We start from the raw sequence: 57,671 nt of genomic DNA on the forward strand, positions 1-57,671 counted from the left end.
GTGTAGAAGTCGACGTTCGGGTAGAGCTTGCGCTCGATGAAGTAGTCGTCCGTGAGGGCGGCCTCTTCGAGTTGCATTGCGATGTTGAGCAGTTCGTCGTCGCCGCCGAGCTTGGCGAGGATGGTGTGCGCGGTTTCGCGGACCAGCGCAGCGCGCGGATCGTAGTTGCGGTAGACGCGGTGCCCGAAGCCCATGAGCTTCACGCCGTCTTCCTTGTTCTTGACCTTGCGGACGAACTCGGCTGCGGTGCTGCCGCTGGCCTTGATCTCGTCGAGCATCTCGAGCACTGCCTGGTTCGCGCCGCCGTGCAGCGGGCCCCACAGTGCGTTGATGCCGGCAGAGACGGAGGTGAACAGGTTGGCGTCCGACGAGCCGACCATGCGCACGGTCGACGTGGAGCAGTTCTGCTCGTGGTCCGCGTGCAGGATCAGCAGCATGTCGAGTGCCTTGGCGACCTCGGGATCACCCTGGTACGGCTCGGCCGGGAAGCCGAATGTCATACGCATGAAGTTCTCGACCAGGTTCAACGAGTTGTCCGGGTACAGGAACGGCTGTCCGACGGACTTCTTGTACGCGTACGCAGCGATGGTCGGCAGCTTCGCAAGAAGACGGATGGTGGACAGTTCCACCTGCTCCGGATCCTCGGGATCGAGCGAATCCTGGTAGTACGCCGACAGTGCGTTCACTGCGGAAGAGAGAACCGGCATCGGGTGAGCGTTGCGCGGGAATCCGTCGAAGAACCGCTTGAGGTCCTCGTGAAGCAGGGTGTGTCGACGAATGCGGTCCGTGAAGGACTCGAGCTGGGCGTCGGTCGGCAGTTCGCCGTAGATCAGCAGGTAGCTGACCTCGATGAACGTCGACTTACCTGCCAACTGCTCGATGGGATATCCGCGGTAACGCAGGATTCCCTTCTCACCGTCGATGTAGGTGATTGCAGAACTGGTGGATGCAGTGTTCACAAAACCGGGGTCAAGGGTGGTGTACCCCGTTGTGGCCAGCAGCTTTCCCAGCTCGATGCCGTCATTGCCCTCTGTTGCCCTGGCAATGGACATCGTGTACTCACCACCGGGGTAAGTAAGCGTGGGCTTTGTGTCATTGTCAGCGGGCACGAAGGATCCCTCTCAAGCTCGAACCAACGAGTAACTACATGCGATCAACTAGAAACTAGTCGCACGGGAGAGATCGTGCCGAAGGAGGGTCGCTCCACGGCTATTTTTCGGGTACTCACGAACCCGACATACCCACCGAAACTGAAACACGTTCCAGGCTGGGTTTTCCCACTCGCATGACCGGTACTCCAGTCTACGGAATCGCGCATTTACCCACATTGATCTGCAAATCTCGGCAGCAATCCGAGAATGGGACAAATGTCGGACCGTCCGGAGCACTGACACGAGGTACCGAAAACCGATCGTTATCGGCTGATGCCTACTCGGCGTTACACGATCCCGCGGTATGAGAGCCGGATCACAGAGCCTTGATGCCCCAGCTACCCGTCCACGTCTGCCCCGGGTGAAGCACCAGGAGGTCGATGCCCGAATTGAAGGCGTCAGGCGGGCAGGTCATCGGTTCCAAAGCCAATGCGCGGCCGCGATCGGGATACCCCTTGTCGTTGGCGGGATCTGCGATGAAGGCCTGAATCCACGGGAACTCGCGGTTGGTCCACAGGGCAGTGCCCGTTCCATCCGGAGCCAGCAGCTCGTGTTGCGTCCGACCACTGCCGTCGACGACGTCCAATGCGCTGTACGGCGTGTCCAACTGAACCCCGTCGAGCAGTCTCGGTGTCCGGAAGTCGTAATCCGTACCGGCGACTGCCTGCGAATACGCGTTCGGCAGCATCCTCGCCGGATCGATCGGCAACCGCGTGCCTGCGGCCAGATGCAGCGCACATTCGTCGAGCGGAAAGTCGCCGGCGCGAATGAAGGTGTGCATTCCGAGCCCGAACGGAGACGAGGTCGCACCCTTGTTCGTGGCCGTATGCGTGACGGTCAACCCGTCGGCACCGACCTCATAGGCGATCGTCAGCTGCAACGGATACGGCCAACCCTTGTGCAGTCCGACGTCCACCGACAGTTCGACGCGCTCGTAGGTGTGGTCCACGAGGCTCCAATTGCGACGACGGACGAACCCGTGGCTCGCGTTCCCCAGCGCAGGTTCGGTGATCTCGAGTTGATGCTCGATGCCGTCGAACATGAAGTGCCCGTCGCGAATTCGGTTGGGCCACGGCGCGAGAACCAATCCGGCCGACAGCGGTGGCTTCGATCCGAGCGCCCAGGTCTCGGTCAGCGCGCGCTGACCGTTCGGTCCTTCGTGGTCGAGAAGCCGCAACCCGGCACCGGCCGCGGCGATCTCGGCTCGATAGCCGCCACCACGGATCTCGAACCCTCCCCTACCCGTGCTGTGCGGCGCAGTCATACGTACCAGTTTCCACCACGAACGACCGGTTAACCAGGACGTCAGACGGCGCGTCCCACCTTGTAGCGAACGAACGCCGGAAATGCGAGGGCAGAAAGGACAACACCGACAATCACCAGGAAGCCGCCGCCCGCTGCCGCGACACCGGTCCCGAGCAGGAAGGCCGCACCGCCGTGCAGGACGTCACCGATACGCGGACCACCTGCCACGACCACGATGAACACGCCCTGCAGTCGTCCGCGCATGTCGTCGGTTGCCACTTGCTGAAGCATCGTGCTGCGGAATGCGGCCGAGACCATGTCGACGGCGCCGCCGAATGCCAGGAACGCAACCGCCACCCAGAGCAGAATCACACTGGAACCGGGACTCGCGAAGTACACCGCTACGCCGAAGCCGACCATGGACAGCCCCCACAGCGCGATGCAGACCAGCACGGCCCGCCCCTGGTACTGAACCCGTGGCAACCAACCCGAGAACACTCCGCCCAGAACGGCTCCCACCGACATCGCCGCGAACAGCAGTCCGAGCGCAAAACCGCCGCTGGCGGGGTCACCGAAGGATTCGTGTGCGATCTCCGGGAACAGTGCTCGCGACATCCCGAACACCATCGCGATGATGTCCACCACGAACGACGCGAGCAGAACCTTCTGCGTCGCGAGATACGTGAAACCGCCCAGAACCTCGCTGAGCCCGGCCCGCCGAGACGTGCCGGTCGGCGGAATCGCCGGGAGCTTCCACACCGCCCACAACGTGGCGATCAGAAAGATCGAGTCGAGCAGGTACAGCAGTTGCAGACCGGCCGACGGTATGAGGACACCCGCCAGTAGCGGGCCGGCTATTGCACCGAACTGCACGACAGTCATGTTCAGCGAGTTCGCGGCAGGTAACTGCCTGCCCGGAATCAACCGAGGGATGATCGCCGCTCGCGTCGGTTGGTTCACCGCGAAGAACGCCTGTTGAACCGAGAACAATCCGAGCACCAACCACACGTTGTTCACGTTCAGAGCAGCCTGGATCCAGAACAGCACCGACGTGACACCGAGTCCGATCGAGGTGATCATCAACAGCCGTCGTCGATCCATGACGTCGGCCAGTGCGCCGCCCCACAGACCGAAAACGACCAGCGGGACCAGACCGAAGATTCCCGTCAGACCGACGTAGGCCGAGCTTCGGGTGATCTCGTACACCTGTTGCGGTACGGCGACCACACTGAGCTGAGCGCCGATGACGGTGACGATGCCGGCCGTCCACAGCCGTCGATAGTCGCGATTCTCGAGCGGAGTCGTGTCCGCGAGTAACCGGCTCACGGCTGGAGACGGACGGCGGACCACTGTCCGTCGACCAGGCTCGTGCGAACTCGATTGTGCATGCGGTTCGCGCGTCCTTGCCAGAACTCGACGGACTCGGGCCGAATCAGAATCCCGCCCCAGTTCGGTGGCACCGGAATCTCACCGTCCACGCCGAATCGGGCGGCGACCTCACGCAGTTGCTCGTCGAGATCGGCACGCGAGTCGATCGGACGAGACTGCGACGACGCCCACGCGCCGAGCTGCGATCCACGAGGCCTGGTTCGCCAATACTCCTGCGTCAGTTGAGCACTCACGCGCTCGGTGGTGCCGCGGACGATCACCTGCCTGGCAAGGGTCAGCCACGTGAAGTTGGCCGACGCGTACGGGTGGGCGTCGAGGTGACGAGCCTTGTCGGATCCGTAGTTGGTGAAGAAGAGGACACCGTCTTCGCTGAGCCCTTTGCAGAGCACGGTCCGCGACGCCGGACGGCCACCGTCGTCCACCGTCGACAGAGTCATGGCGTTGGGCTCCGGCGCGTCAGCTTCGACGGCGTCCACGAGCCATTGACGCATGAGGGGCAGCCAACCGGTCTCGACGACCGAGGTATCCAATTCCGCACTCATGCGGTCCTCGACGGACTCCGATTCGCTGCCTGCTTGCGGATAGCCCACACGCATGGCCGCGAGTTCGTTGTCCACCGCCTGCGGGTCCTGACGTTCATTCGACACAGCCGAGAACGCTACTCCCGGGTACTCACTGGCCAACGGCTACGCGGCACGCGCTAAAGTTTGCCGTGGCTAGACCCGACCCGGACCGCGAGCCGCACCAGCGACAGCAACCGAATCGGGACGAGACGATTGCGCAGTACAAAACACGGTGCGTGCTCATCCCTGCGAGCACCGAGGCGCAGTCACTGAAGCTGAGGCAGTGCGACTGTAGACCTGGCGCACTCGAACGAGGAGAGTCCACGAGAATGGCAGCGAGCGCAGCAATACCGGACGATTTTGTGAGCGGACTCGAAGGCGTCGTCGCCTTCACCAGCGATATCGCAGAACCCGACAAGGACGGCGGCGCACTGCGCTACCGCGGTGTCGACATCGAAGACCTGGTCGGCCAGTGGGTCACCTTCGGCAACGTATGGGCCCTTCTCGTCGACGGCCGCTTCGGCCCCGGCCTCCCGCCGGCCGAGCCCTTCCCCCTCCCCATTCACACCGGCGACGTCCGTGTCGACGTCCAGGCCGGACTGGCGATGCTGGCTCCCATCTGGGGCTACCAGCCGCTCCTCGACATCGATGACGAGACCGCCCGCGACCAGCTCGCCCGCGCATCCGTCATGGCACTGTCGTACGTCGCGCAGTCCGCTCGCGGCATCTACCAGCCTGCAGTCCCCCAGAGCCGCATCGACGAGGCCAAGACGGTCACCGAGCGCTTCATGGTTCGCTGGAAGGGTGAGCCCGATCCGGCACACGTCGAGGCAATCGACGCGTACTGGGTCTCGGCAGCCGAGCACGGCATGAACGCCTCCACCTTCACGGCCCGCGTCATCGCCTCCACCGGCGCCGATGTCGCTGCCTCGCTTTCCGGCGCCATCGGCGCGATGTCCGGCCCGCTGCACGGCGGCGCACCGGCCCGCGTTCTTCCGATGATCGAAGAGACCGAGAAGACCGGCGACGCCCGCGCACTGGTCAAGGGAATCCTCGACCGCAAGGAAAAGCTCATGGGCTTCGGACACCGCGTCTACCGCGCCGAAGATCCCCGTGCACGCGTGCTTCGCGCTACCGCGAAGCGCCTCAACGCTCCCCGCTACGAAGCTGCCGCAGCTCTCGAGCAGGCTGCACTGGCAGAACTGCGTGAGCGTCGTCCCGATCGCGCGATCGAGACCAACGTCGAGTTCTGGGCCGCCGTCATCCTCGACTTCGCCGAGGTTCCCGCGCACATGATGCCTGCCATGTTCACCTGTGGCCGCACCGCCGGCTGGTGTGCACACATCCTCGAGCAGAAGCGTCTCGGTAAACTGGTACGCCCGGCCGCCATCTACACCGGCCCGGCGCCCCGTACTCCGGAGTCGGTCGAGGGCTGGGACCAGATCAGCCACGCGTAGTACCCCGCTCGAATTCGCCAATCACGGTAGTACAGAACACAAGTGAAGGAACAGAAAGAAGCGATGACCTCCACACCGATCATCCCCGCCGACCTCAAGCCCGCCGACGGACGCTTCGGCTGCGGTCCTTCCAAGGTTCGCCCCGAGCAGCTGCAGTCCCTGGTCGAGGTGGGCGCTTCGGTGTTCGGCACCAGCCATCGCCAGAAGCCGGTCAAGAACGTTGTGGCCAGCATTCGTTCCGGCCTCGCCGATCTGTTCTCACTGCCCGAGGGCTACGAGGTCGTCCTCGGCAACGGCGGAACCACTGCGTTCTGGGATGCGGCCGCATTCGGCCTCATCCGCGAGAAGTCGCTGCACCTGACCAACGGCGAATTCAGCTCCAAGTTCGCTTCGGTCGCCAAGGCCAACCCGTTCATCGGTGACCCGATCGTCGTTTCCGCCGATCCGGGCAGCGCACCGGTGCCGGTCTCCGACCCGTCCGTCGATCTCATCGGCTGGGCGCACAACGAGACCTCCACCGGTGTGTCGATCCCCGTCTCGCGCCCCGCGGGTTCGGAGAACGCACTGATCGCCATCGACGCCACCTCGGGCGCCGGTGGACTTCCGGTCAACGTCGCCGATTCCGACGTCTACTACTTCGCTCCGCAGAAGTGCTTCGCTGCAGATGGTGGACTGTGGATCGCGCTGATGAGCCCGGCCGCCCTCGAGCGCGTCGCGGAGATCAAGGATTCGGGACGCTGGACTCCTGACTTCCTCTCGCTGCCCATCGCCGTGGACAACAGCTCCAAGGATCAGACGTACAACACCCCGGCCCTGGCCACCCTCCTGCTCTTCGCCAACCAGATCGAGTGGATGAACAGCAACGGCGGCCTCGACTGGACCACCGCTCGCACCGCGGATTCGTCCTCGCGCCTGTACAACTGGGCCGAGGCCAGCGAGTTCGCAACGCCGTTCGTCGCTGATCCGGCACACCGCTCGCAGGTTGTCGGCACCATCGACTTCAACGACGACGTCGACGCTGCCGAGGTGGCAAAGATCCTGCGCGCCAACGGAATCGTCGATACCGAGCCGTACCGCAAGCTCGGCCGCAACCAGCTGCGCGTCGGCATGTTCCCGGCCATCGACCCCGATGACGTCACCGCTCTCACCAAGAGCATCGACTGGGTCGTTTCTCAGCTCGGCTGATTTTCATAATGCTTCACCGCTCGGCCCCCGACATGATGTCGGGGGCCGAGCGTCGTTTGCGCCAGGCCTTGTGAGCTACCACACCGGTGGTCGGATCCGAGGTCATCTCGCCCTGCGTGTCCTGCCGAGTCCATGGTCACGAATGAATTACAGTTGAGCGCGGCGCAAAGTCGCGAGCCGGCGCGATAAGGAGGTCAATGTGCGAGAGCTTCGAGTGATCGGACTTGAACCCGATGGATCGCATGTGGTGTGCGCAGATGCTGAAACCGGCCAGAAATTCCGGCTTCCCGCCGATGACAAACTTCGTGCAGCTTCCCGCGGAGACGTGGCTCGACTCGGCCAGATTGAGATCGAAATGGAAAGCCAACTCCGTCCCCGCGAAATTCAGGCGCGCATTCGTTCCGGTGCTTCCGTAGAGCAGGTCGCCGAAGAAGCGAAGATCCCCATCAGCAAGGTCGAGCGCTTTGCGTACCCCGTTCTGCTCGAGCGTTCCCGCGCCGCGGAAATGGCGCAGGGCGGACACCCGGTGCGCGACAACGGCCCGACGGTTCCCACCCTCTCCGAAATCGTGACCCACGCATTCCGCGCCCGCGGCCACAGCATCGACGAGGCCACCTGGGATGCCTGGCGCGACGAGGACAATCAGTGGGTCGCGCAGTTGCAGTGGCAGGCCGGCCGCACCACCAACGCCGCACACTGGCGCTACCAGCCCGACGCGCACGGCGGAACGATCGTCGCACTCGACGACGCGGCATTCGACTTGATCGATCCCGACTTCGGTCGCCCGCTCCGCGGCCTGGTACCGGTGGTTTCGAACGAGCCGCAGCAGCTTGAACTGTCCCGATTCGACGTCGAACCGGTGGCGGAGATCGAGCCGGAGCCCGCAGCAGTTTCCGAGCGGACAGCAGTTTCCGAGCGGACGGTGGTGGCTGAACGAATCGTGGCGCCCGAGCCGATTGCTGTCGAGCCGGAAACCGTCGTCGACGAAGAGGTTCCCGAGCCTGCACCGGACGTGACCCCGAAAACCGCTCCGCAGCAGACGCAGACCAAGGACAAGCGCGGACGGCCTGCTCTTCCCTCATGGGACGACGTACTCCTCGGGGTCCGCAGCAGCGGTCGCTGACCCGAAGGAAAGTATTCTTCTTTCGAGCGAGGCTGAGGAGAGAGGGCTGCCGGTGGCTGCACGGGTATCGACGATCTGGTTTCTGGGCGGCGCAGACGCTCGCACCGAATTGAGCAAGTACCCACAGCCGGATCAGACCGAGGCGCTGAAAATCGCCATGTCGCTGTACCCGGACAAGGAGTTCGAGTCTCTCGGTCCTCAGCCGCTGTCGATGGCCGCGACGGTGAGCCCCGGCTACGTCTTCGTCGGCGCGTACGGCCGAGTGAGCGTCGTCTGCAGTTCCGAACTCAGCACATTTGTCCCCTCGAAACTGCCTGAGTCCTGGCACCTTTCGGCCGAGGGTGGCTCGACGCTGTTGATCAGCTCCGTCCCCGAAACCGCGCAGGGTTCGTTTGCGCTGTGGGAGGACGGCGAGCTACGACGCTCGTTCAGTGCCATCCCGATCGACATCGTCGAAAATCTGGGGATCCCGCAGACCTGGGAACTGGAATTCTGGGCGGGCGATCATCCCCTGCGATACCCACCCGGGATCCTGCCCGATCCGCAGTCACTTCCGTTCCACCCGCAGCAGTTCGCGGAGTCTGCCAACCTCGAGTGGCTGGGATTCCGATACACCGGCGCGCCGCGAGAACACGAACTCGACACAACGCAGATTCTCCTGTGGGGCTTCAAGATTCACCGCCCCGGCGAGGCACCCAAACCTGCGCCCCCAGCTCCCGTACCGGTACCCGAGCAGGCGCCGACAGAGATACCCATGCCCGAAAACATGCCGCCGATCCACGACGCACCCGCGGCCAAGCCGCGTGGCCGCCTCGCCCGGTACTTCGGGTTCAAGTAGCGCCGAGCAGCCTCACACGGTCACGCGGCTATCGCTGCGATCCACCCGAGCGGAACGCCGACTACCGCGCCGTAGACCACCCATCGCCACACGGGGACGGCTCGCCAGCGCCAGACGGTCGGCGCAAGTCCGCCTACCGCAATGATATTGACGACAACCGCCAGGAGCACGTTCACGTTGCCCAGCGCGACGCAGAACGCCGCGACGGCGCTGGTCGAGAGCATCGCGGCGAATACCGACACCGCGATTCCGGTGAACCAGGGCGTGCGGTCCAGAGTCACCGGCCGGTCCTGACACGTTCGTAGAAGGCCATAGCCGCTGCGGTTGCGACATTGAGCGAGTCGGTGCCGGGAGCCATCGGTATCTTGGCACGAATGTCGGTGGCCCGCATCGCATGTTCGGTCAGACCTGGCCCCTCGGCGCCCAGCAGTAGTGCCACCTTCTCCCCGGTCATCGCTTCGGCCAAAGTGACCGCTTCCGGATTCGGAGTCAAGGATATGAGCTGAAAACCGTTGCCACGCAGCTCATCCAAGTCATGTGGCCACTTTGTCACATGCGCGAAGGGCACTCGCAGCACGTGCCCCATCGACACACGGACCGACCGCCGGTAGAGCGGGTCAGCACAACCCTTCCCGAACAGAACGGCGTCCACGCCGAGCCCTGCAGCGTTGCGGAACATCGAGCCGAGGTTCTCGTGATCGTTGACGCCTTCGAGGACCACGACGGTCTTTGCATCCTTCAGCACGTCCGAGACCGCGAGTGGCGCCGGGCGGGCCGCTGCAGCGAGGACGCCACGGTTCAGGTGGAATCCGACGACCTCGGCCATCACTTCGGCGCTCGTACGGTAGAACGGCACGTCCACACCGTCGAGATCGTCAGCGAGCTCCAGGAGCCGTCGTTCGACGCCGAGAAGACTGATCGGCTCGAACCGCGACGTCAGCAGCCGCTGAGTGACGAATACTCCTTCGGCGATGACCAGTCCCTTGCCCTCCGGCAGGTCGGGGCGCCGATCCGAGGAGTTGAGATCGCGAAAGTCATCCAACCGGGGGGTCGGCGGGATCTGAGATGTCGATGACGTGAACCACGGGTCTATCGTGCCGTACGCACCGCGGGCCCCCGTCACTACTCCCGACCTAGCGCAGCAGCGTAGCGAAATGCGCGTCGAGCACCTGGCCGATCACCTGCGGATTGGTTCGCTCGGGATTGTCGACGCCGTGCGACGCGAGCCCGTCGGCGAGCGCATGCAACCTCATCGCCTCGATGTCGACCGAAGCGTCCGGCTGCAGGAATCCTGCATCATGTACGGCCTCGACAAATGTTCGATAGTGCTCGAACAGCGTCCGGTCCGTCTCGTCACGCACTGCCGTCAACGTCGAATCGGTCTGGGCGGCAGCAGCAAACGCCTCCCAGACCTGCATTTCTTCACGCCGATCTTCGTCGAGGGGAACGAACTGATCGGTGAACTGGCGGATCGCGCGGCGGATGTCGGGATCGAAGTCGATGCCGGCGATTCTCTTCTCCACTCGGACGGTCACGAGCGTCATCGCGAACAGCAAGAGTTCGGACTGCGTCGCGAAGAAGTGCCTTAGCGACCCCGTCGACATCTTCGCCTCGTCCGCGACGGCCCGGACGCTCGCGCTCGCCACACCATCACGACGGATCACACGCCAGACAGCCTCGGCGATCTCTTCCCGTCGCTCATCGGGGCTGCTTCGTTTCACCACTTCACAAAGCTAACACAGTTGTGCTAGTTTTCGATCACTAACACAGTCGTACTAGAAATGAGCTGATGTCATGATCGTCCATCTGATCATCGCGTGCGAAATCATGTTCTGGGTGTTCATCGCCGCCGGTCTCGCCGCCCGCTATCTGCTGCGCCGCAAGACGCTGGGTGCCGCACTGCTCATCTGCGCACCCCTGGTCGACGTCGTCCTGCTCGTCGCCACAGCCCTCGATCTTCGGGGCGGCGGCGAGGCGAACTTCACCCACGGGCTTGCTGCGGCCTACATCGGCTTCTCCGTTGCGTTCGGGCACAGTCTCATCTCCTGGGCCGACGCCAGGTTCGCCTACCGATTCGCCGGCGGCCCGGCTCCCGTCGCGCCACCCGAGTACGGGAGTGCGCGAGCACTGCGCGAATGGCGCGAGTTCGGCAAAGCCGCGATCGCCTGGGCCATCGCGTGCGGACTTCTCGGCGCGGCCATCTTCCTCGTCGACGACCCCGCACGTACGGGTGCCCTCGACGGATGGATCAGCAAGCTGACAGTGGTGCTGGGAATCTGGGGAGCAATCGCCCTGAGCTACACGGTGTTTCCCAAGCGCGAGAAGGTCACGGCGCGCGGCTAGCCTCGACTGCCTGTTCGGTCGCGTCGCACACGATCACCGGACGCAGGACGAACACCGGCAACCTGCCACCGTCTTCCGGCCTCGCAAGACGAAGTTTCAGCCCTTCGCTACGTAGCAGGTACACCCCGGCCACTGTGCCCGAGACGAGCGAGATCACTCCGCCCACGATCAAAGGCGCACGGGGATCCACGGAGTCGGCGAGCCAACCAAGCAGCGGACTTCCCAGCGGTGTGCCACCGAGGAAACTGAGCATGTAGATGCCCATCACCCGCCCACGCATCTCGGAGGGGACCGACATCTGCAGGATGTTCATCGCGGACGTCGTGAACGTCAACGTCAGTGCGCCCGTGGGAATCAACATCAGCGCCACCAACGCGTAGGTAGGCATCAATCCCACCGCGACCTCGAACACGCCGAAAGCCACGGCGGCACCGAGGAACGTCCGCAACCGCGGCGCTTCCTTGCGCCTTGCGGCGTACGCAGCGCCTGCAAGGGTTCCCACAGCAAGCGTCGTGGACAGCAGTCCGTAACCGTCGGCTTCGAGACCGAACGTGTTGCGCGCCATCACCGCCAGGCTGATCGCGAAGTTCAGGCCGAACGTCGAGACCATGAAGACGGACACCATGATCACCCGAAGGTCCTTGCGACCCCACACATATCGGAACCCGTCGCGCACCTGCCCCTTGGTACGCGGCGCCGGTTCGGACGGGATCAGCTCCTTCTTGTTCATGAGGTACAGCGCGATGAGGACCCCACCGAACGTCGCGACGTTGAGCAGGAACACCCATCCGGTTCCGATCAGGTTGATCAAAACACCCGAGATGGCCGGACCGACGATGCGGGCCGTGTTGAACGTCATCGAGTTGAGCGCGATGGCATTGGACAGGTGTTCCTTGCCCACCATCTCGATAGTGAACGACTGACGCACCGGTGCGTCGAGCGCCGAGACACAGCCGAGGGCAAAGGCGATCAGGAAGACGTGCCACAACGCGACGAGCCCACCGACGTCCAACAGACCCAACACCAGTGCGCATACCGCACTCGCCCACTGCGTGAAGATCAGGATCCGACGCTTGTCGTACCGATCGGCCAGCACCCCACCCCACACCGACAGAAACAGCGTCGGACCGAACTGCAAGGCCATGACGATGCCCACCGCCAACGCGTTGCCGTCCGAGAGCGTCAGTACCAGCCAGTCCTGGGCAATACGTTGCATCCACGTGCCGACCAGAGAAACAATCTGTCCGGAAGCCCAAAGGCGGTAGTTGCGGTTGTGGAGCGCGGCAAACATGCCGGAATCGGGGTCTCGGGGCACTCCACCATCTTGCCCCTCGAGTAATTCGTTTGGGCAACGACCTCTATGTAGCGGAGCTACGCGACCGCATAACTCGCGGAACTACTCCGTCTTGTTGACCATCTCCGTGATGATCCCGACGGCACCGCGCAGCGTCGCGAGTTCTTCGCCACCCAGCCCGGCCAGCTGCTCGTTCATCCACGCCTCACGCGCATGGGTCTCGTCCGCGAGCAACGCCTGCCCAGCGTCGGAGAGATTCACGATGATCTGACGACCGTCCGTGGGATGCGGCGAGCGCTCGACCAGACCGAGCTCGGCGAGAGAAGCAACAACGCGCGTCATCGACGGCGGCTGAACTTTCTCACGTGCTGCGAGTACGCCAGGGGTCATCGGGCCGTACTGATCCAGGCTCGCCAAAGCGGACAGTTGCGTCAGCGATACCTGAGCGTCGACTCTGCGGCCGCGCAGATGCCTGGTGAGACGCACTACAGCCAGGGAAAGATCGCTGGCCAGCGCACGAGTTTCGGTGGTCACGCGTCAGACAATACGTCAAGAGCTGGCCGGTAGCTCACGTAATCGAATACCGGTCAACCCTGATTTCACGTAAGGGCGTCGGTAATGGGTCCGACAGTGAAGTAGGCCACAAAAAGTGCCGCCACGATCCAGAGCAACGGGTGGATCTTCTTGATACCACCGCTGGCAGCGTGCAGGACCACCCATGAAATGAAGCCGACACCGATGCCGTTGGCGATCGAGTAGGTGAACGGCATAACGATCATGGTCAGGAACGCCGGGAGAGCCACCGAGAACTTGGTGAAATCGATGTCTCGGACCTGTCCGATCATCAGCGCACCGACGACGACGAGGGCAGGCGCAGCTGCCTCGATCGGCACGACGGAGTAGAGCGGCGTCAGGAACATCGCGACGAGGAAGAGCAGTCCGGTCACGACATTTGCCAGGCCCGTGCGGGCGCCTTCGGCGATACCCGACGCGGATTCCACGAACACGGTGTTCGACGACGCCGAAGCGCCACCGCCGACGATGGCACCGGCGCCTTCGACGACAAGCGCGCGACCGACGTTGGGGAGGTTTCCGTCCTTGTCGGTCAGGCCGGCTTCCTTACCGAGACCAGTCATCGTGCCCATGGCGTCGAAGAAATTCGCGAGCACGAGGGTGAAGACAAGCAGGCTGGCGGCCAGAACACCGATGCGGGTGAACGCGCCGAAGATGCTGACGTCGCCGACCAGGCTCAGATCAGGCAAACCACCGAGCATCTCCGGGATCGCGGGGATACTGAGGTTCCAGCCCTTGGGGTTGGTTCCGAGCGAGGGTCCGACGTCGGCAACTGCCTCGATGATCGCAGCGAGGATCGTCGTGACGACGATGCCGATCAGCAGTCCACCACGAACCTTGCGCACGACCAGAACACCCATGAGCAGGACACCGAAGATGAACACCACGGTCGGCCACGAAGCGATCGAGCCGTTGATTCCGAGTCCGACGGGAACCGTCGTACCGGCGGCATCGGGGATGCGGCGGACGAATCCGGCGTCGACCAGTCCGATGAAGGCGATGAACATGCCGATACCGGCCGCGATCGCGGACTTCAATGCCGAGGGAATCGCATTGAACACCGCAGTTCGGAAACCGGTGAGTGCCAACAGAACGATGATCACACCGTCGATGACCACCAGGCCCATCGCCTCGGGCCAGGTGACCTGAGGTGCGATGGTGACGGCGAGCAGGCTGTTGATGCCGAGACCCGCGGCGATGGCAAACGGATAGTTGGCAACGAGACCGAAGACGATGCTCATCAGGCCGGCAACCAGAGCGGTGACCGCAGCCACCTGGTTGACCGGAAGGATGTTGCCGAGAACGTCGGTCTTCGCTGCAGCGTCGTCAGCCGAGAAACTGCCGAGGATCAGGGGGTTGAGGACCACGATGTAGGCCATCGCCACGAAGGTGACGACACCGCCGCGAACCTCGGTCGAGATCGTCGACCCTCGTTCGCTGATCTTGAAATAGGTGTCGAGGATCTTGCCGGGTGCCGCCATGTTTGTTCTTTCCCCATCGCTGTAGGTCGCCGTGTGCCGGCGCACATGAAGCCGGTCGCACTAGGGAGAGTAGGCCACCGGGGTACGGGTAGCGTTAATTTTGTGACGGAGACTCGCAACACAACAGGCGTGATCGGCAAATTGTCCGCACCCGCGCCGGCACTGATCATCGGCACCGCGTTGTGGGTGGTCGCCACGATCGTGGTCGCGGTGAGCGGCGATCGTTGGTCGGATGCACTCCCGATCTGTTACGCGGGTATCGGAGTCGGCTTCCTCGGCCTCGCTCTGTTCTCCATTCAACGACGCGCAGCTGTGCGCGGTGACAAGGGCGCACAACAGGGCGCCGGTCTGGTCGACTGAGCAGGTCGATTCACCCCTTAAGTATGGTAAGCCTACCCTGCACTCTAGTGTCGGTCTTAGCTTGTCAATGCTGAAAGGAACCACGTAACCGTGAAGATCTCCCACCGAAATCGTTGGAAAAGCCGAGGACGTTGGACGAGACTGACATCCGTTGCTCTGGTCGCCCTGGTCGGCACAGCACTCGTCTCCTGCAGTTCGGACGACGACGCAGCAAGTAGTTCGTCGAGTTCCGGTGGCGGCGCCTTCCCCGTCACGATCGATCACGCTTTCGGCAGCACCACGATCGATTCCGAACCACAACGGATCGTCACCGTCGGTTACAACGACGAGCAGGCTCTGCTGGCCTTGGGCATCAAGCCCGTCGGAATGGTCAATCAGTACCCGGGCGAGCCGGACGTCAACCGCACGTGGCCGTGGGTCACCGGCCCTTGGGGCGGAACCGAACCGACCGTCGTCGGCAGCAATCCCGAAACCACGATCAGCGTCGAAAAGATCGCTGCGCTCGAGCCCGACTTGATCCTCGCGCTCTACTCGAGCATCGACAAAGACCTGTACAGCACACTTTCCGCGATCGCCCCGACCGTCGCGAAGGATCCGGCCTACGGCGACTACGCAACTCCGTGGCAGATCACGACGAAGACCGCAGCGAAGGCAGTGGGTCGCGAAGCCGACGGCGAGAAGTTGGTCGCCGATATCGACAAGCAGTTCGCCGACGCCAGAAGCGCTCACCCGGAATTTGCAGACCAGACCGCGGTGATCATCAGCGTCGACACGACCCCGGAGTTCTACGCCTTCTCCTCCGAGGACGCCCGCGGACGGGTCCTCGGCAGTCTCGGATTCAAACCTGCTCCCGCGGTCGAGGCATTGATGAACGGTGAGTTCTACGCGCCCATCTCCACCGAGCGACTAGATCTCCTCGACGTGGACCGTCTCGTTGTCATCGGCAATCCCGATGCCGCCCAGGCGGTCCGAAACAATCCGGGCTTCCAGCAACTCGACGTGGTCAAGAACAATCGCGTCGTCTACGTCAACGACGATCAGGCCCCGCAGGTCGGTGCGGCCCTGACCGCGAGTTCAGCACTGAGCTTGCCGTGGGCGACAAGCCAACTACTCGCCGAACTCACGAAGTAACCAGCGCCCGGCGCTTCCTGATCTGCGCAGTTCCCCAGATCCACACTCCGGCCCACACCATCCCGAACGCCCAACCTGCCAGCACATCGGTCATCCAATGGGCAGCCAGGTAGACGCGGGAGAATCCGACAGCGATCGTGTACAGGCCGAGGCTCGCGAGCATTGCCATCTTCGCGAGCCTCGGCAAAGCAAGCCGAAGAATCACTGCGGCAACCGAAGTCGCGAGTATCGCGCTCATCATCGCGTGGCCCGACGGGAACGAATACGAATCGATTTCGATCAAACGCTCCGGCAGGGGTGGACGGGTTCGCGTGAAGATGCGCTTCAATCCGCTCATCACGAGCAGACCGGTCAACATCGATCCGGCGATCAGCAGAGCTTCCGTTCGGAGCCCCCAAACCAGAAGCACGATCGTGAGCAGCGTCGCGATCAGCCACGACGCGAGGGTTCCGCCGCTGTCGGTGATGACGTCGACCACGTCCACGAGCCACGCCGTCCGCTGGCTCACTGCACTGTCGAGTACCCACTGATCAAAAGACATCTGCCCTCACATCCCTTGCGGCAGAGTCCACGTGCGCATCACGTGATGAACGCCGTCCGAGTCCACCCACCACGGCACGGTCACTGTCGCCTCCACCGCTCCCGTCAGTTCCACCGACAGTTCGTGATGGATCACTACCTCGCCGCCGGGAACCTCACGGCCGAGGGCTGCGAAGCCGAGAACTGCCTGTGGTTCGTTCGCCCACGTCGTCACAACGCCGGTGCTGCTCACTCGTCCGTGAACGGATGTGGACGCCGTAGCGACGTCGAGCAGATCTGCCAGTGCGTCAGCTGTCTCGAAACTGCCGAGCACCACTCGTTGTGCAGGCAGTGCCGCTCCCAGCCACGGTCGGTCGAGAACAAGGGCGTCGCCGGGATCGACCAGATCGCCGGAAAGGCCTCGCACGAACGGCGGCAGGTGCAGTTCCTCCAGGTCGAGAACCCGTCGCTGCGCTGCCTCACCCAGCAGTCGGTGCGTCCGCGCGACGACGGCGGAGGCCGGCATCCGTAGTGGGTCGGCAAGCCGATCGAGCAGCAGCTGAGCCAGTTCCGGATCGTCGACGGTATCGGATGCCAACAATCCGGCGAAGAATCCGGCGTCGGGGTGTTCGGCAGCATCGAGCAATCCCTCGAAGGTGCGATCACCCGGAGCGCGTAGCAAGCCAAGCACCTCACCGCCGAGTTCGGCATTCGAACGCAACCACCACGCCGTGTATCCACGACGGTCGGTGAGCAGCGCCCGCGTCGCCGGCGACTCGACCAGCAGCGACAGCGCCTGCGGCCAGCGGTCTTCGTCCACGAGATCGAGATCGCGCACGGCTTCGATGTATTCGGGGTCCTCGTCGAGGGTGTCCCACCATGCGTCTTCGGCGTCGAGATCGTGATCGGGGCCGGACGGCAATTCCTCACGGACCACCGTGAAACCCCACCCGACACCGACTACCCGTAGCGCCTGCTCCCCCACCCGCTGAACAAAATCAGCGTCGACGATGCCGAAGGGAGAATCCTCGACCAGGACGCTTGCAAGGGGAGCTCCCGGAAGCAGAAGTTGGTCGGCGGACCGCAATTCGCCCTCCGAATCAGGAAGCAGCACTTCACCGATCCACGACGGCAGCGCCCCTGGCGCCACGTGGGCCGCCAATCCGAGCACCACTTGCGCCAACTCCGTCGCTACCGAATCATCCTGATCCGCAGCATCTTCGATCAATGCTCGCAGTGCCGGATCGGACAGCAGGTCGGTGGCACTCGCGGTCTGTGCTCCCAATCGAGACAGCAACGGGTGCGCCGCGACAGGATGAACCAACCTCGTCCACTGCACAGACGGTGCGTCTTCGCCCAGTTCGACGCCGACGACGACGGTCCGCGGTCCGGTCACCGTTCGTCCATCGGAGAGCGGAACCGGCAGTGTTCCAAGCTCTTCCACCGCAAGAGTGTCGATCACCAAGGGCTCGAGAGCCGAATAGAGTCGATTCCACCACTTCGGTTCACGTTCCAAGCCGCTGAGCAGTTCCGCGATGCGCGCGAGCCCGATGCGGTGCGTCGACACTGCCGCGAGTGCTCGCTCGTGCTTGGGGCCGGAGAGCTCGGGGACAACCAGGCCGCCGATGATGTCGGTGAGCAACTCGGCGAGGTCATCACTGAGCCCGGGCACCACGGATGCTCGCTGCGGCGCGCGGTCGGGTTCACCGACCACCGGAAGCCACTCGTTTTCCTGCAGCTCCTTCAGAAGCGCTTCGCGCAGAAGCGAATCGGTTTCGCTGCGGGCAAAGGCAGGAATCGGGACGAGTGCCGTTCGCTGCCGAGGAGGTAGCGCAGCAAGGAACTTCGCGTACCCCTCGGCAAGCGGAGCGATCGGTGCAGCGGGCATGAGGCGTCGCCGATCGGGTTGCATTGCAATGTCGGCAATGATGATCGCCGGGATCGACAGTTCCTCGTCGGATCGGGTCGGCGCCCGCAGCACGTCGTCTGCGACCGGCTCGACGACCCCGTCGCGGACCGGCACCAACCACCGTGCATTCGGCGCCGAGTACTGCCACCACGTGCGATCTCCGATGACCACCTCGACGAGACCGGAATCCAGCACTCGTTCCGATCGCCGAAAAGTCTTCTCACCCAAACGAATTGATCCGAGAGCCGGGAGTTCGAGCAGCAGATCGACTGCCTCACGTGTCATCTGCGAAAGCAGCGCCGCGGCATCGACGTCCGGCCGAAGCGTCAGCACCACTTCCGAATCGGCACCGTCGCTCGGCAATTCGCCAGACGGCCACACCAAACGAAGTACGGGGACACCGGTTTCCGGCACGGGGAGTTCGCGAGACTCGATCTCGCGCAGAGTTTGCGAGGCAGAGAATCGAATCGATCCCGTCGACGAGCGCAGTTCAACCTCGTCACCGACCGAGAGAACTGCCGAGAATCCGACTCCGAACCGCCCCGTCACGCCTTCGTCGGCGTCGACCTTGTTCGACGCACGCAGCGCCGTGAGTGCGTGAACGCCGGATTCGTCCAGCGGACGGCCGGTGTTCGCGACGGTCAGCGTCCGACCGTCCACGTCCACCCACAAAGAGCCCTCGACGCCCTCGCGTGCAGCTGCATCGGCAGCGTTCTGCGCCAGTTCGGTGAGCAGACGGTCGCGGTACCCGGCCTTCGCGAGGTCGGATTCCGCAGCCGCGTCTTCACGCAATCGCGTCGGAGATTCCGACCACGCGCGCAGCGTCGCCTCGCGGAGTGCGTCCGTGCCGAACGGATCTTCTACTCGGTGGATACCGAATCCTCAACTGCAACAACGCTCGACGGGCGAGCGGGTACCGCAATCAGCTCGACTGCTCCGTCGTCGAATGCGTCGAACTGCGGCGAGCCCGCACCGAGCGGCAAGCTGGTGTCCGAATGCGCGCCACAGCCGTAGGACACGCTGACCACCCGGCCGTCTGCGGAGAGTTCGTTGCCGCACACGCCGAACGCTGCGTGCAGCGAACCTGCGAGTGGAAGGAAGAATCCACACAGCCCACACGTCGACGGGGCAGCCTTGGCCATCTCCGACTCCGGGCCGAAGTCACCGTCGAACCAACGCTGCGCGGCATCGAGTCGGCCCTCGAGGCTCATGACCTGTTTGCGGCCTAGCCCGATTTCGAGAACTACCTCGTCGACTTCCGGGTCACCGGTGGCGACGTAGCCGGGAACGAGCCGAGGATCCTCGGCCGGCGGGGCGAGTAGGTCACCGACGGAGAGATCGCCGGGACGAATCCGCTGATCCCATGGCAGCCATTCCGGCGCAACCAACGCGTCGGGACCCGGCAGCAGCGCCAACTCACTGACAGTTGCGCGGGTGTCCTCCGGTCCGGCAGCGACGACAACCGCCCACTGCCAACCGCGGTATCCGGGAATGTCTGCTGCAAATCGATGGGTGGCGGCAAATTCGTCCTCCGACGTCACGCCGAGGTATGCCCCCACACCGCCTTCATGCAGGTCGACGACTGCCGTTCGGGCAAGCTCGACCGCATCGGCCAGTACTGGGCGCGGCACTGCACGCTCTGGAGAAGTAGCAACACTCACTCCTCCAGTTTGCCGCACCACCGCAAGTCCGCAACGCACTGGGCTGCCATGCTGGGCAGATGAGTAGGTCACACGCCAATTCCGTGCGCACTTTTGCAGTGGTCGCCGTGATCGCGTCGGCCCTGGCGGGGTGCTCCGATTCCCCCGGTGCTCCCGACAACCTCACGTCCGAAACCGGCTCCGTCGAGATCGTTCGAATGTCCGCGCACGATCCCGACGCGTTCACGCAGGGCCTCGAGATCGACGGAAACCGGTTGTACGAAAGCACCGGACGCGTCGGGCAGTCCTGGGTGCGCTCGAGCGAGATCTCCGACGAGCAGTCCCCCGCTTCGGGACCGGAAGTTGCGCGTGCAGATCTCGACCCGCCGTTGTTCGGTGAGGGCATCACGGTCGCCGGAGTCACACTGTGGCAACTCACCTGGAAAGACGGCGTCGCCATCGCCCGTGACAAGGACACCTTGACCGAACGTGGGCGGTTCCCACTCGACACCGAGGGATGGGGAATCTGTTCGCTCGAGGATCGGCTGGTCTCCAGCAACGGTTCGGCCACGTTGACCTTTCGCGATCCCGAAACCTTCGCGCCGATCTCCACGATCGACGTCACCAGATCTTCGGAGTCCGTCGGCAAATTGAACGAACTGGAATGCGCCGAAGACGGCTCCGTCTACGCCAATGTCTGGACCACGGACACCGTCGTCCGAATCGACCCGGCGGACGGCACCGTCACGAACGTGTACGACGCATCGGCTCTACGCGAAGAACTCGTCACGGATGGATCGACCAGCACCGTCGACGTTCTCAACGGCATCGCGCAGATTCCCGGTACCGATCGATTCCTGCTCACCGGCAAGTATTGGCCGCAGATGTTCGAAGTCCGTTTTGTTAACTGAGTCCGACATGACACAGGACTCGCAGGGGTGTGCGTGGTAGCCGCGCCGACACTAGGACAGAATTGAGTGGTGACCGGACCGCGCGAACCCTACGACCCCGAAACTCGGCGAATCCACGACGAGCCGGAGGGGCAACAGGTGCACCCCGGTTACGACAATTACCCACCCGCGGCCCGCCCGGACAACTACCCGCCTTCGGCTCGCCCCGCTGCGCGTCGCACGCCTTTGCCGCCGCTGCACCCGATCCCCGAATCACGGGGAGACTCGGATTCTGCGTCCGGTTCGAAGGCACCGGGTGCGGACGCCCCCAAGGCTCCCCCGATGCCCCGCAAGCTCACCGTCACCCGCGTCGCAGCGATGCGCAGCCGCGAACTGACGAACAAGGGCATCGCGACCTTCCAGCGCGCAGCGAAGGCCGACGGCGCGGACAAGTCCGGTCTGACCGCTCTCACCTACGCGGTGATGACGAACAACGCCACCGACGCCGCGATCTCCGTCGCTCTGGCCAACACGCTGTTCTTCTCGGCGGCGACGGGTGAGGACAAGACCAAGGTCGCGCTCTATCTCCTGATCACAATCGCACCGTTCGCGGTCATCGCACCGCTCATCGGTCCGATGCTCGACCGGTTGCAGCGCGGCCGCCGCATCGCACTCGCGTCGTCGTTCGGAATCCGGACGCTCCTCGCAGTGATCCTGGTCTTCAACTTCGACAGTTGGATCCTCTATCCGGCCGCGCTCGGCATGATGGTGCTCAGTAAATCGTTCTCGGTACTCAAGAGTGCGGTGACACCACGCGTTCTACCACCGGAAATAGACCTGGTGCGTGTCAATTCGCGTCTGACGGTCTTCGGGTTGATCGGTGGAACGATCGGGGCCGGCGCCGTCGCGGGTGCGCTCGCGCTCGCTTTCGGTTCCACCGGAGCCTTGTGGTTCGCCGTCGCCGTCACCGTCTTCGGCGCATATCTGAGCATGCGAATCCCGTCGTGGGTCGAAGTCACCGAGGGTGAGGTTCCCGCGACAATCACCTACCACCCGGACGAGGCGCACCACGCCGGCAGCGCCCCACCACAGCCGAACGCGAAACCGGCCAAGGTCCGACAGCCTCTCGGACGCGCCGTGATCATCGGACTCTGGGGCAACGGCACCATTCGCGTGCTCACCGGCTTCCTGACGCTCTACATCGCGTTCGTCGCCAAATCACGCACCGATCACGAGCCGCTCCAGCAGGCCATGATGCTCGGCCTGGTCGGCGCAGCGGCCGGTCTGGGAAACTTCGCCGGAAATGCCACGGGTGCGCGCCTCAAGCTCGGCCGGCCCGCACTGATCGTGCTCCGGTGCACTGCGTCGGTCTGGATCATCGCGGTGATCGCAGCGCTGACGGACAACCTGATGACCGCTGCGCTTGCCACGCTCGTAGCCTCCGCCGCCAGCGCACTCGCAAAGGTCTCACTCGACGCGTCACTCCAGCACGACCTGCCCGAGGAATCGATCGCGTCCGGATTCGGCAGATCCGAGACGGTTCTGCAGTTGAGCTGGGTACTCGGCGGCGCATTGGGGGTTCTGCTTCCGACCGAATACTGGATCGGGTTCACTGTTGTATCGGTGTTCCTGACGATCGGGCTTCTACAGACCTTCCTGAGCTACCGAGGAAGCAGCCTCCTGCCCGGCCTCGGCGGGAAGCGACCCGATCTGGCCGAACAAGAAGTGACCGAAGTGATTTACACCGGTAAATCCAACCGAGGACAAGGAAGTACTCCGCAGTGATGATGCGCTCGAGAACAAAGAAGATCGTGGCAGCGATCAGTGTCCTGATGGTGGTGGCACTAGTTGCTTACGTCTCCGTTCTTTTCGTGATCATCAAGAACATCAACGACGACCCCGAAAAGCTACCGGTCATCACTGCATACGCACACGGCAAGACGATCGAGACGAACCCTGCCGGGTTCTGCACCATCGATCTGTCCCAGTGCGCCCAGGTGGGCGACATCTATGCCCTCGACGTTCCCGCGGGCTACCCGCTGCAGCTGTCGTTGTCGACGGACGTCTCCGATGCGCAGTGGGCCCTGCTGGCGGTCTACGAGGATGCCGACGGCAACCAGACCGGCGAACCCCGAGTCTTCGAGCCCGGCGAGGCCCTGGCAGTGACGGTCGAATCTTCGAGCGATCCCGTCAAGCAACTCGTCGGCGTCGAAATCCACCTCGCCGTCGGTGAGGGAAGCGAACAAGGACTACTGATCTGGTCGATCAAGACCGCCTGATCCCCGGAAGAACGAAAATGCCCTGCACACCGATTGGTGTGCAGGGCATTTTGTTTCGAAGCCATGTACGGCAGCTCGAATCGAGCGATCAGGTATCGAGCTCGCGAGCGACGGCTCGGACGACCTCGGAGATCCGCTGAGCGGTCTTGCGGTCCGGGTACTTGCCGTTGCGCAGATCCGGCTGGACCTTCGCCTCGAGCAACGTGATCATGTCCTCGACCATGCCGTGCAGCTGGTCAGGGGTGTGCTTACGCTCGACGGGCTCACGACGCGTCGCCGTAGCGCCCCGCAACGACGGCGCCGGCTCCAGCACCTTCAGGCTCAGCGCCTGCGGACCGCGGCGGCCCGCAGCCATGCCGAACTCGACGCGCTGGCCGGCCTTCAAGCCTTCGACGCCCTCGGGGAGAGCGGAAGCACGGACGTAGACGTCCTCGCCCTCTTCCTGCGACAGAAAGCCGAAACCCTTTTCGACGTCGTACCACTTCACCTTGCCGGTCGGCACCGCGTTCACCTGCTCATCACTCGACTGGGGCATCTGCCCCAATGTGCTCGGGAGGCTCTCGGAAGAGCCTCATGGCCTTGCTCGCATCGCTTCCGGTGGAAGAATGCAAAAGAACGCGCCCCACACTTGCTTCAGCGGGGCGCGCAGTCTGTTAACAGTCTACCTGTGACGAACCCGGGTCGGCACCCAGGTTTACAGGCACTATCCTCTTAGGTGTGGACCCTCAACCGAACCCGCGCACTTCCGGCACCGGAAACGGTCTGTTCCGTACGGCGATGGCACTGTTCATCGTCGGATTCCTGGCGATCGTGGCCATCTTCGCAGTCCACATCTTCAGCGACACCCCGCCCGGCCTGGCGTTGTACCTGGTGGCACTCGCGTGCCCGATCGGCTTCCTTCTGGCCATCGTCTACACGCTCAGATCCGGTCGACGCGTGCGCTGATCACTCCCGCCTCCAACCGAAAGGTCACTGACCATGAGAATCCTCCTGAACGTGATCTGGCTGGTGTTCGGCGGCTTCTGGCTGGCGTTGGGCTACTTCGCCGCAGGCATCATCTGCTGCATCCTCATCATCACGATTCCCTTCGGAATCGCGGCATTCCGCATCGGCATCTACGCACTGTGGCCGTTCGGTAAGACCGTCGTCGACAAGCCGACCGCTGGCGTCGGTTCGATGATCGGCAATGTCATCTGGGTGATCATCGCCGGTATCTGGTTGGCGATCGGACACATCGTCACCGCCGTCGCGATGGCGATCACGATCATCGGAATTCCGCTCGCGGTCGCGAACCTGAAGATGATTCCGATCTCGCTGATGCCGCTCGGCAAGGAGATCGTCGACGTGGACCGCGTCAATTATGCATAGCCGTGGACCGCGTCAATTACGCATAGCCGTGGACCGCGTCAATTACGCATAGCCGTGGACCGCGTCAATTACGCGTAAGCGGGCCCGGAGACAGAAGAACCCGACCACTGCAGGTGCTGTGGTCGGGTTCTCTCGTATCAGGTCGGATCAGCGGCCGAGGCTACCGAGTCCGGGGAGGTTACCGAGCGAACCGGTACCCGTTCCCGGGTTGCCCGGATCAACGGGGCCGACCGGACCCTCGGAGACCACGATGGTCACACTCGAAGCGCGCGAAAGCACGCTCTTCGCAGTTATCTCGACGGTGACGCTGCCGACGGCCGTGGGGGTTCCCGAGATGGTGCCGTCCTGTGCGAGGGACAGTCCGCCGGGCAGAGCACCGTTGGTGAGTGCAAAGGCTGCCCGGGTATCAGCGGCAGTGAGCTTCTGCGAATACGCCTTACCGACCTGAGCGGCAGGCAGTTCGACGGTCGCGGGTAGCGGGTACGCAGCAACGACGGTCACCTTGCCCCCGTTGGTCGTCGACGCGATGGCGCCGGTCGAGGTGTCGAGCGCGAGGTTTTTGACCTTCTCCAGTGCCGGAACCTTGGTATCGGTCAGAGCGGTGGTGGCGCGGGTCGTCAGATCGACCGACCACAGGTGTCCGTTCATGACGTCCGCGACATATGCAATGCCTGCAGCAGCGTCGACGACCACGCCGTTGGGAATCGCGGTCGGAGACAGCGTGGTCTTCGACAGAACCGCGCCGGCCGGGGTGATCGCCCACAGGTTGGTTGCCCGGGTGTCGGTCATGTAGATGTTGCCGGTGTTCGTGTCGACATCGACGTCGACCGGGTAGAGGTTGTCGGCACGCACGATCGACTTGAGTGCTCCGCCCTTGCGTACGTCCGCCTGCCACAGCGTGCGGCCGTAATTCTCGTCGAAGAAGTTGGTGTCCGCGATGTAGAGGAAGCCGCGGACACTGTCGAAGGCGAGCTTGGTCGGCGTTGCTGACTTGTCGACCAGAATGCTCGACACGGCGTCGGCGGCGTTGGGGTCGACGACTCGGATGTTGCCGGACTTGTAGTCCGAGAAGTACGCGCGGTGTGTTGTGGGGTCGACGACGACATCGTTGATCTGCGGCCGCGAGCCGTCGGGGTTCTTCTCGCTCAGCGTGACCGTCTTTTCGACCTTTCCGGTCTTCGTGTCGACAATCGAGATCGCGCCGCCGTAGGAGGAGGACACGTATGCGCGTCCGAGGTCCGAGTCCACGGCAAGTGCCGACGGGTAACCGACGACACCGTCGATGGTGCCGACGGACTTGCCGGTGTTCGTGTCGACGACGGACAACGAGCTGGTCGGTCCGCCGTACTGCGTGATGTATCCGCGGTGGGTTGCCGAGTCGACGACGATGTCGCCGGGCTGGGTTGCGGAATAGCTTCCGACAACACCGTGTGTCGGATCCTCGGGTGAGGCGTGTGCAGCGGGAGCAGTGACGGCCAGGCCGACAGCAGCAGCGGCGACGGCGAGTGACGCGGTGACCGCACGCCGACGGTATTGCAGTTTCATGAGGGGTGCCCTACTTCTTTGGAAGACTCTGCGAACCCTGCCCATTCGTGGCAAGTCAGGCAAACCTAACCTAAGTTTCAATCTCGATGTTGAGACACAGGACACATCTTCGACCTGGATCGGCGCACCTCTCACTCGGCCGGAATTCCATTTCCACATAACGTGTGACCTTGCTCACATTACGGATGGATAACGGAACGGACACAACCGGACATTCACTCAGGCACCCCCACCTACCTGGGAAGAGTCTCTTGCGCTTTGTGTGACGCGTTGTACGTCCTTCGCCACGCCGCGTTATCAAATGGTGACACGAGAGACTCGAGCCGTTACCGTCGTTTTCGGCCGGGAAACTCGGCCACCTCCGGCCCGCCGCGCCAAGCCTTGTCCCGCGGGTACCGGACTTCCGACAGAGCATTCCAGGGACGAGGACGGGGGACCCAAAGTCCTCTGTGAGAACAGAAAAGTTCTCCAGTGGACACCGGTTCGATCGCAAGACCGAATCTTGGGGTGAAGCCAGACCCTTTCCAGCCAGGAAAGGCGAGGCCGGGCGACCTCTCAGCCCGAACCCGACAGCTGACCTCGCAGGCGCGTGTGGAGAGGATTTCGACCATCATGAGCGGACGCCATCGCAAGCCCACCACCACCGGTCGCACTGTCGCCAAGGTCGCCGTCACCGGCGCCATCATGGGCGTAGCAGGAATTGCAGCCACCGGAACCGCAAGCGCTGCCCCCGACTCCGACTGGGATCGTCTCGCCCAGTGTGAGGCCGGCGGAAACTGGGCCATCAACACCGGCAACGGTTACCAGGGCGGACTGCAGTTCTCCCCCAGCACGTGGAACGCACACGGCGGCGGACAGTACGCAGCCACCGCAAACCAGGCCTCTCGCGAGCAGCAGATCGTTGTTGCCGAGCGTGTTCTCGCAAACCAGGGTTGGGGCGCATGGCCGTCCTGCTCCTCCAGCCTCGGACTGAGCAGCGGCGCCACCGAGCGTTCCGCTCCGGCCACCACGGCTCCTCAGGCAGCTCCGGCTCCGGCACAGCAGGTCGCTCAGACCGTTGCACACCCGGTCGCTGACGCCATCGATCAGGCAATCGCGTTCGCCAAGGCCAACGGCATCCCGGTCGACCCGCAGATCCTCGCAGTCGCCGACACCGCGAAGACGTTCCTCAAGTAACACCGGTAAGACTGTCCGCTCGGACGCTCGAACATCAAGAAGGCCCGCACCGAATCGGTGCGGGCCTTCTTCGTGTCGAGTTGTTATCGGTTGATGACGGTGTGCGGGTGTACGTAAGGAAGTGACTCCACCGGAACCGGAAAGGTGGTGTCCTCGCCGAAGGGTGAAAGTCCACCTGCGCGGGTCGATGACAATTCGGTCACTGCGTGATCTCCGTCTGCAGTTTCCGGCCATCCTGGATCTACATAGTGTTGCTTCGAATTGTTGGCCACGAAGTCATTTTGACAGGACGCCGTTACGCCGTACAGACCAGGTCTCTAATCTGATACCTGATGACCGAAACACGTGGCACCCCGGCGGGCAGTTCCGCAGCCGAAAGTCTGACCGATTGGCTCTCGGCGCGCAGTGACGCCGAGTTGACGGAGTTGCTGCGTCTGCGCCCCGATCTGGCCGTACCGCCGCCGAGCACGATGGTGGTTCTCAGTGGTCGGGCGCAGCAACGCGCGTCGGTCAGCCGAGCGGCGGACGAACTCGACACCCTGGATTTCGGTCTTCTCGAATTGTTGGCACTGGCTGGCGCCGAGGAAACTCCGATGACGCGGGCGGAGCTCAACAGTGCAATCGCCGAACGCGCCCTGACCGGCAAGGGCAAGGTCACCAAGAAGGCCGTCGACAAGTCACTGTCGAAGATGCGTGAGTCCGCCCTCGTCTGGGGTGTCGATCCCATCAGCGTCGTCCCGGCAGTCATCGGGATGATTCCGTGGCGTGTGGGGCGAGCCCTCGAACCTGCCGAGGCGATGACCGAGACCGAGATCTCGGCAGCCCTCGACGCTCTGGACACCCGTGAGCGGGATCTCCTCGAGACTCTCGCCAACTCCAGCCCGATCGGTCGCACCCGCGACGCCGCCCCCGGAACACCGCCTGAGCGCCCGGTTCAGCGACTGCTGGCGGCCGGCCTGCTGCGGTGGCTCGACGAGCAGACCGTCGAGCTTCCGGCGACGGTTCGTCAGGTCATCCGCGGCGAGCCGGTTTTCGATCCGACGACGCTGACCGCACCCGTCATCGGGGGCGACAAACTCAAACCCGCGGACGTGAACGCCGCAGCGGCCGGCGAGGCACTCGAGTTGGTACGCCAATGCGAGAGCGTGATCGCTGTTCTGGGCGCAGCACCGGCCCCAGCACTGCGAGCCGGTGGACTCGGTGTTCGAGAACTACGACGAGTGGCCAAGACGGCCGATCTCGACGAAGCGCGAGTGAGCCTGCTCGTCGAATTGCTCTCGGCAGCCGGACTCATCGCCAGTGAAACGCCCGATCCGGCGCCGGTCTCGGACAACGCGGACGAATACTGGACGCCCACACTCGCCGTCGACGGCTGGCTCAACGCGTCCACAGCGCGTCGGTGGGAGGTGCTGGCGTCCGCCTGGGTCGACGTACCGCGAGTTCCGTGGATGATCGGGCTGAGGGATTCCACCGACAAGCCCATCGCGGCGCTGTCCGAGGAAGGCCGGGCCCCGGCGGCTCCGCGCGATCGCCAGGCCATTCTGGGGCTGCTCTCCGAACTCGACAGTGGCCAGACTGCATCGGCCGTCGAGGTAAGTCGACTACTGGCGTGGCGACGCCCGCGATGGAGCGGGCGCCTACGGACGTTCGCAATCGAGCGGACTCTGGACGAGGCCGCCGCGCTCGGGCTGGTGGCCCGCGGCGCGTTGTCGTCACCTGGACGAGCTTTGCTGCACGGCGGGGACGCCGAAGCCGAAATGCAGTCCGCCCTACCCGAGCCCATCGACTACATCCTGGTCCAGGCAGATCTGACTCTGGTTGCGCCCGGCCCGCTCGTACCGGACCTGCTCGAGCAGGTGAGCCTGGTCGCGGACATCGAGTCGGCAGGATCGGCGTCCATGTACCGCATCAGCGAGGACAGCGTGCGTCGTGCGCTCGACGCCGGTCTGACGGCCACCGAACTGCATGCGATGTTCGCCTCGAAATCGAAGACGCCTGTTCCCCAATCACTTTCGTATCTGATCGACGATGTCGCCCGTCGACACGGGCGACTGCGTGCCGGAGTGGCGGCGTCGTTCATTCGATGTGAGGACGCGTCACTGCTGGCGGAGGTCCTCGCTTCGGCGGTGGCGGAGCCCCTGGCATTGCGCGCCTTGGCTCCCACAGTCGCGATTTCGCAGGCCCCACTGCGCGAGGTCCTGGCCGAGCTGCGCGCAGCCGGATTCGCGCCGGCAGGTGAGGACTCCTCGGGCACGTTGGTCGATCTCCGCCCACGCGGGGCGCGTGTACCGAACCGTCGCAGCCGACCGGCGTCGCGAATGCCCGCAAGCCCGTCGGCGGATCAATTGGCGTCGTTGGTACGCACGATGCGAGCAGGTGACCGCGCTTCCGCCCCGGGCCGTGGTGGTGTCCGGACGGACGGTTCGAGGGAGAACAATGCCGCCACCATCGCGTTACTGGCCACAGCGGCCCGGGACAATTCGAGCGTCAACATCGGCTATGTCGACGCTCAGGGGGTAGCGACTCATCGCATCGTCGACCCCGTCAGCGTGGGCGGCGGACAGCTGGACGCCTTCGACCCGGCAAGTGGTGCCGTACGCCGTTTCACGTTGCACCGCATTACTTCCGTCAGCCCCGTCGACTCCGGAAAAAAGTAGCAGAAAAGAAGCAACTGGCTTTTTTCTGTAAATGAAGTATGGTCGAGGTCAGTTTGTGATTGCCACTTCGAAAAATGAGGAGCGACAATGGCTGACAAGGCGCCGGGAAAGAACATGAAGAAACCCGCTCAGTCGATCAAGGAACGCCGCGCAGAAAAGCGGGCGAAAACTACGGAGTCTTCCGAGTTCATTCGTAAGCGGAAGCGGAGCTGACAGCACAGTCCAGAGGAAGACGAGCTGACTGCGAAGCTGACCAATGCCTGCCTCCACCGACACCCTCGTGCACCTGCACGAAACATTCAACCTGTTCAAGTCACGTAGTCGAGGAACTGATGCACGCTCGCGCGGCTACGCAGCGGGCATGACCCTGGCATCACTGTGTGTCCTCGACGAACACGCTCGGCAATCCGGAATACTTCTTTCGGATTTACCGCAGAAAGAGAATCAACCATCGTGAAAAGAACAATCCACACCCTGGACCGTATTCAGACGAGACTCGAATCGGAGCTTGATTCCACTCCGGGTGATTCCGAAAAGAATATCGGTTATAGATCCGGAATTTCCGAAGCTATTACTCATGTAATGGAAATGCGGAAGTCAGTGGTCGCGCAGAAATAGGAGGCGCATCAGTTAGGCGCTAATCCCAATAACTGTCGCACTCCACCCACCAGAAAGACGACCTGGTCCTCGTAGAAGTCGGCAAGTCGCTCCGGCGCGAGCGGCTTGCTGCTTCCGCTCCAATCGTCCGCTCGGCTCAACGCCTGGAGGAAGCCCATCAAGGCAACCGCCCAGCGAGTCTCGAGCCTTTCGGGATCGGTAGCAGGAAAGGTACGACGGACCTGGTCGAGAAGATGATCACGAAGGTGCATCTCGGTCGCCTCGAGGGCTGGATGGCCCGGTCGTGACATCTGCGGCTGCGAAATCTGCGTGACGATTCTGATCCATCGCATTCCCCGCGTGCGATGGCGAAGAAGCAGTGTCTTGTATGGCGCCGTGACGGCCCGCACCAACGCTTCGACCGTCGGCGACTCCTTGTCGGCGGCTAGGTCGTCCACGTTCGCGCTGATCTGATCTCGCACCGACGTTCCCATGTCCAACAGCACCGCGGCGACCAGATCCTCCTTGGTGCCGAAATGGTAGTGGACGGACGACGGTCCGAGACCGGCCGCCGCGTTGACCGCGCGCAGCGAAACTGCATCCAATCCCTCTGTCGCGAAAAGCCGTTCAGCAGTTTTGAGCAAACGCAGACGTGTCACGTCGCCTTGACGGTTCTGCCGGGAGTCGGTCATACGAACGAGCTTCGCACGGGCTCGCCGAACTTCTCCGAAGCGCTGACCGCGGAGTCAGAGTGATTCACGGTGTGCTCGCACCCTGTTGTCGCGATCGACCCAGCCGTGGGCGCGCGCGTAGTCCACCATCGCGGAGAACTTCTGCTTCCACTGCGCGTTTCCGACCTGGGCCGCGACGGCTTGTTCCAGGTGAGCAATGTCGAGCCAGACATGATCGTCCTCGAGTTCCCCCCACGGTTCCAATGCCCGACTCAGAGTCGCGGATTGATCGTCGCCGCCTACGACGACCGAGAGACTGGTGAAGTCGTCGACCCCGTTCAGTTCGACGGTCGAGGAGGTGGGGGTGATTGTGACGTCCAGTCGCATGACCTCTTCAACGCTCCTTCTCAAAATGCCTGGTTCAGTTGATCGACTTGAAACAACCTTAGACGACATGACTGCGCCAGATAGCATTGAGCTACAAGTGATTACAAACCTCCCACTGTGCGGGAGGCTCAACTTATTGGATCAGTTGATCCATGTTAGACATCTGCATCAGAGCGAGTGATCCAAATCACTCCCCTGTCGACAGGAGATGTCATCGTGTGGTCCGCATCGTCCATCCGCTTCGGAGCCTTCCTCGCCCCGTACCATCCGCTCGACGCCGATCCCGCCCTGCAACTCAGACGCGACATCGACCTCATGACACACCTGGACCACCTCGGATTCGAAGAAGCGTGGATGGGTGAGCATCATTCGACCGGCGCCGAGATCGTGCCGGCCCCGGACATGTTCATCGCGGCCGCCGCAGAGCGAACCGAGCGCATCCAGTTCGGCACAGGCGTGACGTCCCTGCCCTATCACCACCCGCTGATCACGGCCGACCGCATCACTCAGCTCGATCTGCAGACCCGCGGACGGCTCATCTTCGGCACCGGCCCGGGCAAGATCCCCCTCGATGCACACATGATGGGTATCAACCCGTCGGACCAGCGTCGCCGCCAGGGCGAAGCGCTCGAGGCCATTCTCGCGTTGCTTCGCGGCGAGGTCGTCAACATGGAAACCGACTGGTTCACGTTGCGTGACGCACGCGCACAGCTGCCCACCTACCGTGCGGACGGCATCGAGACCGTGACAGCGTCGACGATTTCCCCCAACGGTTCGGTGCTTGCCGGCAAGAACGGGCTCTCCCTGCTCTCACTCGCGGCGAGTTCACCCAGCGGATTCGACGCACTGGATCGCAACTGGGATGTGTACGAGAAGGTCTCGGCCGAGCACGGCCACCACGCCGACCGGGCGACGTGGCGTGTGGTCAATCCGATGTTCATCGCCGAGACCCGAGCCGAAGCCGAGCGCGCCGTGAGCCGACGGATCGGATCGATGGCCTCCTACGTGAATCGACAGACCGGCCAGAACCCTGCCTGGGCAGATACACCTGCCGGAATCATCGACCAGTGGCGCAACGACACGCTCGGCGAGTTCGGTCAGGCGATCATCGGTACGCCCGAAGATGCGATTGCTCAGATCGAGCGTCTGATCGAGAAGACAGGAGGGTTCGGCACGTTCCTGATCCTTCACGTGGACATGGCGAGCTGGGAGGACACCAAACGCAGCTACGAATTGTTCGCCTCCGAGGTGGTCCCGCACTTCCGGAAGCGGAATGTCGGACGTCAGGCGAGCATGCAGTTCGCCGAGGACAACTGCGAATACCTGATCGGCGGGCTGGTCGGAGCGATCACCAAAGCCCATACCGACTACTACGGCCAACCGGCCGAGACGGGAGCCTTGCGCGCATGAGGGCTGTCCGATTCCAACAGGGAGAATTCGCCGTCGCCGAGATGGCCGACGCGCCGCCGTTGGCACCCCATCAGATCCGCATCGACGTCGTCGCCTGCGGAATCTGCGGCAGCGACCTGAGCATGTCGAAGGACCCGTGCCGATTCGTCGAGGTCGCACACAACGGTGGCTACCCGCTCGCCACCTTCGATCCAGACGCACCCGTGGTGCTGGGCCACGAGTACGCGGGTATCGTCTCCGAGACCGGTTCTGCAGTAGACGATTTCATGATCGGCGATCGGGTGTCCGGCATCGGCTTGGCCACCGACACGGCTACCGGAATCCCGACGATCATCGGTTACTCGAACGAATACCACGGCGCGTTCGGCGATCACATCGTTGTCGACGCCTTCTGGGTGCGCAAGGTTCCCGACCATCTGTCACTCGAGCACGCCACACTGGCCGAACCTCTACACGTCGGCGAGATGCATCTCCAACAGTCCGGCCTCACCTCGGCCGATTCAGCGCTCGTCGTCGGTTGCGGCACGATCGGACTGGGTGCCATCGTCGCGGCGAAAGTGAGAGGGGCACAGATCGTCATCGCGTCCGAACCCTCCCCCAAACGCCGCGAGCTCGCCAAGAAGATGGGCGCGGACATCGTCGTCGACCCCTTCACACAGGATCCGATCGAACTGTGGAATCAGATGGTCGCCGAAGGCAACCCGCTCGTGGGCCAGGCCGCGAACGGCATCCTGATCGCCTACGAATGCAGCGGCCGGGCGGGGGTCATCGGCGAACTGATGCGCACCCTGCCGTTCAACTCGCGGATTCAGGTCCTGGCTGCGCCGTTCGGCGACGAGACCATCGTTCCCGTCATCGGGCAGTTCCGAAGGATCTCGATCAACTTCGGTCATGGCCCCTACGAGAACGCGTACGACATCACCCTTGCTCGGTTGGCCGCCGGCGAGATCGACGCCGAAGCGATCATTACCGGCCGTGTCGGGCTCGACGGAGTTTCGGACGCTTTTGCGGCTCTTCGCGCACCCGACGAGCACGTGAAGATCCTCGTCCTGCCCGCTGCAGGTCGTCCGGAATAGCGGTTGGTCCTGCTCTGTTGACGTAGGGGTGCCCGAACTCGGGCACCTCTACTCCTGGCTGTGCGAGCGTCGTCTGTTGGCGTATGCGCGCCGATACCAGGACAATGGCAGGGTTGGCGTCAGCCGACAACGCGGTGCAACGCTCTGTGGCTGCCGCGTTTGTTTCACTAGGAGGCTTCCGTGACCGACGGACCGTTGATCGTCCAATCCGACAAGACGCTGCTGTTGGAGGTCGACCACGAGCGCGCCGGCGATGCCAGGCAGGCAATCGCCCCCTTCGCCGAACTCGAACGCGCCCCCGAGCACGTCCACACGTATCGCATCACTCCCCTGGCCTTGTGGAATGCCCGCGCCGCCGGACACGACGCCGAGCAGGTTGTCGACGCTCTGGTTTCGTTCTCACGATTCGCAGTTCCGCAACCGCTGCTGGTCGACATCGTCGACACGATGGCCAGGTACGGACGCTTGCAGCTGGTCAAGAGCCCGGTGCACGGCCTCATCCTGGTCAGCCTCGACCGGGCAGTCCTCACCGAGGTGATGCGACACAAGAAGATCTCACCGATGCTCGGTGAGAAGGTCGACGACGACACCGTGATCGTCCACCCGAGCGAACGCGGCCGCCTCAAGCAGATGCTGCTCAAGGTGGGCTGGCCGGCCGAGGACCTCGCCGGCTATGTGGACGGCGAAGCGCACCCGATCGATCTCGCTTTCGAAGAAGGCCACTGGGAACTGCGCGACTACCAGCAGATGGCAGCGGATTCGTTCTGGGCCGGCGGCTCGGGCGTCGTCGTGCTGCCGTGTGGCGCCGGCAAGACGATGGTGGGCGCAGCAGCCATGGCAAAGGCCAAAGCCACCACACTCATCCTCGTCACCAATACCGTCGCCGGTCGTCAGTGGAAGCGTGAGCTCATCGCCCGCACGTCGTTGACCGAGGAAGAAATCGGCGAGTACTCCGGCGAGCGCAAGGAGATTCGGCCGGTCACGATCGCCACTTACCAGGTGATCACGCGTCGTACGAAGGGCGAGTACAAGCACCTCGAACTTTTCGACTCCCGCGACTGGGGACTGGTGATCTACGACGAGGTCCACTTGCTGCCCGCACCCGTCTTCCGGATGACGGCAGACCTGCAGTCGCGCCGCCGTCTCGGCCTGACCGCAACGCTGGTTCGTGAGGACGGCCGCGAAGGCGACGTCTTCTCGCTCATCGGCCCCAAGCGCTACGACGCTCCGTGGAAGGACATCGAAGCGCAGGGCTGGATCGCGCCGGCAGACTGCGTCGAGGTGCGAGTGACGATGACGGACGCCGAGCGCATGTCCTATGCCGTCGCCGAACCGGAGGAGCGCTACAAACTGTGCTCGACGGCGCACACCAAAATTGCTGTCGTGAAGTCGATTCTGGCGAAGCACCCGGATTCACCGACCTTGGTGATCGGTGCGTATCTCGATCAGCTCGACGAACTCGGCGAAGCCCTGAACGCCCCGGTGATCAAGGGATCCACCAAGAACAAGGAACGTGAGATCCTGTTCGATCAGTTCCGCAACGGTGAGATCCAGACGCTGGTGGTGAGTAAGGTCGCGAACTTCTCGATCGACCTTCCGGAGGCGTCTGTCGCCGTGCAGGTTTCGGGAACCTTCGGATCGAGGCAGGAAGAAGCTCAGCGACTCGGGCGACTGTTGCGCCCCAAGCACGACGGCGGTCAGGCCCACTTCTATTCGGTGGTTTCCCGCGACACTCTCGATGCGGAATATGCGGCACATCGTCAGCGATTCCTCGCCGAACAGGGCTACGCCTACCGGATCACCGACGCCGATGACCTGCTCGGACCTGCAATCGGCTGAGCATTTCTGCAACACGTTGCAGAATCAAATGGACATACGTCCAGTTATCTGTAGAGTGTCCCCTGTCACAGTCGTGTCCATCGGCCGGGGGTCACCAGCACCATGCGCTCAGTTCCACGTCTACGGGGTCGGCTCGCCGGAACCATCTCGCTGCTGACTGCCGCCGTCGTCGTCGCCACGACCGGCGTCAGCGCCGCGGCACCGAGTCCTGCTCCTACCGCGCAGAACTCGGTGTACGCACTTGCGAACGGTTGCTTCGCGCTGCGCACCGAGTCTGGTGATTTCGTCCGTCGTGACGGGTCGGCGTACCTCACCGACGTAACGAAAGCCGCAGACGCCGAACCGTTCCGACTACATGCGGCCCAGTTGGGTCGTTTCATGCTGTACGGCCCGGACGGGTCGATGCTCTCGCACGACGGCGCGGACTCGGTACTCGCCACTTCCGAAGCAACTCCCTCCACCGACTGGACAGTGATGTCCACCGGTGAATCGTTCGTTCTGACCGCGACCTCGAACGGCCGTCAACTGATCTCGCGCGACTTGACGCTCACGATGTCCGATCCCGGTGACGTTCCCGAATCTGCGTTCACGCTGATCCCGCGCGGTGGCTGCGCCGACTTCCCCGAAGCGGAGGTGGGCGCAAACGGCGTTCCAGGAGAAATCGGACCGAACGGTGAAGTCACCGGATTCATCGACACACACGTGCACATGAACGCTTCCGAGTTCATGGGCGGAAACCTGCACTGCGGCCGACCTTTCGACCCTCAGGGCGTCACCGCAGCGCTCGTCGACTGCCCGGACCATCAACCCGACGGGATACCTGCGCTCCTCGAAAACGTTCTGTCGTACGGCAATCCCTTCGAAACTCACGACACCACCGGCTGGCCGAGTTTCGCCGACTGGCCGGCGCACGATTCACTGACACACGAGCAGACGTACTACAAGTGGGTCGAGCGTGCCTGGCGTGGTGGTCTGCGAATCTTCACCAATCTCTTTGTCGCCAACCGTGTGCTGTGCGAGCTGTATCCGAGTAAGCGAAATCCCTGTGACGAGATGGAGACCGTCCGGATCCAGGCGCAGCAGACACGCGAACTCCAGGACTACATCGACGCCCAGTACGGCGGTCCCGGCCGGGGTTGGTTCCGCATCGTGAGCTCCCCTGAACAGGCCAGGCAGGTGGCCGCCGACGGAAAGCTGGCCGTCACCCTCGGGGTGGAGGTGTCCGAACCCTTCGGTTGCTCTGTGCGCAACGGTATTCCGCAGTGCACCGAGGACGACATCGACCGCGGCCTGGACGAGTTGTACGACCTCGGTGTTCGGCAGATGATCGTCACGCACAAGTTCGACAACGCCCTCGGCGGTGCCCGTTTCGACGGCGGCGTCACCGGAGTGGCCGTCAATATCGGCAACTACCTGGGCACCGGGGAGTTCTGGCAATCGGAACCATGCACCGGCGTTGCCGAGGACAATGTGCTGCCCACCAAGGTCGACGGCGCACAGAATCTTCTCGCGGTACTCCCACCCGGAGTGACGCTTCCGGTGTACCCCTCTGGTCCGCAATGCAATTCGCACGGCCTGACCGACCTCGGCGCATACACGATCCGAGGTTTGATGGACCGAGGGATGATCGTGGACATCGATCACATGAGCGTCAAGACCGCCGAAGAAGCCCTCGACATTCTCGAAGCAGCGAACTATTCCGGTGTTGTTTCCAGTCACAGCTGGAGCGACCCGAGCCTCTACAAGCGGATCTACGCGCTCGGCGGATTTGTCGCCCTGTACGCCGGGCAACTGGACGCATCGGACGACAAGCCCGAGGAGCGTGGGTTCATCGACCAGTGGCGCGACGCACGGACAATGCGAAGCGAGAACTACTACTTCGGTTTCGGCTACGGCGCAGACACCAACGGCTTCGGGCCGCAGGCCGCACCGCGCGGTGACGCCGCCGAAAATCCGCTCCAATATCCGTACACCGCCTTCGACGGCACCGTCATGGACCAGCAGCACGCCGGCACCAGGGTTTTCGACGTGAACACCGACGGCGTTGCCCAGTACGGGATGATTCCCGACTGGATCGCGGACATGCGTATTGCTGCGGGCGCCGACGGCGACACGATCATCGAGGACATGAGCCGTGGCGCCGAGGCTTACCTGCAGATGTGGGAGCGCGCGCGAAACTAGCTACGCTGGTGGACGGCTCCCGGGAGATCGGGGGCCGGTCCTAGATCGTCCGGCACCACCCGAAGGATTTTTTCGTGGCTGACTTCCAGTTCACCGTCGACAAGGCCCACGCCAAGTCGGTCAACGACACACTGGCCGACGTACGCCGCCTGCAGATTTCTGCGGTGATCTTCGCGATCGTCCTCGCCGCGGTCGGAGCCTGGCTGATCAGCATGGGTGAGGTGTGGTCCATCATCATCGGCGCGGTCCTCGCCATCGGTGCGGCCAGTTCACTGTGGGTCGCCTTGTGGGCACCTCGCAAGGTGGGAAGCGTCGAATCTCTGTATGCGGACAACCCACTGGTTCCCGCGATCGTCACCGAGGTTCACCCTCGAGCGGCGACCCTGACGGCACTGATCGACATCGCGAAGCCGGCGGCCGGAGCACCGAAGTACGCGCTCGTCAGCCGCAATGTTCGACTCAATCCGAAGTGGCGAGTCGGCGACCGCATTCCGTCGGTGGCACTGCGTTCGGATCGTTCCACCCGCAGCAAGGCTGACACGTGGCAGATGGTCAGCCCCATGCCGATCGAGTGGGGAACCAAGGACTCGGCAGTGCTGGCACGCGCGATCGCAGCTGTCAGTGCGAGCGAGTGGAACTTCCTGCAGAGCCGGATCCCCGACTCCGAAGAAGTTCGCACCCACCCCGATCGCCGGCTTCTGATCAACCCGGCCGATCTTCCTGACTCCCTGCGCTAGCCCTAACGGTTACGCAAGCGCGGGCAGCACTTCCTTCTCGAACATCTCGATTCCCGACGTGTCGTACGCGGCCTCGGGGAAGTAGAAGATTCCGTACTCGAGTCCCTGCGCCTTGAGCGCCGACAGGTTCTCGATGATCTGCTCGGGTGTACCTACGGCAGGCATTCCGCGGAACGCATCGAGCGACGCATCGGCGGCAGCTTCGCCGACCAACGGCGTCAGTCTGTCCTTCAGTGTCTCCAACCGCTGAGCCACCTCGGATTCCGTCGCGCCGATGGCCACGTTGTAGTTGGCCGAACGGACGATGGCGTCGAAATCGGTACCGACGGTGTCGCAGTGCTTCTTCAGGATCTCGGACTTGTGCGCGAAGCCGGCCGGGGTGCCGTCGAAGTTTGTGTACTGCGCGTACTTGGCCGCGATCTTGAGTGTGACCTTCTCGCCGCCACCGGCAACCCAGATGGGAATTCCGCCCTCTTGCAACGGAAGTGGACGGCACAGCGCTCCGTCGACCTGGTAGTACTTGCCGTCGAGCGTCGAGCTGCCGGTCGACCACGCCTGCTGCATGATCTGGATTCCTTCGTCGAGGCGGCCCAGACGCTCACCGGCAGAGGGGAAACCGTAGCCGTACGCGCGCCACTCCTGCTCGTACCAACCGCCGCCGATGCCCATCTCGACGCGTCCACCCGTGATCAGGTCGGTGGTCGCGGCGACCTTGGCGAGGTACGCCGGGTTTCGGTAACTCATGGCGGTACACATCTGGCCCAGTCGGATACGCGAGGTCGACGCACCCAGTGCGGCCATCAACGTCCACGCCTCGTGAGTCGCTTCTTCCGTCGGTTGGGGAACGGTGTGAAAGTGGTCGTAGACCCACACCGACTCCCACGGCCCTGCCTCCGCGCGCAGCGTGAAGTCTCGCATCACCTCCCACTGCTTCGCGGGGTCGATGCCGACCAGGTCCAGACGCCAGCCTTGAGGTACGAACAGTCCGAATCGCATGTAGCGAGCCTACCTACAGTTTCCCGACGCGCGACCGGGGTGACACCCGCGGAGAATAGACCGGAATGAAGCGGAACATCATCGCCGCGCCGGCGAACGAAGTCGCGCCCAGTGCGGCAAATGCCCACCCGAGCGGGAACACCGCGGCGAGAAGACCGATCGCGAGCGGCCCACCGAACATGCCCGTGTCGTGCGTCAATCGCCATGCAGCGAGGAACTCGGCGCGCTCTTCGGGCGGGGCGATATCAGCGCCGAGAGTCATGATCACGCCGTTGCCCAGTCCGTTGCCGATCCCCATCACGACAGCGACCACGGTCAATCCCACTGCACCCGTCGAAAACGGCAACATCAGGTACGACACACCGATCACCGTCAGCGAAGGCACCGCGACCAACCTACGGCCGTATCGGTCCATGATGTGTCCGGCCGGATACGAGCACAGCAGGTCCACGGCCGCACCGATACCGAAGATCACACTCACCTGGGCTGCATCCAACCCGAGGTGCAATGCCCACAATGGAAGAACGGCCTCACGCGAAGCGCGGGCGGCGCCCATCAGAAGGGAGCCTGTCCCGAGCGTCGACAGAGCGGCACGATGACGGCGAAGGATCTCCGGGAGGGTGACGTGCCCGTGATCGCTGTTGCCCGCCTGCACCTTTCGTGGCGGGTCGGGAACGCGGGCCATCAGCGCCCCGGCGAGCACGACGCCCACCAACTGGACGAGGAATCCTCCGCGCGCTCCCACCAGGAGAATCACGCCGGCACCGATGAGCGGTCCCAGGAAGAAACCCAACCGCCACATCGCGGCGAACGACGACATTGCTCGGGCCCGAAGACCGAGTGGCACGGTCTCGGCCAGGTAGCTCTGCCGCGCAAGGCCCCACACCGCATTCGCCAGTCCGGTCAACAGTGCGCCGATACCGAGCATCCACGGAGTCTGTGCAAGCAGACAGATCACCACTCCTGTTGCACCCAAAGAACTTCCGCCGATGATCGACCTGCGCTCACCGAAACGCGACACTATCCGGCCGGCAGGGAGGTCACCGAGTACGGCACCCAAGCCACCGAGCGCAACGATCAGGCCGGCGACGGCGACCGATGCACCCAGGTCGCGCGCGGTGACGGCCATGATGGGGGCAGCCGCACCCTGACCGATCCCGAAGATGGCCGCCGGCACGAAAACCGTTGTGACCAGTGGCTTGAGTCCGGCAATCGCCGGCTGTTCCTTGGGCAGTGTTTCCGTCACGCGCTCACTTCTGCCGCGTCAGCGGCCCGCGAGAACCGGTTCGCCGGACGATCGAGGCCGTAGTGGCCCCGCAGGGTCGATTCGGTGTACTCGGTTCGGAAGAGCCCACGCGCCTGCAGAATCGGCACGACCCGGTCGACGAACACCTCGAGCCCTCCGGGCAGATAGGGCGGCATGATGTTGAAGCCGTCCGCTGCGCCCTTGTCGAACCATTCGGTCAACTCGTCCGCGACCTGCTCCGGTGTCCCGGCAAAAGTCCGATGCCCACGGCCACCGCCGAGTTTGCCGATCAATTCACGGACGGTGAGGTTTTCGCTCTCTGCAAGATCTTTGACGAGCTGGTATCGACTCTTGTTCCCTTGGATGCGATCGATGTCCGGCAACGGTGGCAGCGGGGCATCCAGAGAATGCTCGGTGAGATCGACACCCACCATGTTCGAGAGCTGGCGCAGCGAATACTCCGGAGAGATCAGGTCCGTGAACGACTGCTCCAGAGCCTTCGCTTCTTCTTCCGTATCCGCGATGAAGGGCACGATGCCCGGCAGCACCTTGATCTCGTCGGGTCTACGCCCGTACTTGATCAGCCGCGCTTTGAGATCGTTGTAGAAATCCTGCCCCTGCTCGAGTGTTCGTTGAGCGGTGAACACGGCTTCGGCATACCTCGCCGCGAAATCCTTACCGCTCTCGGAGGAACCGGCCTGTACAAGCAGCGGACGTCCCTGTGGAGACCTCGGCGAATTGAGCGGGCCAGCCACCGTGAATCGTTGACCGTCATGGTCGATGCGATGGACACGATCAGGATCGGCGAAGATTCCGGTCTCTTCGTCCAGGACAACTGCCCCCTCTTCCCAGCTGTCCCAGAGTCCGAGCGTCACGTCGAGAAACTCCTCGGCGCGCTCGTAACGACCGCTGTGCGTCGGTACCGCATCGAGGCCGAAGTTCGCGGCCTCGTCGGCGCCGGCCGACGTCACGATGTTCCACCCGCCTCGTCCGCCACTGATGTGATCGAGGGAAGCGAACTTCCTTGCAAGAGTGTACGGATCGCTGTAACTGGTCGACGCGGTTGCAATCAACCCCACCTTCTCGGTGGCCGCAGCGATCGCCGACAGCAAGGTGACGGGTTCGAAGATCGCCTGAGTGTTGTATTTGACCCGCGGGCCGACTGCTAGACCGTCGGCGAAGAACACCGAGTCCAGCTTGCCACGCTCGGCGATTCTCCCCAGTTCCTGGAAGTGCTTGACGTCCAGAAGGTTGGCCGCATTTGTGCGTGGGTGGCGCCACGCCGCCTCATGATGGCCGACGCCCATCAGGAAGGCGTTCAGATGAAATTGTCGTTCGGACATGAGTTCGCAGAATCTTTCCGTGAAAGTGTGGTCAGGTGGTGACGCGCCAGCGCGAGAGCCGACGTTCGATCAGGACCAGAATCGCGTTGATTGTCAGACCCAACAACGAGATCGCGACGATGCCCGCATACATGTTCGGGATCTGGAAGTTGAGTTGGGAAGCGGTGATCAGATACCCGAGACCGGCTTTGGCCCCGACCATTTCGGCGGCGATCAGCACGAGAATCGACGACGCGGCGGCCATGCGGATACCCGTGAAGATCGTGGGAACTGCGGCGGGCAGAACCACCTTCTGGAACAGCCGAATCGAGGAGAACCCCAGCGAGGCAGCGGACTTGATCAGCAGGGGGTCCACTGTTCGCACACCGGAGATCGTGTTGAGCAGAATCGGGAAGGTGCAGGCGTAGATCACCAGGGCGATCTTCGATTCCTCACCGATTCCGAGAATCAGCACGAAGACGGGAAGCAGAGCCAAGGCTGCTGTGTTGCGGAACAATTCGAGAATCGGGTTGAGGAAGTCGGAGACCGGGCGGTACCAGGCGATCGCGATTCCCAACGGAATCGCGATCGCAATGGCCACGAAGAATCCGGTCAGCGCACGCGTCAGACTGGCCGAAACATGCTCTTGCAATTGTCCGTTCTCGGCGAGAGTGAAGAATGCGGACACAACTTCGGTGAAGGGCGGGAGGAAGACCTTGTCCACCAGCCCGAGCCGAGGTGCCGCTTCCCAGATCCCGAGGAAGATCGCGATCGCAATCGACGGCTTGGCAATCCGCCAGGCGGTGGAACCAATGTAGCGCGCCGCCTTGCCGCCGGCCTGGCTCCGCTGCGCAATATCAGGTGTTTTGTCGGGCAACGGTTTCGGGTCGACGACCACCTCCGGCGTCGCCAATGCGCTAGACATGTGCAACCTCCTTGGCAGGATCGAGTTCGCCGGCCCGAGCGCGCTCGACTTCACCGTGCAGCAGCGTCCAGATCCGGTGCCGGAACACACGGAACTCCTCACCCGATCGCACGTCGTCGCCGGACCGGTCGATGTCGATGTCGACGATCGTCTTGACGCGCCCCGGGCGCGAAGTCAGTACTGCGACTCGTTGCCCGAGGTAGATGGCCTCGTCGATTCCGTGGGTGATGAACAGGATGGTCTTGCCGGTGGCCTTCCAGATGCGCAGAAGCTCGTCCTGCAGCGACTCTCGCGTCTGTGCGTCCAGCGCAGCAAATGGTTCGTCCATCAGCAATACTTCGGGATCGAATGCCAAGCTGCGGGCGATCGCGACTCGCTGCTTCATTCCACCGGACAACTCGTGCGGATAGCGATCCGCGAAACCTTGCAGACCGACCAGTTCGAGGTAATGCTCGGCGAGTTCGCGTCGCTCGCTCTTCTTCACGCCCTTCGCCTCGAGTCCGAACTCGATATTGTGACGTGCAGTTCGCCATGGAAGTAGCGCGTATTGCTGGAAGACGATTCCCCGATCCAAGCCTGGGCCCGTGATCTGCTTGCCGTCCAGAAGGATTCGACCGGACGTGGGTGAACTGAGTCCTCCGAGGAGGTCCAGCAGAGTCGACTTGCCGCAACCACTCGGCCCGACGAGGACCAGGAACTCCCCCGGCGCCACGTCGATGTTGATGTCCTCGACCGCGGTGAAAACTTCGTCGGTCCCACGAATGTCGAATTGTTTGGTGACGTGCTCGAGCCGTAGTTTCGGTTCTGTGCTCATTTTGCTGCCTCCAGTGCCTGTCCGTCAGCGCCGCTGTCGGGTGAATACGTTCCGTTGGCGTACGGGTTGAATTCGTTGGTGTAGATGTCCGACGGCTTCAACTTTCCTTCTTCGAGTTCACCGTTACGGGTGAGCCAGTCGATCCACGTGCTGATCTCGGTATCGGTGATGGTTCCGCCGGGACCGGCAACTCCTGGGCTCTTCCAGTAGCTGATGAGCTTGGTGTCCTCGTTGCGTCCGCGGCTGTTGATGATCGACGTCAGCTTCGCGATCACTTCTTCTCGTGGGTGCGTCTGGGTCCAGCGAATGGCCCGTGCTGTTCCCTGTACGAAATCGGCGACCGCCTCCTTGTTCTGCGCGATGTAGTCGTCACGGAACACCAACGTGCCGTAGGTGAACGAGCCGAACAGCGATTCGTCGGTGAACAGCTCGCGAAGACCACCGCGTTCGAGCGCTGAGTCACGGAAGACCGAGCCGAGGGTGGCGACATCGATCTGTCCCTGCCGCAGCGCCTGTTCCGTGTTGACCGGCGGAACGACGATCAATTCAACCTGCTTGATCTCGTCAGGCGTAAGTCCCTGCCGCGCAAGCCATTCACGGACGACGAACTCGTGGTGCGCACCAAGGGTGTTCATCCCGACCTTCTTGCCGATCAAGTCCTTCGCCGACTTGATCGGACTGTCGTCGAGTACGTAGTACCCGTTGAAGCTCTCCTTGTCGGAGCCGTAGTACCCGATGACCGAGGTGATCGGTGAACCCGCGGAAGCCAACTTCACCACCGCACCGTTGAACGCTCCGCCGAACTCGGTTTGACCGGTCGCTGCGTTCTGAATGCTCTGAGGGCCGCTGGTCGTATCGCCGATCCAGTTGAGCTCCACGTCGTTGAAGTAACCGAGGTCAGCGGCCAGTTCGGGGTAGATGACCTGTCCGGTGCTGCCCTCGTACCGCAGGACGGTCTTGCCGTCGGCGGTCTTGACGACTTCGTCGGAGGAGCCCGAGCAGGCAACGGCAAGGCTGGACAGAGTGACAAAGGCGACGGCCGCGGCTACCGAGCGCGCGAAACGAGGGCGAATCATGAAGTTGCTTCCTGTAGAAGATGATTGGTTCAGTTCTCGGCTACACCTGTCCGGAGCGCCGTATGCGGCGCTCGGCACAGGCAGGTGTGGGGAATGTCAGTTCAACGACAACAGTTGAGCGACATGAGCGGGAAAGACCGAAACACGTGAGACTCCAATGAATGTGAAGACAGAATCGAGCCGTTAGCAGTGCCGAAACCATACGTCGGCACCCACTACCTGGGTCAACGGTTACATTCATGCCGGATTTAATGTGTGAGGTCCGTATCATGAGGGCATGCTTTCGCCGACGACTGCGCAGGACTTCGAGCAACACCGTGGCCACCTGACGTCGGTGGCCTACCGTCTCACCGGAAGTTTCAGCGACGCTCAGGATGCGGTGCAGGAGGCATGGATACGCTTGCAAGTCGCACAATCGAGACAAGGAAGCGACCTCGAGATCCGGGAGCTGCGCGGATGGCTCACCACTGTTGTCGGTCGGATCTGCCTCGATCATCTCAAATCGGCCGCAGTCAGAAGAGAAAGCTATGTCGGACAGTGGCTTCCGGAGCCGATCGTCACGCCCGTCGACGCCACCGCGGGCACACCCTCAGCGACACCCGATCCGCTGGAGTACGTCGTGAGGCAGGAACAGAATCGTTTTGCGGCCCTCGTCGTCCTGGACACCCTTACTCCCGCTCAGCGCGTTGCCTTCGTCCTGCATGACGGCTTCGACGTGCCCTTCGCCGAGGTTGCGCGCATCCTCGACATCGAAGTAGCCACTGCCCGTCAGTTGGCCTCGCGGGCCCGTAAAGCCGCAGCGTCGGCGCCGGTCCCGGTCAGTAGCGAGGAGCATGCTGCCGCCGTCGAGCGATTGGTGACGGCTATCGCGAGTGGAGATCTGAACGCCGTGATCGATGCACTCGATCCCGATGCCGTCCTGATCGGTGACGCAGGCGGAACGACCCGCACGGCTGTCAACATTGTGCGCGGCAGCGATCGTGTGGCGCGGTTCTACCTGGGATTGGCCCGCAAGTACGGACCGGCAGCGGTGTTCTCGATGTCACCGGTTCTCGTCAACGGACGGCTCGGCGGTGTATTCGCCGGCTCACCAGGGGATGACCAGTACCCGCAGTTCGCCGCTCGCGTTGCCGGCTTCACTGTCCGCGACGGAGTTGTGTGCGCAGCCTACGATATTGCGAATCCAGCCAAGTTCAGCGCTGTGCCGATGCTCGATCACACCGAACCCGAACGCACGTAACGAGACTCCCATTCCTCGAGGTGTGATCTGGACACCTGCGTTCCGAACCACAGTCGGTGCAGTACATCCGATCCCAGATGATGCAATTCGGTGTGCGTCCTCCACTGCTGCGACGCCCACTCGGGTTCGTTGTGGGCGGCGTCGATCCCGGCCATCGCGCTACCTCGCAGTTCGAAGTCCAGGTCCCGTCGAAGCTCCGAAAGCTCCAACCAATTCGCCTGTGGTGCATAGTGCCTCGCGCGGATTTCGGTCAGCAGCTTGAACAGGACGCTACTCGCCCGTTCGTCGACCCAGATCAGAGTGCGTCGATGCGCACCGCGCCCCACCGTCCACAGGACCACCAACGCCACGACGACGCCGATTGCCGTCTCGAGCATGCGGCTGAGGATCAGATGTTGGACGGTCCCGTGCGCACCACCGGCCGCGCCGAGGAGAATCGCGAGGGCGGTGATGAAGATGACGGCTATCCCGTAATTCCGCACCAGGAACAGCTCGATCCCGGCCATCAGGACAGCAAGTACCGCCACCAACCACAGACCGGTCGGACTCCAGGCGTAGATGGCACCCAACAGAATCAAGCCGAGGACGGTTCCGCCGATGCGGTGAATTCCGCGATAGGTGCCCAGTATTCGATCCGGTCCTTGATGAAGGACCATCGCCGCGGCGATCACCGCCCAGTCCGGGCGATCGATGCCGAGCAGGACGGTGAGGGTTCCCGCGGCCATGCAGGCAATGGACAGCCGAAGTGCCGTGACCGACGCTCGGCTGGACGGATTGCAGGCGCGGAGGAACCGATATCGGATCGTCGGATCGGGCAGAGGCGGGTGAGCCCCGACCTCGTCGACATCGAACGCGGGGTCCGCCATGAGCTCCGGATCGTGGTCGTCGGAGATCGCTCTGGCCATCGAGATCTGCGCTCGTTCGAGTTCACGGGTCAACGGGTGGTCTTTCCCGACGATTGCGCCGCGGTAAAGGCACTGCCACGCGTCGTGCAGCCGAAGTGCTGCAGCGTGGCGTTTGTCTCGTGTGAGTTCGGGTGGGGCGTACGCCGCCTGAGCGTCCGTGTACTCCGCAACGGCCGATACGGCTGCCTGTACAGCGCTGCGTTCGACAGCTCTCGGTGCCCACACGATTCCCGTCATCGAGATGACCACCGCGCTGATCCCACCGATTGCCGTCCACATCGCGACCTCGACCGGCGGCTGGCCGGGAGTGGCGATCACGGAGCTGATCTCGGTGGTGAGCAACAGAAAGAACGCGCCCGGTGGACCCAATCGAAGCGCGTCGACGGTGAAGGCGCAGGTCGACACCACGACGGCCATGATCAGCACGACAAAGTCGAGCAGCACCGTCGGCGCTCCCTCGGCGATGGCTCGGTGGACGGGCTCACCCACTGATGCCCCGATGAAGGACAGGATCGTCAGCGCCGTCGCGGCGATACCGACTGCCTTCCACCTGCTCCGGTACGGACGACCCTCACCGTAGATCGATGCAAATGCACCGAGGCCGACCAGGAGCGAAGCAGACCCGAATCCGAGCAGTGTGGCGATGGCCGCCGGAATCGCCAGGGCGAGGGCGACGCGAACCGCTCCGGGGTACCTGTTTCCCACCGGCGGCAATCCGAACAGGACGCTGCGCGCCGGCCGCGGAGCCGGGAGGTTGGACTCGTGACCCGCTGATGTTTCTTCGGGGTCCACTGCCCATCCTTCGCGCCGGCCTGTTCGTGTCTGTGTCCTCCCATTCTTGCGGGCGGCCGACGTGGAATTCGAGGCGGGTCCGGAGGTCGATTCGACCACCCTGTTATTGACACTCTGTCAACAGTGTGGATGATAGGTGGAGTCGGATCCGCTCGCGGGTCGCACTTCATCGATCGGGAGAATCACGATGACGCAAGGATCTACCGCAACCCGAACCACCGAACGCCGGCCCCCGTGGATGGACGACGAATTGGAGGCCGTGGCCGACCTGGCAAGGAACTTCTTCGCCAAACACGTCACACCGCATCAGAAACGCTTCGCGTCCCAGGGTTTTCCCGACAAATCCGCATATCGGGAACTCGGGACGCTCGGGCTCGCCGGCATGTCGATCCCCACCGAGTACGGCGGCGGAGGAGGAACGTTTGCGCACGACGCCGTGCTGTTCCACGAGCAGGTCATGGCGGGTGATCATTCACTCCAACTCGGCGTGCACTCGGGAATCGTGCCGCACTACCTCAATGCCTACGCCGATCACGAGCACAAACTGCGCTGGCTACCGAAGCTGGTGAGTGGCGAGTGGGTGGGCGCAATCGCCATGACCGAGCCCGGCACCGGATCCGACTTGCAGAACATCACCACCCGCGCCGTCCGCGACGGTGACGACTACCTGATCAGCGGCGCAAAGACATTCATCTCGAACGGTCGCAATTGTGATCTGGTGATCATTGCCGCCAAGACCGATCCCGGTCTCGGAGCGCGTGGAGTGTCGCTCATCGTGGCCGAGGTCGATGACAACACACCGGGTTTCGAGCGCGGGCGAATACTCGAGAAGGTCGGACAGAAGGGCCAGGACACCACCGAGCTGTTCTTCGACCGCTTGCGGGTGCCTGCAACAAACCTGCTCGGGGACCGCGAAGGCACAGGGTTTGCCCAGCTGATGCAGCAGCTACTGCCCGAACGATTGATCTGTGGGGTTGCAGCCACTGCGGCAATGGAGCGTGCCGTCGCCCTCACCGTCGAGTACACCAAATCCCGAAACATGTTCGGACAAACGCTCTTCGATCTGCAGAACACCCGCTTCGAACTTGCCGAGTGTGCGTCCATCGCTCGTATCTCACGAACGTTCATCGACGACTGCATCGTCAAATATCTTGCCGGGCAACTCGATGCGACTACCGCCGCGATGGCCAAGTACTGGCTCACCGATCAGCAGTGCGCCGTGATCGACCGCTGCGTGCAACTACACGGCGGGTACGGCTACATACTCGAATATCCCATCGCTCAGATGTACGCCGACGCTCGTATTCAGCGAATCTACGCCGGATCGAACGAAGTCATGAAGGACCTCGTGGCGAGATCACTCTGAGCAATCAGGAATCCGCCTCGCACGCCGGCAGAACGTCACGCACGATGGCGAGCAAACTGCGTACCAGCAGAAGGTGCACCTGTTCGCGGTCGAGCGCTCCCGTCACCAACCACTGCTTACTGGCGGCCTTCGCCAATCCTCCGTACGCCACGATCATCGAATGAACAGCAGCCTCGCTGCCTTCGCTCGGTCGAATCTCGAGCGCATCCATCATGCGTCGCGCAGCAACGTCGTCAGCGTCCTGCAGGATCCGGTCCATCTCGGGGTCACGGCGGAGGTCGTCGGACATGACTGTCGAGATCCACATGTCGCGATGACGCCAGGCGACGTCGAGCCACCGATCGATCACGGCGCCGATCCGCTTCTCCTGGCTCGCCGATCGCGGAATGCGGTCCACCGCCACTTCGGGAATGAAGACGAATCGCCGCACGACGTCGAGGTACAACTCCCGCTTGGAGCCGAAGTAATGATTGAGCAGCGGACGACCGACCCCGGCCGCCTTGGCCAACTCGGTCATCGAGACGTCGGCAAAAGACTTCTCCTCGAAAACCTTTGCCGCGCTGACAATGATCTGCTCACGCCGGTCTTCAGGACCGAGACGCTTTCCGCTTGTGGCCGACGCGGACGTCATTCTTTTCTCGCGGGCGTGCTGTTGACCGTCGCCTGCGCTTCGACCATGAGCGAAATGTGTTCCACCAAACGCTTTCGAGAGATCTTGGAGGACGGGGTGTGCGCCTGATAGATGAACGCGAGGGCACCGAACAGCCCCACCGAATTGAGTTCGGAGTTCGCGGAGTCGGTTGCCTCGCCGCCGTACATCAGCTCGAGCGACGCGGAGATCGGATTGGTGAACTCCGCCATCAATTCTCGCCCTCGATCCCACAGCGCAGGTTCCGCCTGGGATTCGACGAACATGATGCGTCCACGGCGCGGATCCTTGAATACGTAGGTGGTGAAGGCCTTCACCACGTGACGGATCAGCGCCGACGGTTCGGAAGGTGCCGCCTCGAGAGCGTCCAGAATAGTGTCACGCGCCCCGAGAACGACCTCGTCGAGCACGGCGACCAGCAGTTCGTCACGATTGGCGAAGCTCTCGTAGAAGTACCGTTCGGTCAGCGCAGCCTCGCGGCAGGTCGCACGCATGGTCGCGGCGGCCGCACCCTCGGTGCCCATGATCTGCAACCCGGCTTCGATCAGCTGTGCCCGGCGCGCGGCGCGGCGATCTTCTGGTTCCTGCCCACGCCACCTGCGCGGGCCGGTGCGCCGAGCCTCGGTATCCGTCATGTCCCCATGTTCTCACTGACCGGCAGTGCTCTCGACCTCAGGTTATCGCGGCGACCTCGGCAAGCGAACTGACATCGCACGATGTCAATCAATTCAATTCTGACATCAATCGCTGTTGACATCACTTGATGTCAGACTTACTCTTCGTTCAGTTGTTCACGCACCAATCAGGAGGCGTCACACATGGTCGACATCGACCCAACCTCGGGGCCATCGGCCGGTGACGAGGAAACTCGAACTCGCCGAACACGAGTCGTCGTCATCGGAGCCGGTTTCGGCGGCATCGGAACGGCTGTCCGCTTGAAGCAGTCCGGGATCGACGACTTCGTCGTTCTGGAACGGGGTGCGGAGCCCGGGGGGACCTGGCAGGTCAATACCTACCCCGGTGCACAGTGCGACATCCCGTCGATTCTGTACTCGTTCTCGTTTGCGCCCAATCCGAACTGGACGCGGCTGTATCCGCTACAGCCCGAGATCTACGACTATCTCCGGGATTGCGTCCGTCGCTTCGGACTGGCCGGTCATTTCCACTGCAACCAGGACGTGACAGAAGCTTCGTGGGACGAGCAAGCCCAGATCTGGCGGGTACACACTGCGGAAACCGTCTGGGAGGCACAGTTCCTGGTCGCGGCCACCGGCCCGTTCAGTGCCCCCGCCACACCCGACCTTCCCGGGCTCGAATCGTTTCGTGGTCAGATGTTCCACACCGCGGACTGGAACCACGACCACGACCTTCGCGGTGAGCGGATAGCCGTGGTCGGCACCGGCGCCTCTGCGGTGCAGATCATCCCCAGACTGCAACCGCTCGCGGACACGTTGACCGTGTTCCAGCGGACACCGACGTGGATCCTGCCGCATCCGGATCAGCCGATGACCGGCTGGCCAAGCGCTCTCTTCGAGCGGGTGCCGCTCACCCAACGACTGGCACGCAAGGGACTCGACCTGCTTCAAGAAGCCCTGGTACCCGGATTCGTGTACAAGCCGTCACTGCTCAAAGGGCTGGCCGCGCTCGGTCGAGCACACCTTCGCCGGCAGGTGCGGGACCCGGAGCTTCGCGCAAAGCTGCTCCCCCACTACGCATTCGGATGCAAGCGTCCAACGTTCTCGAACACCTACTATCCCGCGCTGGCGTCACCCAATGTGGAGGTGGTGACGGACGGAATCGTCGAGGTGCAGGAGCGCGGAGTTCTCACCGCGGACGGCGCCTTCCGGGAAGTCGACACCATAGTCATGGGAACCGGCTTTCGGATGGGAGACAACCCGTCTTTCGACATCATCCGAGGCCAGGACGGCCGCAGCCTCGCGCAGACGTGGAACGGCAGTGCCGAGGCCTTCCTCGGCACCACTATCAGCGGTTTTCCGAACTTCTTCATGATCCTCGGCCCCAATTCCGTGGTCTACACCTCGCAGGTCGTCACGATCGAAGCCCAGGTCGAGTACATCGTGAGCTGCATTCTTCAAATGGACGAGCGCGGCATCGGCAGCATCGACGTCCGCGCTGACGTGCAACGCGAGTTCGTACGCGCGACAGACCGCCGACTCGCCACCAGCGTGTGGAACGCCGGGGGGTGCAGTAGTTACTACCTCGTCGACGGCGGCCGCAACTACACCTTCTATCCCGGATTCAACCGATCATTCCGCGCCAGGACCAAACGAGCCGACCTCGCTCACTACGCGCAGGTACAACCCGTCTCGTCCGCAGCACTCACCACTGCTCGAGAAACCGTGAGGATCCGATAATGCTCGGCATCAACGCCTTCCGAGGCACACCCGTCGTCGCACCGTCCGGCGCTCGCCGCTACACCGACGAAGCACATGCGATCGCCGCCCGTGACGTCGATTTCGACTGGGACGGCGTACCACTGCATTACGTGCCGAACGAACCGATGGTCACCCACGTCATCAACTTCATGCATCTCGTGTTACCCGAGGGAGAGCGGGCCATGTCCGCAACGCTCGCCGAAGCACTCCCGCTCATCGAGGACACCCGCCTGCACGAAGAGGTGGTGGGATTCGTCGGCCAGGAAGCAACACACGCGTCGTCGCACAAAGGTGCACGCGAGCATCTTGCGGACCTCGGCATGGACATGAAACCGATGTCACGCCGGATGGACTGGCTCGTGGACAAGATATTGGGCGACAAAGGATTGACCGGAAAAGCCAAGCACGCCTGGCTCTGTGAACGTCTCGGCTTGTTTGCCGCCATGGAGCACTACACGGCAGTGGTCGGGGAATGGCTGCTCACCGATCCCGCCCTCGAAGATGCCGGCATGCACCCGATGATGCTCGACATGGTGAAGTGGCACGGCGCCGAGGAAGTCGAACACCGCAACGTAGCCTTCGACGCCTACATGTACGTGGACGGCAGCTACGCCAGACGTGTTCGCACGGCGCTGCTGGCCAGCTTCACGTTGTTCGTGCTGTTCATCGCCTCGATGAACTACCTGTTCCGACAGGACCCGTCCGCGACGAAAGGCCGACTGTGGCCTCTCCAACTGATAAGCGCCACCCGTCGTGGCCTGGTACCCAACATGAAATTCCTGATCACCGAGATTCCTCCGTATCTGCGGCCGAGCTTCCATCCTTCCCAGATCGGGGACATGGACGTCGCCATGCGTTACCTCGCTCGCTCGCCTGCTGCCAATCGTTCTTCCGAAGCGAGCGCAGGATGAACAAGACGACTGCCGACAGTTCCCACGACGCACCCGACTTCACACCGACCCGGTCGTTGAGGTTTGCCGCGCAAGCCACCGGCGCATACCGCCGAATCTTTGCAGCAAGTCCAGCAGCGCACATACTTTCGCGCCCCAGCCCGGTCCGCTACAGCGGGTTCGACATGACTCTGGACGTGAAGTCCGTCCGGTCAGAGTGCGACGACGTCCTGAGTGTCACCTTGACCCCGAGGGAAGGAATCACCCTTCCGTCGTGGATTCCCGGCGCCCACCTCGACATCTTTCTCCCCTCGGGAAGGCAACGACAGTATTCGCTGTGCGGCGACCCCGACGACTTGTCCTCGTATCGGATCGCCGTCCGGAGGATCGACGAGGGTGGGGGCGGCTCGCGCGAGATACACGAGTCGCTGAAACCCGGCATGGTTGTGGACGTCCGAGGGCCACGCAACGCATTTCCGTTTGTCGCTGCTCCGTCGTACCTCTTTGTTGCGGGCGGAATCGGGATCACTCCGCTCCTTCCCATGGTGCAACGTTGTCACCGCCGCGGAATCCCATGGCGTTTGGATTATCTCGGACGAACTCGGACGGCCATGCCATTTCTCGACGAGATCGAGGAATACTCCAGCGGCCGGGTAACCATCCGACCGGACGACGAGTTGGGCCCGACGGATATCGAAACACTGGTCGCTGCTGCGGATCCCGGTGCCGCGGTGTACACGTGCGGACCGGCGCCGCTGATGAACATGGTGCGCGCGGCGACCTTCGCCGGCAATCCGACCGGATCGGTGCACAGCGAGAGGTTCTCCCCACTCCCGGTAGTCGACGGCAAGGAGTTCACGGTGCATCTGGCGCGCACCGGTCTCACCGTCGATGTGGGCGAGTCCGAAAGTGCTTTGGCTGCGATACGACGTGCACTTCCCGGAGTCGCGTATTCCTGCCAACAGGGCTTCTGCGGTACGTGCAAGGTTCGGGTGCTCTCAGGGAGCGTCGATCATCGAGACACCTTGCTCACCGAATCCGAACGTGCCGATTCGATGTTGACCTGTCGATCACGTTCCACCGGTGCATCTTTGGTGGTGGACCTGTGAGGGGAAAATTCTCTCTTGCGGCAGCCGACGCAGACTTCGTCCGATCCGCGCCGCTGGTGATCACTCACCGGATCGAATCCGAAGCGACGTGCGAAAGCTTGTGGCAGACGTTGACCGCGGACGGAGCGCTCACGTCGTGGGCGCGCGGGATCACCGGAGCCGACTGGACCTCGGCCAGACCATTCGGCATCGGGACTACCCGAACCGTGCGCGCCGGCGCTTTTGCTGCACTGAACGAGAGATTCTTCCGCTGGGACGAGGGGCACCGAATGACGTTCTACGTGGAGTCGGCGTCACTGCCGGGGTTCAAACGCTTCGCCGAAGATCTGGTGCTGGAACCGACTTCGACTGGCAGCCGCCTCACCTGGACGTTCGCTGTCCAAGCGCAGCCGTTGTTCGCCCCGATTCTGTCTCTGTCCCGACCGATCCTCGAACGCGTCACTCGCAGCTGGGCCGACGGCGCCGTTCACCACACACTTCAAGGAACTCCACGATGACGGCGACCGAGATCGACACGACTACACAGGCGTCCGACGACACGGTGACACAGGCAGTGCGCGACGCCCGAACTGCTTCCGAGTGGTGGGCAGAACTGACATTCGAGCAACGCGCTCGTCGACTGGATCGGTGGCGTGGAATCATCGCTCGTCGAGCATCCGAACTCGCCGACGTCGTGCACCGGGACATGGGCAAGCCGCACCCTGACGCGATGCTCGAAATCGCCATGGCACTCGAACATCTCGCGTGGGCGTCGAAGAATGCCCGAAAGGTATTGGGCAGGCGCAGCGTCCGCTCCAGTTTGTTGACGGTCAATCAGGCCGCCTCGGTGGAGTATCGACCTCTCGGGGTGATCGGTGTGATCGGTCCGTGGAACTATCCGGTCTTCACCCCGCTCGGTTCGCTCTCGTTCTCGCTGGCTGCAGGCAATGCCGTGGTCTACAAGCCGAGTGAGTTCGCCCCGGCAGTCGGGCAATGGTTGGTCCGAGCGTTTGCCGAGGTCGTCCCTGAACATCCTGTGCTGCAAGTTGTCACAGGCGACGGTTCGGTCGGCGCGGCACTGTGCCTGGCCGGTGTCGACAAGATCGGGTTCACCGGATCGACCGCGACGGGCAAGAAAGTCATGGCAGCGTGCGCCGAGACCCTCACACCGGTGTTGATGGAATGTGGCGGTAAGGACGCGCTCATCCTTGATGCCGACGGAAATGTTGGTGCCGCCGCGGATGCTGCGGTGTGGGGCGCATTGTCCAACTCCGGTCAAACCTGTCTGGGCGTCGAGCGTGTATACGTGCACGAACAGGTCTACGACGAGTTTATCGACAAGACAATCACTTTGGCTGCCCGAGTTCATGCCGGTCCGGGTGCCGAGGACAAGATCGGTCCGATCACCATGCCCGCGCAAGTGGCTGTAATCCGGCGCCACATCGACGACGCGATGTCGCGGGGTGGACGTGTCGTTCTCGGAGGGCTCGGCTCGATCTCCGGCCAGTACGTGCAACCGACCATCATGGTCGACGTCCCCGAAGACAGCCTCGCCGTCACGGAGGAAACTTTCGGCCCGACGATGACGATCACCAAGGTCGCCTCGATGGACGAGGCGGTGGAGTTGGTCAATGCGTCGCCATATGCATTGGGAGCAAGCGTGTTCGGCAAGCATGGAGTGGCTGTTGCCGATCGGCTCCGATCCGGAGGAGCGTCGGTGAACTCTTACGTGATGTATGCCGCGGTTCCCAACCTGCCACTGGGTGGGGTCGGAGCATCTGGTTTCGGACGCGTTCACGGCCCAGATGGTCTGAAGGAGTTCACCTATGCCCGGTCGATGACCAGGCAACGATTCCGTTCGCCCCTACCACTGACGACGTTTCGACGGACCGCCCGAATCGACTGGCTGGTCAAGGTTCTCATCCGCGCTCTACACGGAAGGCACTGAAGCAATGACGGGACGCATGTCCGCAATTGCGGGAACAGTCCGCGATCTGGGCATTCCACTGCCCGGACGCCGAATCGACTACGACGTCGCCGGAAAGGTCGTGCTGATCACCGGCGGAGGCGACGGTATCGGTTCCGCGCTGGCGCGCACTCTCCACCGGCGTGGGGCCACCGTGGCGCTGGTCGACGTCAACGAAAGTTCATTGGCAACGGCCGAGCGCTCATTCGAGTCACAGCGAGTCGTGACGGTGACGGCCGATGTCCGAGATCGGGACGGCATGACCGCAGCCGTGCAAACGATCATCGAGCAGCTGGGCAGAATCGACGTCGTGGTGGCCAACGCCGGAATCACCCCTCCCCCGGCAACATTGCGCCAGATCGATCCCGACGCATTCGATCGCGTGCTCGACGTCAATCTCACCGGCGTCTTCAACACAGTGCATCCGACCATCGACGAGGTGATCCGCAACAGTGGGCACGTCGTCGTCGTGTCATCGGCAGCGTCGTTCGCCCCCGGTTTGGGCGGCGCTTCGTACATGATCAGCAAGGCTGGGGTCGAAGCGCTCGGCCGGGCGCTGCGTCTCGAGGTTGCCGGCTACGGCGCCACTGCCGGCATCGCGTACTTCGGGATGGTGGATACACAACTTGCACGCGCCACACTCGACGACGACGAGATCGGGCGCAAACTCGACGCTCGACTACCCGGTCCCCTCCGTCATCGAATCTCCCCGGACCGTGCCGCCACGGTGATCGCAGACGCGATCGCGCGCCGCGCCGCGCGGACCCTTGCCCCCGCTGCCTGGGAACCCTGGGCGTGGGGACGCGGATTCATCAATGTCCTGGCCGACGGCTATCTGGCCAGGGACAAACAGGCACACGACCTGATCCGCGAACTCGAAGACAGAACCACCGCTGCGGCCCCGACGAATGCATCAGCCCTGACAAAGGCATCCAGGAGATCATCATGACCACGTTGTGTGCAGCCTTCCAGCGAGTGTCGGCGGT

At 63.1% G+C, this 57,671-nt stretch carries 55 protein-coding genes, 1 pseudogene and 1 riboswitch (2 of these 57 running past the window's edge); of the genes and pseudogenes, 29 read left to right on the forward strand and 27 right to left on the reverse strand.

Annotated features, from left to right (window positions below):
- The 4 genes from GJB56_RS15525 to pdxH all read right to left on the reverse strand — a co-directional run.
- On the reverse strand, positions 1-1,109 hold the 5' portion of the coding sequence (locus tag GJB56_RS15525; RefSeq protein WP_003940509.1) for a citrate synthase. The gene continues 190 nt to the left of window position 1, outside the view; the window shows 1,109 of its 1,299 coding nt (coding positions 1-1,109); it begins with the start codon at positions 1,107-1,109; the stop codon falls past the left edge of the window.
- 358 nt (positions 1,110-1,467) lie between these two features.
- Complete coding sequence (locus GJB56_RS15530; RefSeq protein WP_020908787.1) at positions 1,468-2,415, reverse strand: aldose 1-epimerase family protein; 948 nt, start codon at positions 2,413-2,415, stop codon at positions 1,468-1,470.
- A gap of 41 nt (positions 2,416-2,456) precedes the next feature.
- Entirely contained in the window at positions 2,457-3,722 is a 1,266-nt protein-coding gene (locus tag GJB56_RS15535) for an MFS transporter (protein ID WP_113683286.1), read from the reverse strand.
- Positions 3,719-4,432, reverse strand: coding sequence for a pyridoxamine 5'-phosphate oxidase (pdxH, locus tag GJB56_RS15540; RefSeq protein ID WP_007733483.1), 714 nt, complete (start codon positions 4,430-4,432; stop codon positions 3,719-3,721). Before pdxH ends, GJB56_RS15535 begins: the two co-directional genes overlap by 4 nt.
- 245 nt (positions 4,433-4,677) lie before the next feature.
- Between pdxH and GJB56_RS15545 the strand changes: the two genes are divergently transcribed.
- From GJB56_RS15545 to GJB56_RS15560, 4 genes are all read left to right on the forward strand, one after another.
- Complete coding sequence (locus tag GJB56_RS15545; RefSeq protein ID WP_113683287.1) at positions 4,678-5,805, forward strand: citrate synthase 2; 1,128 nt, start codon at positions 4,678-4,680, stop codon at positions 5,803-5,805.
- A gap of 63 nt (positions 5,806-5,868) precedes the next feature.
- Positions 5,869-6,990: a phosphoserine transaminase gene (gene serC / locus GJB56_RS15550; RefSeq protein WP_007733484.1), complete on the forward strand. Its 1,122-nt coding sequence runs from the start codon at positions 5,869-5,871 to the stop codon at positions 6,988-6,990.
- Between the two features lie 199 nt (positions 6,991-7,189).
- Positions 7,190-8,113, forward strand: a complete 924-nt coding sequence (sepH, locus tag GJB56_RS15555; protein ID WP_080909108.1) for a septation protein SepH — start codon at positions 7,190-7,192, stop codon at positions 8,111-8,113.
- Positions 8,114-8,165: 52 nt separating this feature from the next.
- Positions 8,166-8,951, forward strand: coding sequence for a DUF6928 family protein (locus GJB56_RS15560; RefSeq protein ID WP_113683288.1), 786 nt, complete (start codon positions 8,166-8,168; stop codon positions 8,949-8,951).
- Between the two features lie 20 nt (positions 8,952-8,971).
- Here the strand turns inward: GJB56_RS15560 and GJB56_RS15565 are convergent, their stop codons facing one another.
- The 3 genes and pseudogenes from GJB56_RS15565 to GJB56_RS15575 form a co-directional block, all read right to left on the reverse strand.
- Complete coding sequence (locus tag GJB56_RS15565) at positions 8,972-9,232, reverse strand: DUF2537 domain-containing protein (RefSeq protein WP_019744921.1); 261 nt, start codon at positions 9,230-9,232, stop codon at positions 8,972-8,974.
- Positions 9,229-10,036: pseudogene (locus GJB56_RS15570) on the reverse strand (TrmH family RNA methyltransferase). The gene GJB56_RS15565 and the pseudogene GJB56_RS15570 overlap by 4 nt, the downstream one beginning before the upstream one ends.
- A 48-nt stretch (positions 10,037-10,084) precedes the next feature.
- On the reverse strand, positions 10,085-10,675 hold the full coding sequence (locus tag GJB56_RS15575) for a TetR/AcrR family transcriptional regulator (RefSeq protein WP_019744923.1): 591 nt from the start codon (positions 10,673-10,675) through the stop codon (positions 10,085-10,087).
- Positions 10,676-10,745: 70 nt separating this feature from the next.
- Here GJB56_RS15575 and GJB56_RS15580 point away from each other — a divergent pair, with 70 nt between their 5' ends.
- Positions 10,746-11,294: a hypothetical protein gene (locus GJB56_RS15580; protein ID WP_029256020.1), complete on the forward strand. Its 549-nt coding sequence runs from the start codon at positions 10,746-10,748 to the stop codon at positions 11,292-11,294.
- Here GJB56_RS15580 and GJB56_RS15585 read toward each other — a convergent pair.
- The 3 genes from GJB56_RS15585 to GJB56_RS15595 all read right to left on the reverse strand — a co-directional run bounded on the left by GJB56_RS15585 (position 11,278) and on the right by GJB56_RS15595 (position 14,642).
- On the reverse strand, positions 11,278-12,585 hold the full coding sequence (locus GJB56_RS15585) for an MFS transporter (protein WP_007733487.1): 1,308 nt from the start codon (positions 12,583-12,585) through the stop codon (positions 11,278-11,280). The two genes, GJB56_RS15580 and GJB56_RS15585, sit on opposite strands and share 17 nt — an antisense overlap.
- Positions 12,586-12,690: 105 nt before the next feature.
- Entirely contained in the window at positions 12,691-13,122 is a 432-nt protein-coding gene (locus GJB56_RS15590) for a MarR family winged helix-turn-helix transcriptional regulator (RefSeq protein ID WP_019744926.1), read from the reverse strand.
- Positions 13,123-13,187: 65 nt separating this feature from the next.
- On the reverse strand, positions 13,188-14,642 hold the full coding sequence (locus GJB56_RS15595; protein WP_047889553.1) for an NCS2 family permease: 1,455 nt from the start codon (positions 14,640-14,642) through the stop codon (positions 13,188-13,190).
- A 102-nt stretch (positions 14,643-14,744) separates the two neighbouring features.
- Between GJB56_RS15595 and GJB56_RS15600 the strand changes: the two genes are divergently transcribed.
- The gene (locus GJB56_RS15600) at positions 14,745-15,002 is read left to right on the forward strand and encodes a DUF2530 domain-containing protein (protein ID WP_020908795.1); all 258 of its coding nucleotides are present in this window, start codon (positions 14,745-14,747) and stop codon (positions 15,000-15,002) included.
- A 90-nt stretch (positions 15,003-15,092) separates the two neighbouring features.
- Positions 15,093-16,133, forward strand: a complete 1,041-nt coding sequence (locus GJB56_RS15605; RefSeq protein ID WP_113683289.1) for an iron-siderophore ABC transporter substrate-binding protein — start codon at positions 15,093-15,095, stop codon at positions 16,131-16,133.
- Here the strand turns inward: GJB56_RS15605 and GJB56_RS15610 are convergent.
- The 3 genes from GJB56_RS15610 to GJB56_RS15620 all read right to left on the reverse strand — a co-directional run bounded on the left by GJB56_RS15610 (position 16,123) and on the right by GJB56_RS15620 (position 20,243).
- A complete protein-coding gene (locus GJB56_RS15610) occupies positions 16,123-16,674 on the reverse strand; it encodes a phosphatase PAP2 family protein (protein ID WP_113683290.1) in 552 nt (183 codons plus the stop codon). The genes GJB56_RS15605 and GJB56_RS15610 overlap by 11 nt on opposite strands.
- A gap of 6 nt (positions 16,675-16,680) precedes the next feature.
- Positions 16,681-19,353, reverse strand: coding sequence for a sacsin N-terminal ATP-binding-like domain-containing protein (locus GJB56_RS15615; protein WP_019744931.1), 2,673 nt, complete (start codon positions 19,351-19,353; stop codon positions 16,681-16,683).
- A 68-nt stretch (positions 19,354-19,421) separates the two neighbouring features.
- The gene (locus GJB56_RS15620) at positions 19,422-20,243 is read right to left on the reverse strand and encodes a DUF3027 domain-containing protein (RefSeq protein ID WP_113683346.1); all 822 of its coding nucleotides are present in this window, start codon (positions 20,241-20,243) and stop codon (positions 19,422-19,424) included.
- A 38-nt stretch (positions 20,244-20,281) separates the two neighbouring features.
- Here GJB56_RS15620 and GJB56_RS15625 point away from each other — a divergent pair, with 38 nt between their 5' ends.
- The 3 genes from GJB56_RS15625 (at position 20,282) to GJB56_RS15635 (ending at position 23,370) form a co-directional block, all read left to right on the forward strand.
- A complete protein-coding gene (locus GJB56_RS15625; protein ID WP_230090986.1) occupies positions 20,282-21,112 on the forward strand; it encodes a glutaminyl-peptide cyclotransferase in 831 nt (276 codons plus the stop codon).
- 69 nt (positions 21,113-21,181) lie between these two features.
- Positions 21,182-22,876, forward strand: a complete 1,695-nt coding sequence (locus tag GJB56_RS15630; protein ID WP_030244200.1) for an MFS transporter — start codon at positions 21,182-21,184, stop codon at positions 22,874-22,876.
- Between the two features lie 26 nt (positions 22,877-22,902).
- The gene (locus GJB56_RS15635; RefSeq protein ID WP_225989529.1) at positions 22,903-23,370 is read left to right on the forward strand and encodes a DUF2771 domain-containing protein; all 468 of its coding nucleotides are present in this window, start codon (positions 22,903-22,905) and stop codon (positions 23,368-23,370) included.
- A gap of 88 nt (positions 23,371-23,458) precedes the next feature.
- On the opposite strand, the gene GJB56_RS15640 is transcribed toward GJB56_RS15635, so the two are convergent.
- The gene (locus GJB56_RS15640) at positions 23,459-23,872 is read right to left on the reverse strand and encodes a cold-shock protein (protein ID WP_007733502.1); all 414 of its coding nucleotides are present in this window, start codon (positions 23,870-23,872) and stop codon (positions 23,459-23,461) included.
- Positions 23,873-24,087: 215 nt separating this feature from the next.
- On the opposite strand from GJB56_RS15640, the gene GJB56_RS15645 reads away from it, so the two are divergent.
- Both GJB56_RS15645 and GJB56_RS15650 read left to right on the forward strand, forming a co-directional pair.
- Positions 24,088-24,315: a hypothetical protein gene (locus GJB56_RS15645; RefSeq protein ID WP_003940194.1), complete on the forward strand. Its 228-nt coding sequence runs from the start codon at positions 24,088-24,090 to the stop codon at positions 24,313-24,315.
- Positions 24,316-24,348: 33 nt separating this feature from the next.
- Entirely contained in the window at positions 24,349-24,738 is a 390-nt protein-coding gene (locus GJB56_RS15650; protein WP_003939919.1) for a YccF domain-containing protein, read from the forward strand.
- A gap of 147 nt (positions 24,739-24,885) precedes the next feature.
- Here GJB56_RS15650 and GJB56_RS15655 read toward each other — a convergent pair whose 3' ends face one another.
- Positions 24,886-26,283, reverse strand: coding sequence for a YncE family protein (locus GJB56_RS15655; protein ID WP_113683291.1), 1,398 nt, complete (start codon positions 26,281-26,283; stop codon positions 24,886-24,888).
- Between the two features lie 394 nt (positions 26,284-26,677).
- Positions 26,678-26,887, forward strand: a riboswitch (cyclic di-AMP (ydaO/yuaA leader).
- Positions 26,888-26,895: 8 nt separating this feature from the next.
- Here GJB56_RS15655 and GJB56_RS15660 point away from each other — a divergent pair.
- Positions 26,896-27,459: a transglycosylase family protein gene (locus GJB56_RS15660; protein WP_113683292.1), complete on the forward strand. Its 564-nt coding sequence runs from the start codon at positions 26,896-26,898 to the stop codon at positions 27,457-27,459.
- Between the two features lie 83 nt (positions 27,460-27,542).
- Here the strand turns inward: GJB56_RS15660 and GJB56_RS15665 are convergent, their stop codons facing one another.
- Positions 27,543-27,731 carry a hypothetical protein gene (locus tag GJB56_RS15665; RefSeq protein ID WP_019744939.1) on the reverse strand — a complete coding sequence of 63 codons (189 nt, stop codon included), beginning with the start codon at positions 27,729-27,731 and terminating at the stop codon, positions 27,543-27,545.
- A gap of 60 nt (positions 27,732-27,791) precedes the next feature.
- Here GJB56_RS15665 and GJB56_RS15670 point away from each other — a divergent pair, with 60 nt between their 5' ends.
- Complete coding sequence (locus GJB56_RS15670; protein ID WP_113683293.1) at positions 27,792-30,116, forward strand: helicase-associated domain-containing protein; 2,325 nt, start codon at positions 27,792-27,794, stop codon at positions 30,114-30,116.
- 87 nt (positions 30,117-30,203) lie between these two features.
- A complete protein-coding gene (locus tag GJB56_RS31925; RefSeq protein WP_019744941.1) occupies positions 30,204-30,329 on the forward strand; it encodes a hypothetical protein in 126 nt (41 codons plus the stop codon).
- Positions 30,330-30,742: 413 nt separating this feature from the next.
- On the opposite strand, the gene GJB56_RS15680 is transcribed toward GJB56_RS31925, so the two are convergent.
- Positions 30,743-31,405, reverse strand: a complete 663-nt coding sequence (locus tag GJB56_RS15680) for a TetR/AcrR family transcriptional regulator (protein WP_113683294.1) — start codon at positions 31,403-31,405, stop codon at positions 30,743-30,745.
- Between the two features lie 54 nt (positions 31,406-31,459).
- Positions 31,460-31,771, reverse strand: a complete 312-nt coding sequence (locus tag GJB56_RS15685) for a hypothetical protein (protein WP_060938151.1) — start codon at positions 31,769-31,771, stop codon at positions 31,460-31,462.
- A gap of 216 nt (positions 31,772-31,987) precedes the next feature.
- Between GJB56_RS15685 and GJB56_RS15690 the strand changes: the two genes are divergently transcribed.
- The 5 genes from GJB56_RS15690 (at position 31,988) to GJB56_RS15710 (ending at position 39,014) form a co-directional block, all read left to right on the forward strand.
- Complete coding sequence (locus tag GJB56_RS15690) at positions 31,988-33,181, forward strand: LLM class flavin-dependent oxidoreductase (protein ID WP_113683348.1); 1,194 nt, start codon at positions 31,988-31,990, stop codon at positions 33,179-33,181.
- Positions 33,178-34,257 carry an alcohol dehydrogenase catalytic domain-containing protein gene (locus GJB56_RS15695; RefSeq protein WP_113683295.1) on the forward strand — a complete coding sequence of 360 codons (1,080 nt, stop codon included), beginning with the start codon at positions 33,178-33,180 and terminating at the stop codon, positions 34,255-34,257. Before GJB56_RS15690 ends, GJB56_RS15695 begins: the two co-directional genes overlap by 4 nt.
- Positions 34,258-34,437: 180 nt before the next feature.
- Positions 34,438-36,096, forward strand: a complete 1,659-nt coding sequence (locus tag GJB56_RS15700) for a DNA repair helicase XPB (protein WP_019744947.1) — start codon at positions 34,438-34,440, stop codon at positions 36,094-36,096.
- Positions 36,097-36,198: 102 nt separating this feature from the next.
- Positions 36,199-38,277 carry a peptidase gene (locus GJB56_RS15705; protein WP_113683296.1) on the forward strand — a complete coding sequence of 693 codons (2,079 nt, stop codon included), beginning with the start codon at positions 36,199-36,201 and terminating at the stop codon, positions 38,275-38,277.
- Positions 38,278-38,351: 74 nt separating this feature from the next.
- Complete coding sequence (locus GJB56_RS15710) at positions 38,352-39,014, forward strand: DUF3239 domain-containing protein (RefSeq protein ID WP_113683297.1); 663 nt, start codon at positions 38,352-38,354, stop codon at positions 39,012-39,014.
- Positions 39,015-39,023: 9 nt separating this feature from the next.
- Here GJB56_RS15710 and GJB56_RS15715 read toward each other — a convergent pair whose 3' ends face one another.
- From GJB56_RS15715 to GJB56_RS15740, 6 genes are read right to left on the reverse strand one after another with little or no spacing between them, the layout of a single operon-like run.
- Positions 39,024-40,010, reverse strand: a complete 987-nt coding sequence (locus GJB56_RS15715) for an LLM class F420-dependent oxidoreductase (RefSeq protein WP_021345292.1) — start codon at positions 40,008-40,010, stop codon at positions 39,024-39,026.
- Between the two features lie 13 nt (positions 40,011-40,023).
- A complete protein-coding gene (locus GJB56_RS15720; RefSeq protein WP_021332205.1) occupies positions 40,024-41,256 on the reverse strand; it encodes an MFS transporter in 1,233 nt (410 codons plus the stop codon).
- Positions 41,253-42,599 (reverse strand): LLM class flavin-dependent oxidoreductase, encoded by a 1,347-nt coding sequence (locus GJB56_RS15725; protein ID WP_113683298.1) that lies wholly within the window; start codon positions 42,597-42,599, stop codon positions 41,253-41,255. Before GJB56_RS15725 ends, GJB56_RS15720 begins: the two co-directional genes overlap by 4 nt.
- Positions 42,600-42,630: 31 nt before the next feature.
- Positions 42,631-43,503: an ABC transporter permease gene (locus tag GJB56_RS15730; RefSeq protein ID WP_042952728.1), complete on the reverse strand. Its 873-nt coding sequence runs from the start codon at positions 43,501-43,503 to the stop codon at positions 42,631-42,633.
- Positions 43,496-44,317 (reverse strand): ABC transporter ATP-binding protein, encoded by an 822-nt coding sequence (locus tag GJB56_RS15735; RefSeq protein WP_003940477.1) that lies wholly within the window; start codon positions 44,315-44,317, stop codon positions 43,496-43,498. Before GJB56_RS15735 ends, GJB56_RS15730 begins: the two co-directional genes overlap by 8 nt.
- Positions 44,314-45,393: an ABC transporter substrate-binding protein gene (locus tag GJB56_RS15740; RefSeq protein ID WP_019744955.1), complete on the reverse strand. Its 1,080-nt coding sequence runs from the start codon at positions 45,391-45,393 to the stop codon at positions 44,314-44,316. Before GJB56_RS15740 ends, GJB56_RS15735 begins: the two co-directional genes overlap by 4 nt.
- A gap of 277 nt (positions 45,394-45,670) precedes the next feature.
- Between GJB56_RS15740 and GJB56_RS15745 the strand changes: the two genes are divergently transcribed.
- The gene (locus GJB56_RS15745) at positions 45,671-46,633 is read left to right on the forward strand and encodes a sigma-70 family RNA polymerase sigma factor (RefSeq protein ID WP_113683299.1); all 963 of its coding nucleotides are present in this window, start codon (positions 45,671-45,673) and stop codon (positions 46,631-46,633) included.
- On the opposite strand, the gene GJB56_RS15750 is transcribed toward GJB56_RS15745, so the two are convergent.
- Complete coding sequence (locus tag GJB56_RS15750; RefSeq protein ID WP_113683349.1) at positions 46,609-48,330, reverse strand: FUSC family protein; 1,722 nt, start codon at positions 48,328-48,330, stop codon at positions 46,609-46,611. The two genes, GJB56_RS15745 and GJB56_RS15750, sit on opposite strands and share 25 nt — an antisense overlap.
- Before the next feature lie 187 nt (positions 48,331-48,517).
- Here GJB56_RS15750 and GJB56_RS15755 point away from each other — a divergent pair, with 187 nt between their 5' ends.
- Positions 48,518-49,696, forward strand: a complete 1,179-nt coding sequence (locus tag GJB56_RS15755) for an acyl-CoA dehydrogenase family protein (protein ID WP_113683350.1) — start codon at positions 48,518-48,520, stop codon at positions 49,694-49,696.
- 4 nt (positions 49,697-49,700) lie between these two features.
- On the opposite strand, the gene GJB56_RS15760 is transcribed toward GJB56_RS15755, so the two are convergent.
- Together GJB56_RS15760 and GJB56_RS15765 are read right to left on the reverse strand one after the other, a co-directional pair.
- Positions 49,701-50,327 (reverse strand): TetR/AcrR family transcriptional regulator, encoded by a 627-nt coding sequence (locus GJB56_RS15760; protein ID WP_113683300.1) that lies wholly within the window; start codon positions 50,325-50,327, stop codon positions 49,701-49,703.
- Positions 50,324-50,980, reverse strand: coding sequence for a TetR/AcrR family transcriptional regulator (locus GJB56_RS15765; RefSeq protein WP_020908817.1), 657 nt, complete (start codon positions 50,978-50,980; stop codon positions 50,324-50,326). Before GJB56_RS15765 ends, GJB56_RS15760 begins: the two co-directional genes overlap by 4 nt.
- A 183-nt stretch (positions 50,981-51,163) precedes the next feature.
- On the opposite strand from GJB56_RS15765, the gene GJB56_RS15770 reads away from it, so the two are divergent.
- The 7 genes in view from GJB56_RS15770 to fadD11 are tightly spaced (at most 4 nt apart) and all read left to right on the forward strand, a layout consistent with a single transcriptional unit that may run on beyond the window.
- Positions 51,164-52,720: a flavin-containing monooxygenase gene (locus GJB56_RS15770; RefSeq protein ID WP_113683301.1), complete on the forward strand. Its 1,557-nt coding sequence runs from the start codon at positions 51,164-51,166 to the stop codon at positions 52,718-52,720.
- Positions 52,720-53,652 (forward strand): metal-dependent hydrolase, encoded by a 933-nt coding sequence (locus tag GJB56_RS15775; RefSeq protein ID WP_021345296.1) that lies wholly within the window; start codon positions 52,720-52,722, stop codon positions 53,650-53,652. The genes GJB56_RS15770 and GJB56_RS15775 overlap by 1 nt, the downstream gene beginning before the upstream one ends.
- Positions 53,649-54,740, forward strand: coding sequence for a PDR/VanB family oxidoreductase (locus tag GJB56_RS15780; protein WP_020908820.1), 1,092 nt, complete (start codon positions 53,649-53,651; stop codon positions 54,738-54,740). Before GJB56_RS15775 ends, GJB56_RS15780 begins: the two co-directional genes overlap by 4 nt.
- Positions 54,737-55,237, forward strand: coding sequence for an SRPBCC family protein (locus tag GJB56_RS15785; RefSeq protein ID WP_021345298.1), 501 nt, complete (start codon positions 54,737-54,739; stop codon positions 55,235-55,237). Before GJB56_RS15780 ends, GJB56_RS15785 begins: the two co-directional genes overlap by 4 nt.
- Complete coding sequence (locus GJB56_RS15790) at positions 55,234-56,667, forward strand: aldehyde dehydrogenase family protein (protein ID WP_069145736.1); 1,434 nt, start codon at positions 55,234-55,236, stop codon at positions 56,665-56,667. The genes GJB56_RS15785 and GJB56_RS15790 overlap by 4 nt, the downstream gene beginning before the upstream one ends.
- Positions 56,668-56,671: 4 nt before the next feature.
- On the forward strand, positions 56,672-57,634 hold the full coding sequence (locus GJB56_RS15795; RefSeq protein ID WP_069145735.1) for an SDR family oxidoreductase: 963 nt from the start codon (positions 56,672-56,674) through the stop codon (positions 57,632-57,634).
- On the forward strand, positions 57,631-57,671 hold the start of the coding sequence (gene fadD11, locus GJB56_RS15800) for a fatty acid--CoA ligase FadD11 (RefSeq protein WP_113683302.1). It continues 1,762 nt past the right edge of the window; 41 of the gene's 1,803 nt are visible here — the first part of the coding sequence; its start codon is at positions 57,631-57,633; its stop codon lies beyond the right edge, outside the window. The genes GJB56_RS15795 and fadD11 overlap by 4 nt, the downstream gene beginning before the upstream one ends.

It is taken from the genome of Rhodococcus sp. AQ5-07, assembly GCF_009707305.1.
Classification (GTDB): Bacteria; Actinomycetota; Actinomycetes; order Mycobacteriales; family Mycobacteriaceae; genus Rhodococcus_F; species Rhodococcus_F erythropolis.

Bases quoted from the DNA above. Each gene is read 5' to 3' on its own strand.
- GJB56_RS15695 (WP_113683295.1), top strand. From the start codon at position 33,178: ATGAGGGCTGTCCGATTCCAACAGGGAGAATTCGCCGTCGCCGAGATG.
- GJB56_RS15610 (WP_113683290.1), bottom strand. From the start codon at position 16,674: ATGTCTTTTGATCAGTGGGTACTCGACAGTGCAGTGAGCCAGCGGACG.
- GJB56_RS15650 (WP_003939919.1), top strand. From the start codon at position 24,349: ATGAGAATCCTCCTGAACGTGATCTGGCTGGTGTTCGGCGGCTTCTGG.
- GJB56_RS15655 (WP_113683291.1), bottom strand. From the start codon at position 26,283: ATGAAACTGCAATACCGTCGGCGTGCGGTCACCGCGTCACTCGCCGTC.
- GJB56_RS15530 (WP_020908787.1), bottom strand. From the start codon at position 2,415: ATGACTGCGCCGCACAGCACGGGTAGGGGAGGGTTCGAGATCCGTGGT.
- GJB56_RS15790 (WP_069145736.1), top strand. From the start codon at position 55,234: ATGACGGCGACCGAGATCGACACGACTACACAGGCGTCCGACGACACG.
- GJB56_RS15735 (WP_003940477.1), bottom strand. From the start codon at position 44,317: ATGAGCACAGAACCGAAACTACGGCTCGAGCACGTCACCAAACAATTC.
- GJB56_RS15740 (WP_019744955.1), bottom strand. From the start codon at position 45,393: ATGATTCGCCCTCGTTTCGCGCGCTCGGTAGCCGCGGCCGTCGCCTTT.
- GJB56_RS15715 (WP_021345292.1), bottom strand. From the start codon at position 40,010: ATGCGATTCGGACTGTTCGTACCTCAAGGCTGGCGTCTGGACCTGGTC.
- GJB56_RS15585 (WP_007733487.1), bottom strand. From the start codon at position 12,585: ATGTTTGCCGCGCTCCACAACCGCAACTACCGCCTTTGGGCTTCCGGA.
- GJB56_RS15625 (WP_230090986.1), top strand. From the start codon at position 20,282: ATGAGTAGGTCACACGCCAATTCCGTGCGCACTTTTGCAGTGGTCGCC.
- GJB56_RS31925 (WP_019744941.1), top strand. From the start codon at position 30,204: ATGGCTGACAAGGCGCCGGGAAAGAACATGAAGAAACCCGCTCAGTCG.
- GJB56_RS15780 (WP_020908820.1), top strand. From the start codon at position 53,649: ATGAACAAGACGACTGCCGACAGTTCCCACGACGCACCCGACTTCACA.
- serC (WP_007733484.1), top strand. From the start codon at position 5,869: ATGACCTCCACACCGATCATCCCCGCCGACCTCAAGCCCGCCGACGGA.
- GJB56_RS15580 (WP_029256020.1), top strand. From the start codon at position 10,746: ATGATCGTCCATCTGATCATCGCGTGCGAAATCATGTTCTGGGTGTTC.
- GJB56_RS15660 (WP_113683292.1), top strand. From the start codon at position 26,896: ATGAGCGGACGCCATCGCAAGCCCACCACCACCGGTCGCACTGTCGCC.
- GJB56_RS15685 (WP_060938151.1), bottom strand. From the start codon at position 31,771: ATGCGACTGGACGTCACAATCACCCCCACCTCCTCGACCGTCGAACTG.
- GJB56_RS15795 (WP_069145735.1), top strand. From the start codon at position 56,672: ATGACGGGACGCATGTCCGCAATTGCGGGAACAGTCCGCGATCTGGGC.
- GJB56_RS15755 (WP_113683350.1), top strand. From the start codon at position 48,518: ATGACGCAAGGATCTACCGCAACCCGAACCACCGAACGCCGGCCCCCG.
- GJB56_RS15545 (WP_113683287.1), top strand. From the start codon at position 4,678: ATGGCAGCGAGCGCAGCAATACCGGACGATTTTGTGAGCGGACTCGAA.
- GJB56_RS15680 (WP_113683294.1), bottom strand. From the start codon at position 31,405: ATGACCGACTCCCGGCAGAACCGTCAAGGCGACGTGACACGTCTGCGT.
- GJB56_RS15730 (WP_042952728.1), bottom strand. From the start codon at position 43,503: ATGTCTAGCGCATTGGCGACGCCGGAGGTGGTCGTCGACCCGAAACCG.
- GJB56_RS15760 (WP_113683300.1), bottom strand. From the start codon at position 50,327: ATGACGTCCGCGTCGGCCACAAGCGGAAAGCGTCTCGGTCCTGAAGAC.
- GJB56_RS15595 (WP_047889553.1), bottom strand. From the start codon at position 14,642: ATGGCGGCACCCGGCAAGATCCTCGACACCTATTTCAAGATCAGCGAA.
- GJB56_RS15670 (WP_113683293.1), top strand. From the start codon at position 27,792: ATGACCGAAACACGTGGCACCCCGGCGGGCAGTTCCGCAGCCGAAAGT.
- GJB56_RS15770 (WP_113683301.1), top strand. From the start codon at position 51,164: ATGGTCGACATCGACCCAACCTCGGGGCCATCGGCCGGTGACGAGGAA.
- GJB56_RS15765 (WP_020908817.1), bottom strand. From the start codon at position 50,980: ATGACGGATACCGAGGCTCGGCGCACCGGCCCGCGCAGGTGGCGTGGG.
- GJB56_RS15705 (WP_113683296.1), top strand. From the start codon at position 36,199: ATGCGCTCAGTTCCACGTCTACGGGGTCGGCTCGCCGGAACCATCTCG.
- GJB56_RS15745 (WP_113683299.1), top strand. From the start codon at position 45,671: ATGCTTTCGCCGACGACTGCGCAGGACTTCGAGCAACACCGTGGCCAC.
- GJB56_RS15775 (WP_021345296.1), top strand. From the start codon at position 52,720: ATGCTCGGCATCAACGCCTTCCGAGGCACACCCGTCGTCGCACCGTCC.
- GJB56_RS15725 (WP_113683298.1), bottom strand. From the start codon at position 42,599: ATGTCCGAACGACAATTTCATCTGAACGCCTTCCTGATGGGCGTCGGC.